Source organism: Brevibacterium epidermidis NBRC 14811, assembly GCF_001570805.1.
GTDB classification, from domain to species: Bacteria; Actinomycetota; Actinomycetes; order Actinomycetales; family Brevibacteriaceae; genus Brevibacterium; species Brevibacterium epidermidis.
Map to the genome: position 1 here is coordinate 114,066 of NZ_BCSJ01000018.1, position 56,174 is coordinate 170,239.

The following is a 56,174-nucleotide window of genomic DNA, read 5'->3' on the forward strand; positions in this document are numbered from 1 at the left end:
AATTGCCGGTGCGCAGGGCGGGGACGTAGGCGCCGGCTGGTGTGGCGATCTCCGGCAGTTCGAGGCCGAGTTCGTTCAGGCGCTCAAGGGTCTTCGACATTGTTCTTCTTTCGGTGGGGGTGAGGTGTCAGTGGTCCTGCCGGTTCAGATCACTCTTTGGGGCGTTTGAGGTAGGCCACGAGTCCGTTGTTGTCGGGGCCGGGGACGACCTGCACGAGTTCGTATCCGTCCTCGCCCCACTGGTCGAGGATCTGCTTCGTCGCATGGACGATGAGCGGCACGGTGACGTATTCCCACTTGGTCATGATTCTCCTCGTATGTTGGTGCGCCGCCGAGGCGGTCCGGAGGTGATCCGGTGTGCCGGCCATTCCTTGTGAGCGACGACGCTGGTCCGTTCCCCACACTAGCCCAGACCGGGCAGGCCGAGCACCTGCGTTCCGAGACGGCAGTGCGACCATGGTCGAGCGGGTGCAGGCACACCGGCAGACGGTACAGCGAAGGCGGGGAGGATCTGGTCCTCCCCGCCTTCGCTGTCATGGTGTCCGACGGGTTCTATCGGCCGGTCGCGGTCGACAGGTCAGCGGCTCAGTTGCCGCCGAGGCCGGGGGCCTCACCGCCGCCGTCGCCGCCGTTTCCACCGCCGTTGTTGCCATTGCCGCCGCCGTTGTTGCCATTGCCGCCGCCGTTTCCGCCGCCGCCTCCGTTGTTGCCGGAGTTGCCGCCGCCACCGCCGCCGGTGCCGCCGTTGCCTTGGCTTCCGCCGCCGCCACCGCCGCCGGTGCCGCCGCCTCCTCCGCCGGTGGACGAACCGCCGCCACCGCCGGAGCCGCCTCCGGAGAAGTACTTGCTGCTGGGCCTCGGGAAGCCGGTGTTGCCCTTGGTCTCCTTGACCGCTTGGCTCATGTACGACTGCCAGGTCTTACCGGAGATGGTCGCACCGTAGATGTGGCCTCTGACGGCACCGGCACCATTCGTGCGCCAGTCGCGAGTACCGCCTGGATCACCGGTCCAGACCGCAGTCGACAGCGTCTTGGTGAACCCGAGCAGCCACGTGTGACCGACCTCGAAGTTCGTCGTACCGGTCTTGGCGCCCGCCGGCACTCCGATCTTCAGCGAGCTCGTCGTACCGCCGTTGAACGTCTGAGTCAGAGCGTAGGCGACGCCCTTAGCAACTTCCTTGTCGAGCACCTTCTTGCAGCCTTCGCCAGGCAGGTCGAGCTTCTCGCCCTTGCGGTCCTTGATCTCGATGATCGGCTTCGGTCCACAGAATTCTCCTTCGTTCGCGAAGGTGGCGAACGCCGCGGCCATGGCGATCGGCGTGGTCTCGGTCGTGCCGAGAATCGACGACGGAGACAGAGCCTGGATGAAGCCGGACTTGTCCTTGTAGTCGAGTGCCTCACCGCTGCCATAGCGGATACCGAGGTCCATCGCGGTGTCCATGATGTCGCACATGTTCAGCTGGTTGCCCATAGCCGCGTAACCCGTGTTGACGGACTTCTTCGTGGCTTCGAGCGCGGTCATCGAGCCCTTGCCTTCACCGTCTCCGGCGTTGTTCGGGTCCCAGTCACCGCCCATGTTCGGACAACCCTCGTACTTCCAGGAGCTGGCCGGGAAGTTGCGCTTCGTCGCATTCACCGTCGTGTTGAGGCTCTTGCCTTCCTTCAGCCAAGCTGTCAGGACGAAGGGCTTCCACGTCGAACCGACCTGGAAACCGCCGCCGCCATTGTGCTTCTTGTCGACGGTGTAGTTGATCGAGGTCTTCTTGTTCTTGTCCTTCTTCTTGACCTCTCCCGCGGTGTATTCACGGTTCTCGGCCATGGCGATCACTTCACCGGTGCCCGGTTCGATGGTCACCAGCGCATGGCCGGCACCCGAGGGGTCACCGACGGGAACGCGCTTCTTGATCTCCTTGTCCGCGATCTTCTGGATATCCGGGTTGAGGCTGGTCTTGATCTTCAAGCCGCCACGCTGGAGGAAGGCCAGTCGTTCGTCGGCGGTGTCGCCGAAGGTCTCGTCATTCATGATGACGTTCTGCACGTAGTTGCAGAAGAATTCGGCCTTGCTCTTGGCTGCCGAACAGCCGTTCGGGGTCTCGTGCAGGTCGAGGTCGAGGTCGGTCTTGACCGCTTTGTCGTATTCCTTCTGCGTGATGTGGTCGTATTTGAGCATCTGCCCGAGCACGGTGTTGCGACGTTTGAGCACCTGATCGGGGAACCGCTGCGGGTTGAACGCCGACGGGTTCTGCACGATTCCGGCGAGCATCGCCGACTGTTGGATGTTGAGATCCTTGGCGTGGATGCCCCAGTACCGGTAGGCGGCCGCTTCGACGCCGTAGACGTTCGGGGAGCCCGAGTAGTTGTTGATGTTCATGTAGCGGTTGAGAATTTCCTTCTTGTCGTACTTCTTCTCAACCGCGACAGCGAGTTTGGCCTCACGCAGCTTACGCGCATAGCCTGCGGTGCCTTCGGATTCCTTCGCCGCTTCCACACCTTCGGCGTTATCCTCGGCATGGGCGTTCTCTGCCAGCACGTTCTTCACGTACTGCTGGGTCAGCGTCGATCCTCCCTGAGTCGTCGAGGACACCATATTGTGCACCGCTGCACGGGCGATGCCCTCGATGTCGACGCCGCCGTGCTCGAAGTACCGGTAGTCCTCGACAGCGATCGTTGCGTTCTGCATATCCTGCGAGATCTCATCCAGCGGGACCTCCTGGCGGTTCTGCCAGTAGAATTCCGCAAGCTCCGACCCGTCGGAGGCAAGCATCGTCGACTTCTCTCCCAGGTCCTTGATCTCCAAGGTCGCGGGAAGTGAATCGAAGATCTCGACAGCGCTGTTCGCGCTGGCTGTCGCAACACCGACTCCGGGAATGGCCAGGCCGGCAGCGACGATTCCCGCCACCGCACTGACGGCCACGAACTGCATGAACGCGCCCATTTTTGTGGGTGGGGCGTTTGACTCAGGAGACACCATGGTAGCCAGTTTAACGAATTCGCCTTGTGCAAATCTTCAGAAACCGCTGAACGAGCTACGCCTGTGCAACGAGTTCCAGGACGCTGACTTCCGGTCGGCAGGCAAAACGCACTGGTGAGTACGGTGAGAAGCCGAGTCCCGCGGAGATGGCGACGAGACTCTGCCGGTACGGGAAAACTCCGCGGGCGCGTGTCCGATCGAGATCGCAGTTCGTCACCGGCGCACCCCAGAAGGGCACACGGATCTGTCCGCCGTGCGTGTGTCCGGCCATGATGAGATCCGCCCCCGCCGAGGCGAACGCCTCCAAGGTCCGCGAATACGGGGCATGTGTGACGCCGATTCTGAGCCCCGCCTCGGGGTCGAACCGCGGGTGTTCGAGTTCGCCTTCGCCGGGTTCTCCCCCGCTCCAGCGGATCCGGTCACGGTCGATATGGGCGTCGCCGAGCCCGGAGAAGTGGATGCGGGTGCCCTTGATCGTCAGGGCCGCCTCGGTGTTGTCGAGGAAATGCCATCCCTGACTTCCGGCAGCCGAGCCCGAAGCGGCCGTCGGTTCCTCGAACCCGCGGACGAGGGCCTTGACGTCGAGGTCGGGGTTCACCCGGTGTTTGACCTGGGACGGTGAGCGCAGATACTTCGCAGGATTCTTCGCCTGCGGGGAGAAGAAGTCGTTCGACCCCAGGACGAAGACGCCGGGGGTCTCGAGCAGACCGGAGAAAACGTCGAGGACCGTCGGCACGATATCGGCCGAGAGGTTGTCGCCGGTGTTGACGACGACGTCCGGTTCGAGGCGGGTGAGCGCTTTGACCCAGGAGGCACGATGTTTCTGCCAAGAGGCCAAGTGCAGATCGGCGACGTGGAGGATCCGGATGGACTCGGCTCCGGCCGGCAGGATCGGCAGAGTGCGGCGGCGGATGGCGAAGAGGTGCGGTTCGATGACCGCACCCCAGATTCCGGCGGCCGCGGGGGCAGCAAGAGCACCGGCGAGGAGAGCGCGCTTCTTCATTCCCCCAACTCTATCCGCTCTCTCTTGCTACCCGACGGCGGCCCAGCAAACTCGCGCGAGGTTGCTGGGCCGCCGTCAGGTAGCAATTAGGGGGTGGGGATGGGGGTGTTGTGCTCTTCTGCGGCGCGGTGGGCGCGGCGACGGTGCAGGGATTTCATCCGGCGACGGCCGACGAGGCGGCAAATGATGTAGATGAGGAACGAGATCGTCGTGACGAACGGGCTGATCGGCACCACCGGCGAACCCAGAGCGATGAGGATGCCGCCGACCGAAGCGGTGACGGCGAAGATCACGCTGAGCACCGGCACCCACACCGGCGAGGCCGAGAGCTGAGTCGCCGCGGCGGCAGGGGTGATGAGCAGCGCGAGGACGAGGAGGACCCCGACGACCTGCACGCTCAGCGCCACGGCGAGTCCGAGGGTGAGCATGAAGATGATGGTGAGCGCACTGACCGGCACACCCTTGGCCCGGGCCACCTCGGGGTCGAGGCTGGAGAACATGAGCGGACGCCACACGATCGCCAACACCACGAGCACCGCGAGGGCACAGATGATGAGGGTAAGGATCTGACCGGGAGTGATCGCGACGATCTGGCCGGTGAGCAGCCCGAACTTGCTGGCCGCTCGCCCGTCGTAGAGGGCGAGGAAGAGGATTGCCAAGCCCAGCCCGAAGGGCATGAGAACACCGATGATCGCGTTCTTCTCCGAATCCTTGGCCCCGCCGATGCCGATGATGAGAGCGGCGACGATGGACCCGACGATCGAGCCGGTCACGACGTCGAAGCCGATGAGCAGGGCGAAGGCGGCTCCGGCGAAGGAGAGTTCGGAGACTCCGTGGACGGCGAAGGGAATGTCGCGGGCCATGACGAAGACGCTGATGAGACCCCCGACGACGCCCAGGAGCGCCGCGGCGATGAGCGAATTGGCCAGCAGCGCGACCAGTTCGCCGTAGTCCTCGAAGGTGAAGAGGTTGGCAAAGATCTCGGGCACGCTCATCGGCTCACCACCGTCCCGTCGAGGTCGAAGGAGTCATCGGGCAGGTTGTGGTGATCGACGCACTCCTCCTCCCCGCCGACGACGACGAGGCGACCGCCGACCCGGACCACTTCGACCGGGGAGCCGTAGAGGCGGGACAGCGATTCGGAGGTCATCACCTCGGCGGGGGTGCCGATGAGGAAGTGACCGCCGACAATATAGAGGACCCGGTCGACATGCGGCAGGATCGGGTTGATCTCGTGAGTGACGAAGACGACGGCGGCATCGCGCTTGACCCGCTGCTCGTGCAGCAGCGCAGCCACCACCTGCTGATGGTGCAGGTCCAGAGACAGCAGCGGCTCGTCGCAGAGCAGCACAGTGGGATCGTTGGCCAAGGACTGAGCCACACGCAGCCTCTGCAGCTCACCGCCGGAGACCGTGCCGGCGGGGGCATCGGCGTAGTCGGTGGCGCCGACGGAGGCCAAGAGGTCTTCGACCTTCTTCTTCCGCCCTCGGGACAGCAGACCCATCCCCCAGCGGTGCCCGTCGATGCCCATGCGCACCAGATCGCGGCCGCGCATCGGCGTGTGCGGGTCGATTCCGCGCTGCTGCGGAATGTAGCCGATGTCGGGGTTGCCCTTATGCACCTGCCGACCGCCGACTTCAGCGGTGCCCGCCGACAGCGAGTTCTGTCCCAGCAGCACCTTGAGCAGCGAGGTCTTGCCGGTGCCGTTGGGGCCGAGCACGGCGAGGAACTCCCCCGGCGCGACGTCGAGGTCGAGATCGTGCCAGAGCACGCGCGGGCCGAACCGCAGTTCGGCATCGCGCAGTCGAATCACCGGCTCCCGTGCTGCTGCCGGTGCGGAAGCGTCGGATTCCTTGGCCATAGTCAGTGCTTGTGTCCTTCGAGTGCGGTTGAGATATCGGTGATGTAGCCGCCCATCCAGTCGGCGTAGTGCGTTCCCGAAGGCATGGTCTCGGCCAGGTCGACGACCGGGACGTCGGAGTCCTCCGCGGTGGACTTCAGGGCCTCTGCCTGCGGACCTGCCGCTTGAGTATTGTATCCAAGCAGCACGGCATCGCCATCGGAGATCTGCTTCTCCGCGGCCTTGAGCACCAGCGGCGGCACATCATTGCCCTCTTCGACAGCGGCGAGGAACTCCATCGATGTCACGTTCTCCAGCCCCATATCGTCGAACAGCCACAGCGGAATCGGCTCGGTCGCGGCGACCTTCTCTCCGCCATGCTCCTTCTTCACCGCATCGATATCGTCCTGCAGCGCGGACAGCTGTGCCTTGTAGTCCTTCGCATTCGCATCGAACTCACCCTGATGTTCGGGCAAGGCCTCGCCGAGGTGGGTCGCCGCCTCGTCGACGAGCTTCGTCATCGTCGGGACCGAATACCACAGGTGTTCGTTGAATGATCCGTGATCGTGGCCTTCGTGACCCTCTTCCTCGTGGCCCTCATCCGCGTGCTCATGATCATGGCCCTCCTCGTCTTCGAGAGTGTGCCCACCGCCGTAAGCTTCCTCGTCGTCATGGCCGTCACCGTGATCATGGTCGTGGGGTTCGTTGCCAAGGCCTTCGGATCCGGGCAGACCGGAGATCGAGACGGTATCGATGATGTCGACTTCGGCACCGGAGGCGTCGAGCATCCCGGTCATGAATGCGTCGTAGCCTCCGCCGTTCTGAACCACAAGGTCGGCCTTCGACAGTTTGAGGCGATCCTGAGTGGTCGCCTCATAGGAGTGCGGATCCTGGTTCGGGTCGTCGATGATCGGGCTGACATCGGCGAAGTCGCCGGCTACCTCGGAGACGATATCGGCGTAGACGTTGGTCGAGGTCACGACGCGCAGTGCCCCCGTGTCGGCTTCGGAGGCCTGTCCACCACAGCCGCTGAGGACCAACGTCGCCGAGGAGGCAATGGCAGCGGAGGTGAGAAGTATGCGCGACGAGGTCATGAGGAGCCTTTCCAAGGCATCGAGGTTCAAGCAACACCGTCGACGATACTCAGATCAGAGGCTCGCCACTAATATAAATATTTATATATAGCAACGCTTTTATATGTCCCGACATGTATTGCCGGAGAAGACGAACCGCCCGGAAGCCTGTGCTTCCGGGCGGTTGGTCATCGAGCTGTCGTTGCTCAGGCGGCCTTCGCTTCGAGCTTGGCAGCCAGCAGTGCGGCGATCTGCACGGTGTTCAGTGCCGCACCCTTGCGCAGGTTGTCGTTGGAGACGAAGAGGACGAGCCCCTTGCCTTCCGGCGCCGACTGGTCGGCACGGATGCGACCGACGTAGCTGGAGTTCTGGCCCGCAGCCTTGAGCGGGGTCGGAACCTCGTCGAGGGAGACTCCGGGAGCCTGCGACAGGATCTCTGTGGCCTGCTCGGGGCTGATGTCGGAGTCGAATTCGGCGTGGATGCTCAGACTGTGTCCGGTGAAGACAGGTACGCGCACGCAGGTGCCGGCGACCAGGAGGTCGGGCAGGCCGAGGATCTTCCGGCTCTCATTGCGCAGCTTCTTCTCTTCATCGGTTTCGTTCTGCCCGTCGTCGACGACCGATCCGGCCATCGGCAGGACGTTGAATGCAATCGGTTCGACGTAGTTGTTCGGCTCAGGCAGGTTCACCGCGTTTCCGTCGGTGGTGAGCTTGCGGGCGTCGGGAATGCCGGCTTCGAGCTGACCGGCGAGTTCCTCGACTCCGGACAGACCCGAACCTGACACGGCCTGGTAGGTGGCGACGATCAGACGGCTGAGTCCGGCCTTGTCATGGAGAGCCTTGAGCACGGGCATGGCGGCCATAGTCGTGCAGTTCGGGTTCGCGATGATGCCCTTGGGCGGCTCGTCGAGGGCATCGGGGTTGACCTCGCTGACGACGAGCGGGACCTCCGGGTCCGAACGCCACGCCGAGGAGTTGTCGACGACGATGGCGCCGGCGGCTGCGAAACGCTCGGCCTGCGCCTTCGAGGTCGCTCCACCGGCGGAGAACAGAGCGATGTCGAGTCCGCTCGGGTCCGCCTCGGCGGCGTCTTCGACGGTGATGGACTGGCCCTTGAAGTCGATCGTCTTCCCGGCCGAACGGGCCGAGGCGAAGAGCCTCAGGGAACCGATTTCGAATCCTGGATCATCGGCCAGGAGGTCGAGCATGACTCCGCCGACCTGGCCGGTTGCACCGACTACTCCGATATTGACGCTCATCGTCCGGTACCTCCGTACACCACTGCTTCGTTGTCTTCGCTGTCGAGTCCGTACGCGGCATGGGCGGCACGGACCGCGTCGTCGAGCAGATCTGCTCGGGTGACGACGCTGATGCGGATCTCCGAGGTGGAGATCATGTCGATGTTGACCTGGGCTTCGCTGAGCGCTTCGAACAGGGTCGCGGTCACGCCCGGGTGGGAGCGCATTCCGGCGCCGACGACGGAGAGCTTTCCGATCTGGTCGTCGTAGCGGACCTGGTCGAAGCCGATGTCAGCCTTGACCGCGTCCAGGGCCTCGAGCGCCTTGGCGCCGTCGTCCATGGGCAGGGTGAAGGAGATGTCCGTCTTCCCCGGCTCACGGGTCGAGATGTTCTGGACGATCATGTCGATGTTGGCTTCCTGCTTCGCCAGAGTCTTGAAGATCTCGGCGGCTTTGCCGGGGACATCGGGAACACCGACGATCGTGACCTTGGCTTCCGAGCGGTCATGAGCGACGCCGGAGATGATTGCCTGTTCCATGGTGGGCTCCGTTTCTGGTTCCGCTGCCGGGGTCGATGATCCCCGGCCCTGGCGGAAGGCTTCGGGGATGGGTGAATCGGTCACCCAGGTTCCTTGGTTGCGAGAGAATGAGGACCGCACGTGCACCGGCACGTTGTAACGGCGGGCGTATTCGACACAGCGGAGCATGAGGACCTTGGCGCCCGAGGCGGCCATCTCCATCATCTCTTCGTAGCCGATCTCGTCGATCTTGCGAGCCGTGGGCACGATGCGCGGGTCGGCGGTGAAGACGCCGTCGACGTCGGTGTAGATCTCGCACACATCGGCATCGAGCGAGGCGGCCAGTGCCACAGCCGTGGTGTCGGAGCCGCCGCGGCCGAGAGTGGTGATGTTCTTCGCGGTCTGGCTGACACCCTGGAATCCCGCGACGATGGCGACGTATCCCTCGTCGAGGGAGGACCGGATGCGACCGGGAGTGACGTCGATGATTCGGGCCTTGCCGAACTGCTCATCGGTGATGACTCCGGCCTGGGAACCGGTGAATGATTGGGCTTCGAAGCCGAGGTTGGCGATCGCCATGGCCAGGACCGCCATCGAGATGCGCTCACCGGCGGTCAGCAGCATGTCGAGTTCGCGGGCGGGTGGCATGGGGGAAACCTGTTGGGCTAAGTCGATGAGATCATCGGTACTGTCACCCATGGCCGACACCACGACAACTACTTCGTGACCGGCTTGACGGTACTCGACAATTCGTTTGGCCACTCGCTTGACCGATTCCGCATCGGCTACCGAGGACCCACCGAACTTCTGGACGACTATGCTCACTGCAGTATCTTCCTTATCGCTGATAAGTTCCGTGCCAGGCGATCGATTCCATGGTTCCAAACATGGAGGTCTCGTGCTGCATCGATCAGGATTTCAGCCGTGTCGGGCTCCCGGCACCTGAACCATTGTATGAGGTAGGTCATTTCGGTTCACCTTCGACCGCCATTCAGACACCGCCTGACCGGGCCGAATGTCACTTGTCCGCACCCCGCTCGATCGCCGCGCACATGGGCGAGACGGAGGTTGATCAACGGCCGTTCAGCCCCTGTTCAGAAATCGTTATACTCCGGGGCTGTGAACACCGGATCTCACCCCCTCGCCGAGGCGGTCAGTCGATTTCGCGACGACCGGAGAATGCTCGACCGAGGGTGACTTCGTCGGCGTATTCGAGGTCGCCGCCGACGGGCAGCCCCGAGGCCAGACGGGTGACGGTCACTCCGAGTGATCCGAGCAGCCGGACGAGGTAAGTGGCGGTGGCTTCGCCTTCGAGGTTCGGGTCGGTGGCGATGACGGTCTCCTTGACCTCGCCGTCCTGCAGGCGGGTCATGAGTTCCTTGATCCGCAGATTGTCAGGCCCGACCCCTGCCATCGGGTCGATGGCTCCGCCGAGGACGTGATAAAGCCCCCGGTATTCCCGGGTTCGTTCGATCGCGACAACGTCCTTGGGCTCTTCGACCACACAGATCATCGATCGGTCGCGGCGCGGATCCTGGCACACCGTGCACTCGGCTTCTTCGGAGACGTTTCCGCAGATCTCGCAGAACCGCACCCGTTTCTTCACGTCGGTGAGCGCCTGTGCCAAAGCATTGACGTCCTGCGAGTCCGTCTGCAGGATGTGGAACGCCAGACGCTGGGCCGATTTCGGCCCGATGCCCGGAAGCTTGCCGAACTCTTCGACCAAGTCCTGAAGGGCACCTTCGTATACAGCGCTCATACTTCTCTTTCGTCAATGATTTCGCCGCCGAGGACCCGTGCGATCACGTCGACGCCCATCTGCGGCGCTTCGGAGACGTCGAGGTCCGTTTCCGGATCATACTCGTCCTCGTCCGATCCCGACCGCTGCGGGTAGGGGTTCGATCCCGGCGCCGAGGCGGCTCCCGATGCTGACCCGCCCGCAGGGTTGCCCTGTGGTCCAGATCCGTATCCGGATCCGGCGGGCGGGGTGGTGTTGACACCGTGCTTCTCGGCGAGGGCTGCGAAGCGCGACTTGAACGGCTTCTCTCCCCCATGAGCCGATGTCGGCGGCGGAGACTGCACGGCTGGTGCCGGCTGTTCGAAGGCGCCTCCCCCGAAGCTGCTGGGACCGTCGGAAAGGTCGGGGTAGTCGAGATCGTCGTCCGGTGGTGGTACGACGACGGCTCCGACATCGACGGCTCCGCTGCCGGCGCTCGTCTCATCGACGTCGCTCGAGTCGGTGCCTGTCGACGCAGTGCCCGTCGGTGAGGCGTCTATCGGTGAAGGACCGTCGTTCCAATTCGGTTCCTCCCACCGCGGTTCGACGTACTCCATCGGCGAATTGTCGGTGTACCCGGACGAACCCGCAGACGCTGATCCTTGCTGAGGGGAAGGATCAGTATGGCCGAATTCGTCGGCCGGTGCAGTACCTGCCGAATCGGTTCCGGTATGGGCTGGTTCGGTTCCGGCGTCTGCCGGTGGACCGAAGAAGTCGTCGTCGGAGAGGTCGGGGACAACGACGTCTGGGACGGCTGATTCTGAGGCGTCATGTTCAGGGACGCTCGGTTCAGGAGCGTTCCACGCTTGAGTTTCAGGCACGGATGAGTCCGACGCGGGAGCCTGAGGGGTCGAGGAATCGGGCGCAGCCTCAGTTGCCGGGCCCGCATCATCTTGCGGTGAGTTCGTGCTCGCGCCGGCGCCGCCGGACTGCTCAGCAGTGGCGGATCCCTCATCAGCTTGCTCGGCCGCACCAGCGGTGTTGCCTTGTGTCGTGGGTTCAGTCGGTTGGCCCGGCTGTTCTCCCTCCTCGTCGTCGGAGGACCAAGGACCCTGGGTCGGACCGCTCGGTTCCCAGAACTTCTCGTGGTCGACCTGCGGCTTATCGACTTCACGGGTGCCGACGACTGCGGCAACTTCCTGCGGGCTCGGGCGGCGCTGACTCGACGCCGGGCCGTGGTTGCCTCCGGAGTCGTTCATGGACGGAGCCGAGGAACCTTTGCCCTGGTTTCCGCCTCCGGCACTCCCGCCGCCGATCCGGCCGACATCGCCGATGTCGATTCGAGCCTGGATGCCGAGGACATCGTTGATCGCCGCGGCGAGTTTGGCCGCGTGGTCGCGCTGCTGGAATCCCTGCACAGAACCGGCGTTGTTGAAGCCGAGGTAGACGACCCCGTCGGAGAACGACTGTGGGATCGCATTGGCTGCGATGATCGCGCGAGTCAGACGGCTGCGCTTCTCCACCGAGGCGAGGATGCTCGGCCATGCTCGGCGGATGGCTTCGATCTCGCCGCCGATGTCACCGGATCCTGCCACCGAGGTGGCTTCCGGTGCCGCTGCCTGCTCTGACTGCGAATCTTCTTCTGGTCCCTTGGGCGCCGCAGACGTCGGCGCCGGACCGGACTGGTTCTGAGACTGCTCCGCCGCCTGACGCTGAGGCTGGTTCACCGGCGCAGAATCCCGTGGGGAGCCGTGCGACGGGGCACCAGCTGGATCTGGCATCTGCTGGTTGTTCTGCTCAGGCTGCGGCGCGGTTTCCGGCGCACGACCTGTCGACGACGAGGGTTCGGACGACGGCTGCTGATTCTGCGCTGACGGGCGCTCACCTGCGGCCGGAGCGTCTTCGGCAGACTGCTGACCGTCGTTCGCTGGTACGGGCTGAGCCTGCGGCTCGTGCCGCGACGGCGGCTCCTGCTGAGTTCGCTGTTCCTGCCGAGCCTGTTGATCGTATTGGGTAGGCTGCCCCTGCCGATCCGACTGAGCCCGCTGGTCCGGCCGAGCCTGAGACGCGTCCTGCGACGACGGTTCCGGTTGAGTCCGGTGCCCTTGCTGACCCGGCTGCTCTGGCTGACCCGACTGCCTCTGCTGCTCCTGCTGACCCGACTGATCCTGATGCACTGGCTGCCCAGCAGGCTCATTGAGCATCGACTCGGCGGCTGCGGCCATGGCCGCGATGTCGTCGAAGTCGTCATGAGCGGCGCTCTGGTTCTGTCCGGCGGCTGCGTTCGCGGCCGGTGCCCCGGCTCCGCGGCCTGCCCCACTGGCAGACGCTCCACCGGATGACGGCTGACCGGTCGACTGTCCCTGACCGGCAGCAGGTGCCTGCCCCTGACCGGCCCCACCGGCCGCAGCCCCCTGATCCGAGACCTGCGCAGGCGGTACGTTCGCGGCCACACCCGTGGCCGACATGCCGATGCGACGTTCCATCCGCTCGACCCTGCTGAGCACAGCATCCCGGCTGCGACCCGAGCCGGGCAGCAGAATACGGGCACAGATGAGCTCGAGCTGCAGCCTCGGCGAAGTGGCACCCGACATCTCCGTCAGTCCCACATTCAGAAGGTCCGCGGCACGGGAGAGCTCACCCTGCCCGAAGCCGTTGGCCTGCAGGGTCAGCCGCTCCAGACGATCCGGCGGCACTTCGGGCAGGAAGGCATGGGCCGCCTCTGGGGCGGCATTGATGACGATGAGATCGCGGAAGCGCTCCAACAGATCTTCGACGAAGCGCCGCGGATCCTGACCGGATTCGATGACCCGCTCGACCGCGCGATACACCCCGGCACCATCACCGGCGGAGAACGCATCGACGATGTCCGACAGCAGCGAATCCGGAGTGTATCCAAGCAGCGCGATGGCCCGACCGTAGTCGACCCCGTCCGGCCCGGAACCGGCTATGAGCTGGTCGAGGACCGACAGTGTGTCACGCACCGAACCTCCGCCGGCCCGGACGACCAGCGGCAGCACGCCCTTGGCCACCTGCACGCCTTCACGCGTGCACAGCTCTTCGAGATAGTTGCCCAGGGCCTCCGGCGGCACCAGGCGGAACGGATAGTGGTGGGTCCGCGAACGAATCGTGCCGATGACCTTCTCGGGCTCGGTCGTGGCGAAGACGAATTTGATGTGCGGCGGTGGCTCTTCGACGATCTTGAGCAGAGCATTGAAGCCCTGCGAGGTGACCATATGTGCCTCGTCGAGGATGAACACCTTGTACCGGTCACGCGCGGGCGCGTAGACGGCACGCTCACGCAGGTCGCGAGCGTCATCGACGCCGTTGTGGCTGGCCGCGTCGATCTCGACGACGTCGAGCGAACCGGGTCCGCCGTTGGCCAGATCCCGACAGCTCGGGCATTCCCCGCACGGCACCGGAGTCGGCCCCTGCTCACAGTTGAGGCACCGGGCCAGGATCCGCGCCGAGGTGGTCTTTCCACACCCGCGCGGGCCGGAGAACAGGTAGGCATGGTTGATGCGGCCACGTTCGATGGCGGCCTTCAGCGGATCGGTCACATGCTCCTGACCGATGACCTCGTCGAAGGTCTCTGGGCGGTATCTTCTGTACAGTGCGGTGGACACGTCTCCTAGCCTAATGCCAACGACTGACACGAGACACGGCCCCCGGAGTCCCGCCGTTGTCGCTGACTTCCCGATCAGGCACGATAGAGATCATGAGCTCAGCCACCCCCTCCCCCGACGAGAACGATCCCGCGAAGACCTTCCGCATCGGCCACAAGGAACGCGATGAGGCGATCGAGATGCTGCGCGAAGCCGCCGGCGACGGTCGGATCACTGTCGACGAGCTCGACGAGCGGATGGAGAAGGTCCAATCCGCGAAGTTCCCCATCGACCTCGACGAAGTTCTCTCCGACCTCACCACCGAACTGCCCTCCGATCGCTTCCGCCCTTCCTCGGCGATCGCTCCAGCCGCCGGCCGTGCGATGGAGGTCCAAGGCCATGACCGCTTCGACCCGCTCGTCATCAAAGCCGGCTGGGAGTCCGAGCTCCGCCGCGCCAGATGGGCTGTCCCGCCCTACATCCGCTGCGAACCCTCGATGTCGAACATCGAACTGAACTTCCTCGAGGTCGAGACCGATCTCGAGGTCATCGAAGTCGAGATCGTCGCCGGAATGGGCTCGGTCGTCGTCGTCATCCCGGATGACTGGGCGGTCAACGTGGATCAGCTGTCGAAGACCTGGGGCAGTGTGAAATCCGTGGTCAACGCGGTGCCGAACGGCCGTCGCCCCCTCGTACACGTGGGCGGATCGATCGGGATGGGGTCCTTCAAGGCCCGCTTCGCAAACTACTTCGACCGCCGTCGAATGGCGAAATGATGCAGCCCGGACTCGGCGCAGTCATCTTCCTCACCCTATGCATCATCGTCGTCTTCGGCATCGGTGCCTTCCTCGTCTACCGGGTGATGAACACCCCCGGTTCGCATATCGGATCCCGCCTGCCCAAACACGATCCCCACGCCGAGGCGGACCCCACCGACCCGCCCGACCGCGGTTCCGCTGAGGGCCGGACCCAACCCGAGGATCCCAGCACCGACAACCCCGACGAGCCCCGAGAGTCCTGATCCCGGGCACCGGCATCCTTGAAAACCGGTACCTCCCGTGATCGACTTTCACCATGTCTGAGATTCAGATCACTCGCATCGCTGCCGACGATGAGGACGCGCTCATCGGGTGGAACGACCTCATGCGCATCGCCTACACGTGCGAACGCTCCGCAGCGTGGTGGCGCAGCCCCGACACCACGGTGGCCCAATTCGCCCGGCCGCGCATCGACAAAGAAGACATTGCCCTCATCGCCCACCTCAACGACGAACCTGTCGGCGGCGCCGAGATCAACCTGATAACGGATTGCACCGCCACCGTCGAACTCGGGGTCCTCCCTCCCCATCGACGCCGCAAGATCGGCACCGCCCTCGCAGAGGCAGCCGCACAGTTCCTTGTGAACGGTGACCGATCCTCGGCGATCGTACAGACCGAGACCTACTGCCCGGCCGGAGTCGCCTTCGCACAGGCGCACGGGATGAGCATCGGCAACGAAGAGCACCGGCTGCTGCTCGACCTTCCCACCTATCTGGACGCCGATGCGAATCGGTACAAGGATTCGGGAGCCTCGACGGTCGTGCCAGTGATCAGGGAGGACCCGGACTTCTCGGTCACCTCATGGATCGGAGCCTGCCCCGAGGAGGTGTTGGAGTCCTGGACCCAGCTGCGGGAGCAGATGGACGAGGACGTGCCCGTCGGTGAGCTCACCCGCACCGCCACCCATGCCAGCACCGCGGCGATCCGCAGCCACGAGGAGCGGATGGAAGAACAGGGTTGGACCTTGGTCAGCTCGATGGCGCACGTGGGCGAAGTCGCCGTCGGCTATACGGAGATCATGGTCTCCTCGCACGATCCGCAGATCGTCATCCAGGAGGACACACTCGTCGACCGCGCCTATCGCGGACGCGGGATCGGTCGGGCCCTCAAGGTCGCGAACCTGCGTCAGCTGCCCGCGGTCGCGGCGACCGCCTCGGCGGAATGGGTGCAGACGTATACGGCGACGGACAACGAACCGATGCTCGCACTCAACCGGGACCTCGGGTTCTTCATCGCCGACACGATGACCGCTCTGGAGAAGAAGGACGATCACAGCCGCGCGTGACATTCCGGTCGACTAGAGTGGGCGGTGACCCGTCCGGCCACCGAAACGAAGCAGACCGCCGTGCCCACAGAACTCCTCATCGCCGTCCTCGTCTTCATCATCGTCGTCCTCGTGACCGTGCTCGTCATCCGCTCTCGCGCCAACAAGGCTCGGAAACAGGAGCAGGCACAGCAGCCAGCCGCCCCGCGCGATCCTTTCGCCCCCGACCAGAACACCGGCGGTGACCCCGAGGCGATCAAGGCCGGCGATCTCCTCGAATTCGGCAATGAGAAGTTCTTCGTCCGCGGCACTCTGCGCATCTCAGAGGGCGGCTACGACTGGGCCGAGCACTTCTTCCAGGCCGACGCCTCGGCGACCCGCATGTGGCTGAGCGTCGAACGCGATCCCGACGTGCAGGTCGCCCGCTGGCGCGACCGCCCCGACCTCGACATCGAACCGAAGGCCCGGACCATCACCATCGACGGCACCGACTACGACCTCGTCGAGCACGGCACCGCCTCCTACCGGTCCGAAGGCACCACGGGACTGAACGAGAAGGGCGGGGTCGACTATGTCGACTACGAATCCGGCGACGGCCGTCTGCTCGCCTTCGAACGCTTCGACCACGGACGTTGGGAAGTGAGCACGGGAGAGACCATCCCGACCGGTTCCTTCACCATCTACTCCGGCAGCTGATGCTCACCCTCCCCCGCCCGCTCGACGTCCCCTTCACCGACACCAGTGCCGAGGCGCTGCGGCTGAGCCTCGACCACGGCCGGATCGCCCCGCTGGCTGCCCGCCGCATCGATGTGCCCACGGTAGCCGCACCCACTGACACAGAGTCCACCCTCGCCGAGGCGGCACCGCACCTCACCCTGACACTGACCGTCATCGGCTCCTCCCACCAGGCGATCCTGGGCGAGGATGCGTTCATCGAAACCTTCGCCTGCCTCGGTGAAGATGCCGACGGTCCGTCGCCGTCACGACCGCAGTGGGACCACGAGAACATCCGCCACGGTCGGTGGGCCGGATTCACCGAACACCGATTCACCGCGACTCGCACCCACGTGACCGGGGACTTCCCGAGGGCCGCCGCCGAGGTGCTCGCCGCCGGTGCCGACCGTGCCCTCACCGCAGACGACCACCTCTCGGTCGCGTTCCCCGGACAGCCCGGCGCACTGACGGCACTGTCGCTGACCGCAGCAGGTCCCGACCGGATCGCCTGGCAGTCGTGGCACTGCTACCCGCAGCATGGAGAGATCGTGCACAGCAGCTCCGAATTGAGGAGGTCGACATGAGCCAGGGACCGAACGTCTCGATGGGCGGCGGCTCTTTCAACTTCGACCGCGAAAACTCCGGTCCATCCGGCCCCCAACGTCCCAGCGGACCGCAGCGGCCCGGCGGCGGATCGGGGCGGAAGCCGCGCCGCATCGGCTGCGGAACGATCATCTTCTTCGTCGTCATCCTCATCGTCATCGGCAACATGTTCCAAGGCTGCGGCTCGTCCGGGTCGTCGAACTGCGGTGACTACGACCTCAGCAACGGCCAATACGTCTCGAATCCCGGTGAGGGCGATTACGAGAAGAACGGCAGCAGCTACGACTACGTCGGCTGCGACTCGTCCCGCTCCGGAGGCGGCGGATTCTTCTTCCTCCCGTTCTTCACCGGCGGCGGATCGAACTACGGCGACGGCTCCGGCTTCCGCGGCGGCGGACCGGGCACCGGAAAATAGGCACGATCAGGCACAGCGAAAGGCAGACATGCTCCTGAATTACCTCATCTACGAGACCGGAGTCGTCCTCTCCTATGCGGGCTGCGGACTCCTCCTCATGGTCATCGGCTACTTCGTCGTCGACCTGCTCACCCCGGGCAAGCTCCACGTCATCCTGTGGGAGCAGAAGTCGCGCAATGCCGCGGTCCTCGTCGCCTCCGACCTGGCCGGAGTCGCGATCATCGTCATCGCAGCCATCCGCGCGAGCTCCGATGACCTGGCCGCAGGCATCCTGTCCACCCTCGTCTTCGGCATCCTCGGCATCATCCTCATGGGAGTGAGCTTCGTGCTCATCGGCCTGCTCACCCCGGGCAAGACCGGCGACATCATCAACTCCCCACAGATGCACCCCGAGGTCTGGGTCAACGCCACCGCCCACCTGGGCATCGCGGGCATCATGGCCGCAGCCCTCCTTTGAGCACCGCTGACGAATCCGGTCGGCACTCGGCCGGGACCGCACCGACCGACACCACCACCGAGGCGGCCCGACCGATCACTTTGCCGATGCGTCCGGGGCCAGCCCGATTCTTCGTCCTGCTCGCCGTGTTCATCTGCGCGAGCTGCGGAATGGTCTACGAGCTCGCGCTCGTGGCCCTGGGCTCCTATCTGCTCGGCGACACCATCGTCCAGGCCTCCATCGTCCTGTCCGTCATGGTCTTCGCGATGGGCATCGGATCGCTGGCGACGAAACGGCTGACTGGGTTCGCCGCCGTCTCCTTCGCACTCATCGAGGCGGCCCTGGGCATCATCGGCGGGCTGTCGGTCATTCTGCTCTATCTCGCCTTCGCCTTCGCCGATGTCTACACCGTGGCCATGGTGGCCCTCGCGTTCGTCATCGGCGCGCTCATCGGCGCGGAAATCCCGCTGCTCATGGAGCTCGTCCAGCGTATTCGGGCGCAGAAGGCCTCGAGCGCGGTGGCCGACCTCTTCGCCGCCGACTATGTGGGCGGACTCATCGGCGGGCTCGCCTTCCCGTTCCTCCTGCTGCCGCTGCTCGGATTGCCGCGCGGTGCGCTGGCAGTGGGGATGACGAATGCGCTGGTGGGCATCCTCATCGTCCTCTGGCTCTTCCGCTCTGAACTCAGCCGCGCCGCCCAACTCATGTTGGCAACGCTACTTGTGCTCATCCTCGGCGGGCTCACTGTGGTGTGGGTGTACACCGACGATATCGAGGTCACCACCCGCCAGCGTCTCTACCGGGATCCGATCGTGTATTCGCAGCGGTCGGACTACCAGGAGATCGTGCTCACCGAGGCGAAGCGGACCGGTGATACGCGGCTGTTCCTCAACGGGGATCTGCAGTTCGCCTCGGCCGATGAGTACCGCTATCACGAAAGCCTCGTCCATCCGCTGCTGGACGGTCCGCGCCGCAACGTCCTCGTCCTCGGCGGCGGTGATGGCCTGGCCGTGCGTGAGATCCTCAAGTATCCCGACGTCGAGTCCGTCACGCTCGTCGACCTCGACCCCGCGGTCCTCGAACTGGCGAAGACCTCGGAGCACTTCACCGCGTTCAACGACGGCTCCCTCGACGATCCGCGGGTGAGAACGATCGCCGCCGATGCCTTCACGTGGCTGCGGGAGGCTAAGCATTCGGCCTACGACGCGGTCATCGCCGATCTTCCCGACCCCGACGATGTCGCGACGTCGAAGCTCTACAGTATCGAGTTCTACGGACTCATCCGCCAGGTGATGTCCCCGGAGGCGCGCCTCGTCGTCCAGGCCGGCTCCCCCTATTTCGCCCCTGAAGCCTATTGGGGCATCGGTGAGGCCGTCGCCGAGGCGGGACTGTCGACGACTCCGTATCACGTCGATGTCCCCAGCTTCGGTGATTGGGGATACTTCCTCGCCGATCTCGACGGAGACGGTCCCGAGGTGTCCGTGCCCGATGATGCACCAGACGGGTTGAAATTCGCCACTGCCGAGGTGCTCGCCGCCTCGACGACGTTCCCACCGGACCGTGATCGCGATTCTGTGGGCAAGGTCGAGGCCTCGACGCTGCTGCATCCGCGGGTCCTCGACCAGGAACGCGGAGCCTGGGTCGGATACTGAATTCGTCTGACACGGGCTTCCGACAACGGCAGAGGGCCGACCCAACCGGGTCGGCCCTCTGCCGTTTCTCTGTCGGTGTTGTCTTCTTCTCGCGGTCAGCCGGCCATGAGGCTGGCCAGGCCGCCGACGATGCCGAAGGAGATTCCGAGTGCCCATCCGAGGACGAGGAGTCCGAGGAAGCCGAGGCCTAAGATGAAGCCCCATTTGCCCATCTCGTTGTCTCCGTACCCGGCTTCCTGTGAGCGCTTGCGCGCCATGTGACCGGTGATGATGCCGATGACGGGTCCGATGAAGTTGAATCCGAGGAAGGTCGACAGGGTCGCCACGAGCGAGACGATGCCGAGCACCTTGCCCGGATCCTCCTCGGCGCGCTGGCCATAGCGGTTCTGGCTCTGGTAGCTCTGCGGTGCTTCGTACTGTCCGGTGGACGGGTGAGCGTACTGTCCCGCGGAGGGATGGTCGAACTGATCCGGAGTCGGGGTGGGTGCTGCGTTCATGGTGCTGACCTCCTTGGTAACGGCTGTTGACACCAGCCTAGGAAGACTTCACCGGACGCCGACAGGGACCAATCCCCCGACCTGGAGGGGGTTTTCCCGACACTCCCCTGCCTCCGATCTCAGCGCAGGTGGGTGCCACCGATCAGCGCACGTCGACGAGCGCATGGTCCTCTCGTCCCATGAGGTAGAGAAGCAGTTCAAGCGGTGCCCCGGTGATCGTCGCGGCCTCACCGCCGCCCTTCTTCCCCGCTGTGCGGGCACCGAAGCCCGGAGCTTCGATCGTCACGGGACCCTTCGCTTTCGCCGCGTAGGGCAGAAGCGCCACCTTCGTCTGTGCCCAGACGGTCGCGGTCTCTGCCTGCGACAGCCGGCGCGGAATCCATTCGATCGCGGCCCGGCGGATGTCTTCATGGTGGACGAGGAACTCGGTCGTGTTCATCACCGACTCCACTCCCGGCAGGGCACCCGGAGTCCATTTCGGCGGTGCGGCGACGAGTCCGAGCAGCCGGCTGAACGGCATCTCGGCGTACTCGTCTTCCTTCGCCTGCAGACGGTCGGAGAACTTCGGGATGAAGATGCCAGCGGCGGCCTGCGGGTGGCGTTCCCGGATGACGAGGTGAGTGGCAAGATCCCTGACGTTCCATCCCTCGCACAGTGTGGGGGCGTCTTCACCCGCGCGGCGGGCGGAGTCGACGAGTCGCAGTCGTTCGGCGCGTGCCAGATTGTCTTTCATACCCGCCAGTCTTCCATCTCCGGCTTGGACTCGCCTGGACGCTTCGTCATCTCACCGCCCGGTCGCTTCGCCGGCCTGTCACTTCACCGGCGGGCCCAGGTCGTGACGAAGTCGGCGACGCGGGAGATCGACCGGTAATCGGCGAATTCGTCACCTCGGGTCGGCCCGTCGGTGACGATGACGACGGGTTTGCCCTCTTTTGCCGCCGTCCTGACGAATCGCAGACCGGACAGCACCGCCAGAGAGGAACCGAGCACCACGATGCCGGCGGCCTCGTCAGCGATCCGATTGGCCTGTTGGACCCTGGCCGCGGGGACGGAATCACCGAAGTAGACGACATCGGGTTTGAGCAGTCCACCGCATTCGGGGCAGTCGAGGACGATGAAACCGGCGGTGTCCTCGAGTTCGACGTCGCCATCGGGTGCGGTTTCGACGTCGATCGGGTCGATGCCGACTTCCTCGGCGAAATCCGGATTGAGCTCACTCAGTCTCCGCTGCACGAGATCACGGTCGAACAGGTGTCCGTTGCTCAGGCAGATCACCCGGTCGAGGCTGCCGTGGAGATCGATGACGGGACTCGGCGCCGGCGCTCCGGAATCGTTTCCGCGTTCGGCGGCGACCGCCTCGGCGGCGGATTGGTGGAGGCCATCGACATTCTGGGTGATGATCCCGGCCACCGGCAGCTCGGCCAGGGCGAGGTGGGCTTGGTTCGGTTGGGTGCCGCGCATCCGCGGCCAGCCCATCCACGATCGCGCCCAGTACCTGGCGCGCTGATCGGGGTGGGAGAGGAAAGTCTGGATCGTCATCGGATTCCGCGGCGGGGAATCCGGTCCGCGGTAGTCGGGCACGCCTGAGTCCGTGCTCATTCCCGCCCCGGTGAGCACCGCCCAGTCCGCGTCGGAATAGGTCTCGGTGAGCACGTCGATGATCGCGGCATCGGGGTGGCTGGCTTCCGGACGCACACGTCCGCGCAGGGGGTCGAAGATGACTGCCATGGCTCCACTGTAGACATGGCAGCTGACGGAAGGCACCGGCCGGGGCTAGGGTGGGGCCATGGTCAACGTTCTGCTCGTTCATCATTCCCCGTCCGCTGCGACGGTACGAATCGCCGAGGCGGCCGAGTCCGGACTGCGAATGCCCGAGCTCGGCGACATCGACGTCACCATCCGCCCGGCGCTGGAGGCAAGTGTTGCTGATGTGCTCGCCGCGGATGCCTATGTGCTCGGCACGACCGCGAACTTCGGCTATATCTCCGGTGCCCTCAAGCACTTCTTCGACACCACCTATGACGCGGTGCGCGAACCGACCGCCGGCAGACCGTTCTCCTATTGGATCCACGGCGGCTACGACACGACCGGCGCCGAGACTGCTATGAAGCAGATCACGACGGGCCTGGGCTGGAAGCTCGCTTTCGATCCCCTCATCGTCACCGGCGAAGTCACAGACGCACACTTGGAGGAAGCCACGGAGCTGGCCGCCGTCAGGTAGTAATGGGGGAGTTTTTGGTGAAAGTACTTTCCAATATGGAAAGTAGTTGGTACTGTGGAACTACTTCCACAGATCAACCTCATTCAAAGGAACCGACATGGACGCGAACCCCACCCCGCAGCAGGCTGCAGATCTCCTCAGCCAGGTCGAAGCGAACCAGTCCCAGGCGCGCAGCGGCGATGCGTGGCCTCTGGTCACACTGCTCTTCGTCCTCTCCGCCGGGCTCTCCGTCGGACTCATGGCCGTCGGCACCATCGACGACAACACCACCCAGCTCATCATCGCCGGAGCCGGACTGAGCTGGATCATTCCCGCCCTGGTCGTCTATCTCGTCAAGGCCCTGTCCTGGAGCCGCCGCTCCACCGCCCTCCTGCTGACATGGCTGGGCGTCATCATCATCGCGTTCATCGTCGGCGTCATGGCCGATTCGTTCGCAGCCGGCGGTCCGATCCCGTTCATCGCCGCAGGACTACTATGGGTCGCCGCCCCGGTCTTCTCCCTGCTGGCCCTGCGCCGCTGAGGAGGGACCGACGATGACTGCGAAACAGAACTCCGCGACCGAACCAGAGGACGCGCACACCGAAGACGAGGCAATCCCCCACCTCGGAGATTCTCTGACCCGGCTCGAACCGGAGCTGAACAACCCCACGAGGCTCGGCATCGTCTCGAGCCTGAAGAACCGGGACAAGGCCGAGTTCAAACTGCTGCGCGACAGCCTCGGCGTCTCCGATTCCGTGCTCTCCCGGCACATCACCGCACTCGAGAAGGCCGGAATGATCGAGGTGAAGAAGGGGTACGTGGGCAAACGCCCGCGCACCTGGGTCTCGATCAGCAAAGACGGGAACAGCCGCCTCGAGGCACACATCCAAGCATTGCGGGAACTGGCCGGAGCATAACCCCGTAGATCACTGTTCCCCCTGGTGAGAAGATCGGCTAGGGTGATGGAAACCGATGCAGGGAGGCATGATGACCACACCGACGAGCACCGAGATCCCGTTCCTCGAACTCCACGAAGTCTCAACTCTCATCCGCACCAGGCAATTGTCCTCCCGTGAGGTCACCGAGGCGATGCTCGAACGCATCGAGCGACTCGAACCCCGACTGCAGGCCTTCGCCACGGTCATGGCCGAATCCGCCCTCGCCGAGGCCGACCGCGCCGATGCGCTCCTGTCCCGCGGGAACTGGCTCGGCGATCTGCACGGTGTCCCCGTGGCGGTGAAGGACCTCGCGAACACCCACGACGCACCGACCGGTGCAGGCACCACGATCCATGCGGACTTCCGCCCCGACTTCGATGCCACCGTCGTCGCTCGACTGCGAACCGCCGGAGCCGTCATCCTCGGCAAACTGCGCCTGACCGAAGGGGCGTTCACCGGTCACCATCCGGACCTTCCGACCCCGGTCAATCCGTGGGATGCCGACACCTGGTCGGGCGTCTCCTCCTCGGGATCCGGTGTGGCCACCGCGGCCGGACTCTGCTTCGCCTCTCTCGGTTCGGACACCGGCGGCTCGATCCGCCTTCCGTCCTCAGCCAATGGCGTCACGGGACTCAAACCGACCTGGGGCCGGGTCTCCCGCCACGGCATCTTCGCACTCGCTCCCAGCCTCGATCACATCGGGCCGATGACCCGCAGCTCCCGTGATGCCGCGATCGTGCTGCGGGCCATCGCCGGCCACGATCCGGCCGATCCCACCTCGTCACTCGAACCGGTGCCTGACTACCCCAATGTGCTGCACGTCGACCGGGCCCCGGTCGTCGGATTCGACCGCACCCTGGCCGAAGAGCACTTCGACGCCGCGACGAACGCGATGCTCGAAGACACCGTCGAGACGATCACCGGAATGGGGTGGCGGGTCCTCGATGTCGAGACACCCAACATGGAGGCCGCGGCCCAGGAGTGGACGGCCCTGTGCGGAGTCGAGACCGCCGGCGTCCACTCGAAGACGTACCCGGCCCGAGCGGACGAATACGGTCCCGACCTGTCCGGTCTCATCGATATCGGGCGCGGACTCTCCGCCGTCGACTACCACCGTCTGCTCGAATCACGTCGGGACTTCACCGGCCGCATGCGCGCTCTCATGGCCGATATCGATCTGCTCCTGCTGCCGGGCATCGGCGTCGCCTCACCGACGATCGCCCAGATGGCGAATCTGGGATCCGACCAGAAGCTGTTCGCTGCGGTGACCGTGCCGACGGCTCCGATCGACAACTGCGGAATGCCGTCGATCACTCTGCCCGCAGGGTTCACCGACCGGGGCACTCCCCTGGCTGCACAGTTCGTCGGCGGTGACTTCGCCGAACCCTTGGTCCTGGCCGCCGGTCACGCCTTCCAGCAGGTCACGGACCACCACACCCGTCACCCGGCACTATAGGAGCAGCGCCGCGGCTCACTTCGCCGCGTTGCGGGACACCATCTCCGTGATCCAGGTCGGGGCGAAGGGCGAGGTGCAGCCGGGCGAAGTCGGGTAGTCGCGGAGCACGCCGAGGCGCTCACCGATGTCGATGGCACGTTTCCGCAGATCCGGGTTCTCGATGCCGATATAGGACAACGTCTCGTTCATCGCCCACTGCAGACGTTCGGGGGCCTCGGCCATCTCGGCCTCGATCGTGTCCAGCAAACCGGACAAGTCTAGGCCTTCGGGTTTCTTATTGACCCGTTCGCTCGTCAGTGCCCAGCCGGCGGAAGCGACGACCGGATCGGGATCGTCCATCCACGACTGACGCAGCGCCTCGGCGTGGGGCGACTTCTTGACGATGTAGCTGACCAGCCAGCCGTGGACCTTCGGGAGTCGGGAGTCACGCAGCATCTCATCGAGCTGTGCTTCGCTCCAGGCCTTCGGGCGCATGATGAGGATCGCGACGAGGCGGGCCGCAGTGTCACCAGTTGCCCAGAGCTCGCCGGCGAGTTCGTCGTTCTTCTTCAGGTCCTTCGCCACAGCCCGCAGCTTCGTCAGGTTGACCGCGTGGTCGTCGCCGTGGCGGGCGTTGACGGCGCGGATCTTCTCGTCCTCGAGCGAGGCCAGGGTGGCGAGCACCTCGGTGCTGGTGGTCATGGTGTCCTCCTAGGGTCAGTCGTCGTCATCGGCATGCGGCGAGGCATCGATTTCGGCGCGCGTCCTCTTCACACTGCGGAAGCCGACGATGACGACGATCATGCCGACGACGGCGCCGATGACGGTTTCGATGGCACGGGAGGCCAGCAGCTCCGGAACCGGGTGCGGGCTGCCGATCTGGGTCATGAGCAGTGCCAACGGAGTGATGAAGAGCAGAGCCACCGAATAGTTGCGCAGCACGTAGATCTCGGCGAGGAACTGCAGCAGGATCACCCAGACCACCAGCTGCCACGCCTCGGTAGGGAACGACAGCAGGAACGCGGTGACGATCACGCCCAGCAGCGTTCCGACCACACGGTGGACGCCGCGTTTGAGACGGGCCGACCGACCGGGCGGGGTGATCGGTGCGACCGCAGCGACCATCGCCCAATAGCTGTGGGACAGCAGCGGCAGCACATCGATGAGCAGGGTGCCGAGAACTCCGGCGATGAGCGGGGCGATCGTGAATCGGGCGGCGTGGGCGGCCAGATCGGACTTGCCCACCGGTGACAGCCCGACCCGCACATAGGTCTCCTTATCCGGAGGCATGCGTTCGCCGGCATAGTGGGCGAGCGCTCCGAGACCGATGCACACCAGCGCCGAGGCGGCCGCCACACCCATTGCCACCGGCACCGATGCGCCGCCCGGAATGGATCCGACGGCTCCCGTGGCGAAGATGAAGAAGATCGACCCGCCGGGTTTGAGCCGGAAGCGCAAGGCGATGGCCGCACCCGCACCGGACACGAGCGAGGTGATGACGACGAGCACCCAGACCGAAGCTCCGAGGCTGCTGAGCAGGGCGCCGATGCCCACGCAGACGACGAGGACGGCGGCTGCGATCGACTGTCGTCTGGTCCGCGATCGTGGGGATTCGAAGCGTGCGTAGATGCCGGTGAAGGCGCCGAAGGCGGCATAGACGGCGAGGTCGAGGCGGTCGATTCCGAGCAGCACGAGGAGTGGGATAGCGACTCCCAGGGCGATGCGGAACGCGGGAATATGGTCGCGTTCGCCCGGTGGGATGCGGAAGAACTCCTGCAGGTGGCTCAAACGGGTTCGGCCTCTTTCGACATCGGGAACGGACCCCGGTGACGGGATCGCTGAGATGGGGTGGTGAGCTGAGCGCTCCCGTCGATCGTAGTCCGCCATCGGTGCGTACGAATGTCTTCTGCCGACAGGAGTGATCAACCTCGCTCACCGAGGCGGCCGATCGAGACCGTGATCACCGTCGTCTCGGTCACGGCAGGTGCCCCTGCCCCGACCGAACGCGTGCCGCCTGCCGGTTGAGATGGTCGCGTTCGGCAAGGCTGCCGGCCCGTTCGGCGGCCCGTGCGTAGAGGTCGGCGGCCCGCTGTGACTCCCCTGCCCGCTCGCGCAGGTGCGCTTCGACGGCGAAGTACCGGGGCAGCCCCTCATCGAGGGCACGAAGTTCGGCCAGGCCCGCCCTTGGACCGTCGGCCTCCCCGATGGCCACGGCACGGTTGAGTCGCACAATCGGCGTATCGCGCAGGGCCAGCAGTTCGTCGTACCACTCCACGATCTGCACCCAGTCGGTGTCCTCGACCGTCTGCGCATCGGCGTGGAGTGCCGCGATGGCGGCCTGTGCCTGATATTGGCCGAGTTCGTCCCGACCAAGCGCTGCCTGCAGGATTTCGATGCCCTCGACGATGAGTCGTCGATCCCACAGGGTGCGGTCCTGATCGGCCAGCGCGATGAGGCGACCGTCGGCGCCGAAACGGGCGTCGCGGCGGGCGTGGTGGAGGAGCATGAGGGCGAGCAGTCCGTCCACCTCGGCGGAGTCGATCACGGTCCGCAGGCTGCGGGTCAGTCGGATCGCCTCGGCGACGAGGTCGACCTCGCCCGAGTGTCCTTCGTTGAACACGAGGTAGAGGGTGGTGAGCACCGAGGACAGGTCGCCGGGTCGGTTGAGCCGGGACCCTGCGATTGTGGATTTCGCCCGGCTGATGCGCTGGGCCATCGTCGACTCGGGCACCATATAGGCTGCGGCGATCTGCTTCGTCGTCAGTCCGCCCACCGCCCGCAGGGTCAGGGCCACCGCCGAGGCGGGGCTGAGGTCGGGATGGGCGCAGAGGATGTAGAGGTCGAGGGTGTCATCGGCGTTCGGGACGCCGTCCGTCCCGGGTTCGGACGAGGTTCCGGGCTCGGCGAGAGTGGCGGCCATGACCCGTTCCTCGCGTTTCATCCGCGATCCTTCAGATCGCACGATGTCGAGGAACTTCCGCCACGCCACCGTCACGAGCCAGCCCCGCCGGTCACGGGGCGGGTCGGACCGCCACGATCGCAGGGCTTCGATGAGCGCGTCCTGAACGGCATCCTCGGCGGTCGCGAAGTCTGCTCCACGACTGACGAGGATGCCGATCACGGCGGGGACGAGCTCACGCAGCTCCGCCTCGGCGAGGGGATCCGGATCGGTCATCGCGGACTCCGTTCGCGTCCCTGATCATTCGTCCACGCTGGGTGCGTGGTCGAGGAAGGGGCGCAGTTCGAGCCATTCGTTGATCGGCTCTCCTCCCTTGCCCGGTGCGGCGGACAGCTCACCGGCGAGTTCGAGGGCGCGGTCGTAGCTGTCGACGTCGATGGCCATCCAGCCGGCGATGAGGTCCTTCGTCTCGGGGAAGGGGCCGTCGGTGACCGGAGGCTTGCCCGGTCCGCCGGACTGGACGAAGGTGCCCTCCGGGGACAGCGCCTGGGCGTCGACGAATTCGCCGGATTCCTTGAGCTTGTCGGCGAAGGCGTTCATATACGCCACGTGCGCGTCGACCTCCTCGGGACTCCACTGGTCCATCGGCGCGTAGTCCATGTACTGCGCGGGCATCCGATAGTGCTTGAGCATGAGGTACTTGGCCATGATGGTCTCCTTGTCTCGTGTCGCTCGCACGGGTTGTGCTCGCTGACATCACTGGGACGCAGCCGGACGAGTGTTCTCGACATCAGCGGCGAAGAATTCTCGTCACGAACGCCGATCACAGTCCCAGAATAGGCCGATGTGTCCGTCCTGGAACATGCGTCACCGGATCCGAACACGAATCGGCCCAGGTCACGGCTCCGCGCTGAGAGGCTTGTCTTGTACGAAACACCGACAGCCTCTTACACACGAGACCAGGAGCAGATCATGAAGGCACAGACACTTCTCAAGACCATCACCGTTGCCGGAGCCGTTGCCGCGACCCTGACGCTCTCGGCCTGCGATATGAACATCACCTTCGGCCCGGAAGGCCAGGGACAGGAACAGGGCCAGGACGGCCAGCAGGAGCAGCAGACCGAGGACACCGAGACGACCGCCGAAGAACCGGCATCGGATTCGGGCTCCACTTCGGATTCCGGCTCCGCCGGTTCGGGTTCGACGGGCACGACGGACAACGGCACCACCGATAACGGCACTACCGGCAGCGGCGGATCCACGGATTCGTCCAGCGCATCCTCGTCGAGTGTTTCTTCTACCTCGACCGGAACGTCCTCGTCGAGCGGATCGTCCTCGAACGGATCATCGTCGTCGAGCGGCACGACCGGCGACAGCGGATACCAGGGTCCGCGCATCGGCGAAGACGGAGTCGAACTCGACGCCGACGGCAACGGCAAGATCCCCGCCGACGTTCTCGAGGCGGACATCAAGAACGCCTACGCCAAGCAGGGCACCACGGTCGACACCGTCGACTGCTACTCCGACCTGCGCATCTTCTCCCACAGCGGCTCGCAGAACTGCACCGTCACTGCTGCCGGCAAGAATCACTACGGCACTGTGAAGATCACCTCGGCGTCGCAGTCCGGCATCGGCTACAGCCTCGAGTTCCCGAACATCTGAGCCGCCCGCCGGGCCTGCGAAACGTACCCCTCGAGCGTCTCGTATCCCCGACTCGCACTCCCCTGGTCACCTCGGCCAGGGGAATGCGTTCGTCGCAGTCTGGAACAACTCGGTATTCTTCGTTGTTGGGCCCAGAGTGGGTGTCGGTCCAACCGCACGTCGGCCTCGACGTTCCGGCCAGCCGGGCCCATGTCAGATTCGCCAACCTCACAGATCACAACTGACAAGGAGCACCATCATGGCACTCTCTGACAAGAAGATCGCATTCCTCCTCACCAGCGGCGTCGAGCAGATCGAACTCACCAGTCCCCGCACCGCTCTCGACGAGGCCGGGGCGACGACCGTCATCGTCTCCCCCTCAGAGGGAACGCTGCAGGCGATGGAAGGCGATTGGGAGCATGCGCAGACCTTCGACGTCGACGTTCCCGTCGCCGAGGCCTCGGTCGATGACTTCGACGCCCTCGTCCTGCCCGGCGGCACTCTCAACGCCGACGCCCTGCGCCTGAATGAGGACGCCGTCAACCTCGTCAATGCGTTCTTCGCCGCCGATAAGCCGGTCGCGGCCATCTGCCATGCGCCATGGATCCTCGCCGAGGCGGGTGTGGCCAAGGGAAGGAAGCTGACGTCCTTCATCTCGACGAAGACCGACCTCATCAACGCCGGAGCCGACTGGGCCGACACCGAGGTGGTCGTCGACGGCAACCTCATCACCTCTCGCAACCCCGGCGACCTCGATGCCTTCAACAAGGCGATCGCCGAAAAGCTGAGCTGAGCTGGAACGATACCTCCCCCGCCGAGGTGGGCCCACCTCGGCGACGAACTCCCCGAAACGATCGTTTCGGGGAGTTCTTCTGTTCGTCATCTGAGTATTGACAGCCGCGCTTATGATCAACTCATGCCACCCTCCCTGTTCGTCAAGGCGACGATTCCTGCCCTCGCGGCGCTGCTCATCTCGCTCCTCTTCGTTCTCTGCTCCACAGCGCCTCCGGCACATGCCGCCTATGCGACCTCGGGTCCGATCGGGGCGATGCACAAGTCGCTCGGCGGAAATACGGGCAAGCTCGGTCCTGCGACCGGCCCCAAGCGGTGCACGCTGATCCAGAAGGGCTGCTATCAGTCGTTCAAGCACGGCAGCATCCATTGGACGAAGGCTACGGGCGCCCATGCGACTCTGGGTGCGATCCGCACTGCATGGAAGAGGTCCGGATGGGAACGCGGCCCCTTGGGGTATCCGACGAGCAATGAGTACCGTTCCGGATCCGAGACCCGGCAGAAGTTCCAAAACGGAAAGATCGTGTGGACGGCGAAGTCCGGGGCGAAGGTGCAGGTGACGAAAGCACCGTCGTCGTTCGCGATCAAGGGGTCAGGCTTCGGCCACGGGGTCGGGATGAGCCAGTACGGAGCACGCGGGATGGCGGCGGCCGGAAAGTCCTCGACGCAGATCCTGCAGCACTACTACACGGGTGCGAAGGTCACGACGAGGTCGAAGAACGCCGATGCCAGCCTCAAGGTGCAGCTGCTGACCGGGAAGAAGTCCGTGACGATCACCCCGCGTTCCGGGCGTCTGCGCGTCAAGGCCGGGTCGAAGACCATCGAATCGGGATCGAAGGTCACGATCGAGCGGACCTCGTCCGGTTCGGTCAAGGTGACAGTCGGGGCGAAGAGCTATTCCGGGTCCAAGCTCACCATCGAATGGCAGGGCACCCGGTATTGGAAGGGCTCCTCGGCGACGACGGTATCGGTCAGCGGTGCACAGGACGGAGCGACCGGCACCTACCGGCACGGGCGGATCGAGATCGGACAGCTGAAGGGTTCGCTCAATGTCGTCAACGTGCTGGGGCTCAACAAGGAGTATCTGCCGGGAATCGCTGAGATGCCGGCCTCGTGGCAGTCCGAAGCCCTGCGCAGTCAGGCCATCGCCTCTCGCACCTACGCTTACCGCAATCTCGGTGCCGTGAAGCCGGCTTGCGGGTGCAACGTCTACGACGAGGTGGCTTCGCAGCGCTTCCTCGGGTGGACTCGCGAGAATGCTGCCGACTCAGGGCCATGGCGCAAAGCCGTGACTGCGACACAGACCTCCAGCGGGTCGACGGTGAAATCGGCGCGTGTCGTCACGTACAAGGGCGGACTCATCGATGCCGTCTACTCATCGTCAGCCGGGTCGAAGACGCATTCGGCTGCCGAGGTGTGGGGTTCGGCTGTGCCCTACCTGGTCTCGGTCGATGACTCGCCGTCGAAGTATGCGTCGGCGCAGAACCCGAACGCCTCGTGGTCGGTGACGGCCAAGCAGGCCGATATGGCCAAGGCGTTCGGTCTGACTGACGTGCGGTCTGCGACGGTGACGAAGACCGGCTCGGGGCTGGTGAAGACGGTGAAAGCCACCTCGGTGAAGGGAAAGACCGAGAGCCTCACCGGCGATCAGCTGCGGACGAAGCTCAAGCTCAAGTCCGCATCGTTCAGCGTGGCCTGACCGCGGCAGACCGAGCTCAGTCAACGCGAAACTCGAAAAAGTCGCCGCTGGTGACGACTTTTTCGAGTTTCGCGTGGCTTGAGGGACTCTCCTGCTGGTTCAGACTCCCGCAGGGGTGAGCAGCCCTCGGTTGACAAGTTCGACTTCCTTCTCGCGCACGATCGGGATGACGGTCTTGCCGAACGCCTCGAGTTCCTCCTGGAAGTGGAGGAAGCCGGTGAGGATGAGGTCGACGCCGATCTTCTTGTATTCGATGATGCGGTCGGCGACCTGTTCGGGAGTGCCGATGAGCTGGGTGCGGAAGCCGTCGTTGTACTGGACGAGGTCTTCGAAGCTCGAATCCGTCCACATGCCCTTCTTATCGTGAGTCGAGGCTCCGGCCTGTTGGACGGACTTGCGGAATCCTTCGACGGCGCCTTCATCGGCTTTGGCGATGATCTCGCGCAGCTGTTCGCGGGCTTCGGCTTCGGTGTCGCGGACGATGGCGAATCCGTTGAGTCCGAAACGGACTTTCCGATTGTGCGCTCGGGCCACCTCGGTGACGTCGTCGTACTGTTCGCGGAAGCCGTCGAAGTCCTTGCCGTTGGAGAAGTACCAGTCGGCGTGCTTGCCGCCGTTGATGCGAGCGGCCGAGGAGTTTCCGCCTTGGAAGATCTCCGGGTGGGGGCGGCCTTCGACCGGGTAGGGGCCGGGGCGGAGGGTGAAGTCGTCGACGGTGTAGAAATTGCCCCGGTACTCGACATTCTCCTCGGTGAAGAGTTTGCGGGCGACGTCCATGAACTCGGCGGATCGGCGGTACCGTTCGCCGTGTTCGAGCCACGGCAGGCCGAGGCGGGTGTATTCGTCCTTGAACCAGCCGGAGACGACGTTGATGGCGGCCCGGCCCTTCGTGAACTGGTCGGCGGTGAGGATGAACTTCGCGAGCACGGCCGGTTCCCAGATGCCCGGGTGGATGGCGGCGATGACCTTGAGCTTCTCGGTGGCCAGGGCGAGCGCGAGTGACGTGGAGGTCGATTCGTGCTGCTGGGCCGCGCCGTAGCTGGAGAGGTAGCGGACCTGGCTGAGCGCGTATTCGTAGCCGACCGCCTCGGCGGTCTGAGCGAGCTTGACGTTGTAGTCGTAGCCCCAGTCGGTGCGCTGTTCGATGTTCGACACGACCAGGCCGCCGGAGACGTTGGGCACCCAGTAGGCGAACTTCAGGTCTTCGGGCTCACCGGTGTAGATCGGGTTGGCGTGGATGTTCGTCATTGTGAGTCCCTTCCCATCGAAACTGGCATGAGCACCGTGTCCGCTGACTGCGGGCTGCTTGCGTTTGCGGCGTCCGCACCGGACCGGTTGCTGCGACGTCATCGGGCCAGTTCCCTTAGGTCGCTCGTGATGTGTGCAGGTGTGCCGTGCCAGACTACTGAGACGCAGACCACACGTGGCGGACAGATTTCGCGGACCGACGCACGCCGTCACAATGACGCACTTCGCCACGAACCGTCATCTGATTTGCGTTCCCGCGGCAGTGCCCAGGAATCGATGAATCGACGAAGTCCCGGCCCGCATTGACTGCGAGACCGGGACTTCCGTGGCGGAGGATAGGGGATTCGAACCCCTGAGGGCGTTAACCCAACCCGCGTTCCAGGCGAGCGCCATAGGCCACTAGGCGAATCCTCCGCGAATCAGCTTATCCGAGTCATGACGACAATGCGAAATCGCGGTGGCCGAGTGTGAAGCATCCCACTTCTCACAGGTGAACAGGCGACCTCAGCCGCCGGAGCTTGGCATCTGCTCCGAGTGAGCCGTGGAGCATCCCGCATCTCGGATGGATCGACATAGGCTTGCCGTAGGCAGTGCACGAAGCGGTCTCAACCGACCCCGCTCAGGCACACCCCCGACCGAGGAGTCCTCATGAAATTCATGCTCATCATGCGCACCGTCGACCAGGCCGCCGTCGAACGGATGGCCGAAGCCGATTTCAACGAGATGATCGCCGCTATGGGCGCCTACAACGAATCGATGATCAACGCCGGCGTCATGGCCGACGGCGCAGGTCTCGCCGACCCGTCCGAAGGCGCTGTCGTCGACTTCTCCAGCGAGGAGCCCACGGCCACCTCTGGTGCTTACGGGGACCTTCGCGAACTATTCAACGGATTCTGGATCGTCGAGGTCGCCTCCCTGGACGAAGCCATCCACTGGGCGAAGAAAGCACCTCTGGAGGCCGGATCCCAGATCGAAGTGCGTCGCATCAACGGGCCCGAGGACTTCCCCGAAGACAACGAATGGATCCAGAAGGAACAGGAATGGATCGAGCAGGGCCGCCTCAACAACGGCTGAGCCCCGCAGCAATCAACAACCATGTGGCCCCGCCCACTCGTTTTGTCCACCGAGGTCGCTCTCGACTAGACTGATTGCTGGCTCCCCGTGCGGCGTCATCTTGTGAACTCCCCCAGGGCCGGAAGGCAGCAAGGGTAAGCGAGCTCTGTCGGGTGCACGGGGAGTCCTCTATTCCCCAACATCACAATTCCACAACTCCCCTTATCCCCCGTCTGCCCAGGTCAGCTCTGGCTCTGTGGCGCTCCGAACGCCGAAATCAGGGCCGAGAAGCGAATTCGTTAATACTTTCGTGATTTTGCTTCATTACCATTATTCGCAGTTCTCATCCCTGTGTTTTAACGAGGTTTCCCTGTTGTCCACGAAGATCCAAGGGGCCATTGCCGCCCTTTCGGCACTGGCCCTGCTCACGGCGTGCACCCCGTCGAGTGACGATCCCAATGCGACCCGCAATGGCGCGAACAAGACCGCCGAGGCGGCTAAGGATCCCGTATTCCGTGTCGGGGCCATCACCACTGAGGCCGCAGAATCCGCGTCCGAATCGACGGCGACGTCCGAGACCAGTGAGGATGCGACCTCCACTGCGAAGCCGAGCCAGTCCACCGATGCGGCCACCGCGATGCCCGGCGCTGGGGACTTCGGCGAAGTGACCGAGTCCGGTGACGAGATCGACCTCGAGGCCGGCGAGCGGATCGGCATCTCCGTCGAGAACGCCGACCTCAGTGACATCTCCGTCACCGAGGAGGCCCACCCCCGGATCGCGCACGATCCCGGCACATTCTTCGACGCTTCCGGCACCGCGCTTGAGACCGATGAGGACGCTCAGGCTGGTTCGTCGACACCGAGCTCCACCGAATCCGAGCCCACCGACGATGGGTCGAAGGGCAGCGATTCAGAGAAGGAAAACGACGCCGAGGCGGTCTCCGCCCCGGATGAGTCCGCCGCCTGGATCTCGACTTACGGCCTCGTCGCCGACAGCGAATACACCGTGAAGGCCACCGCCACCACTGCCGACGGCGAAGAAGTCGACCTCGACGCAACGATCACCGTCGGCGCCAGCGACGGGCAACCGATGTCCGTGCGCACAACACTCGCCGACGACCAGACGGTCGGCGTCGCCGCACCCATCATGCTCAACTTCGGCTCCACCGTGTCCGAGGACTTCCGTGACGATGTCGAACGCCGTCTCTCGGTCAAGGTCACCGACGAGGACGGCAAGGAACGCGAAGTCGAAGGCTCGTGGGGCTGGCTCTATGACGATCCGCAGTCCCGACTGCATTTCCGCCCGAAGGAGTTCTGGCCGGCTCATTCGAAGGTCTCCGTCGACATTCCGCTCAAGGACGTGCCGACCGGTGAGAACAGCGTGGGTCAGAACGACCTCACCCTCGATTTCGAGATCGGACGCAAACAGGTCGTCAAGGCCGATGTGAAGTCCCACCGCATGACCGTCACTCGTGACGGCAAGCAGGTCATGGACTTCCCTGCTTCCCTCGGTGCACCGAAGTCCCCCTCGTACAACGGCACTCATGTGGTGATGTCGAAGGCCGCCGATTACACGATGACCTCCGAGCAGTGGGACTACGAGACCGATGTCCAGTGGGCGGTGCGCATCCACAACAACGGCGAATTCATCCACGCCGCTCCGTGGTCAGCCGGCGTCCAGGGTTCTCAGAACGTCTCGCACGGCTGCATCAACCTCACCACTGAACGCGCGAAGGAGTACTACGACTCCGCGATCTTCGGCGATCCCGTCGAGGTCACCGGTTCAAACGTGAGCCTGTCGACCAATGACAGCGACATCTCGGACTGGGTCTATTCCTGGGATGAATGGAAGAAGCTGAGCGCCCTCGATTGAGAGCGCCCAGCTTGATGGCCTGATTCGGCCGGTTCTTCGCAGTCGACTTACTTGTCGAGCTTCTTCACGGCCTTGTCGATCATCGGCACATAGCGCTCCAGCGTCCACGGGACGGTGAGCGGGTTGATGATCGAGGATCCGGTGACGAAGGGCTGGTCCTTCGGCGCCACGACGGCACCGGACTTGATCGCCGGAATGTTCGCGTACAGTCCCTGCGATTCGATCTCCTTCCTGTTCTTCTCATCGGAGTAGAAGGTGAAGATGAGGTCCGAGTCGTTGAGCTTGTCTGCGTTCTCCAGACCGATGAGCGCGGAATCCGTTCCCGGCTCGTCGTACTCCTTCTTCAGCTCGTCGATGATCGGATCCGGTGTCAGTCCGAGCGCGGAGACCATCGCCACGCGCTGCTCGGTGGGATAGAAGACGCCGAGGGTGCCGGGACCGGAGTTGTAGATGAAGGAGAACGTGAGGTCCTTGTATTCGTCCCGCTTGGCCTCTTTCAGCTGTGTCTTGATGTCGTCGACGAGCCCTTCGGATTCCTCTTCCTGACCGAGCGCCTTGCCGATCGTGGTGATCTGCTCGTCCCACTCGATGGTCCACGGCTGCTTCGGGTAGGCCACGGTCGGGGCGATGGCGTCGAGCTGCTTATACTGCTCGGCCGTGATTCCCGACCAGGGGGCAAGAATGACATCGGGCTCGAGTTCGGCAATGGCCTCGACATCGAGTTCCGTATCGCCCTGGAACTGCTCGGGCAGCTCCTCGCCCTTGTCCTTCACCGCTTCGTAGATCCACGGCATATAACCGGTGTCGTCGGATCCCCAGGCGTATTCCTCCATGCCGACCGGAGTCTTGCCCAAGGCGATCGCGGTCTCAGTCGATCCCTGACCGAGAGTGACGACGCGTTCGGGTTCGGACTCGATGACTGCTTCGCCGAGTGCGTGCTTGATCTTCACGGTCTCGAAGTTCGCAGACCCGGACTCCTCCGCGGCCTGCGATCCCTGCCCGCAGGCGGTCGCGGTGAGCGAGAGCGCGACGAGTGCTCCCGTGATGACTGCCCGGCGGCTGTGAGGAACTGGCATTCCTGTCCTTTCGACAGAGGTCGGAGCCGGAAACGGCCCCTCGACATTAACGTAGGACAGCCTAACTTAACTCACGCCTGATTGCGCAACGCCTGTGAGCCACTTCACGTCGATCTGCCGCATCTGCTGACAGCAGAAACCCTCGCCGAGGCGGCCCTGCGAACCGTAGGCTCACCCCATGACCGACATGCTCCCGCACAGCCAGACACCGCCGCCGTTGTGGCGTGAGGCGCTCGGCCGCGCTCTCCGTCTGCGCCGCACCGAAATGGGGCTCACCCTGGCTCAGGTCTCCCAGCGATCCGGCGTCTCGACTCAGTTCCTCTCCGAGATCGAACGTGGCCTCAAGGACCCGTCGTCGGAGGTCATCGAGGCCGTGGCCGAAGTCCTCGGTCTCCAGCTGCCGCAGATCCTCGTGCTCGCGGCATTCGGCATGAGCTCCGGGATCCCTGCCACCACACTGCTGTCCGCGACCGGCATAGCGCCAACCGCACCCGCACCGCCAGCGGCTGGTCAGGTGCGGCTCGCTCTGGCAGCCTGAGCTTCCGACCACCCCGGAGGGAGCAGAGCGTCAGAGGATGACGTCGACGAGTCCGAACTCCTGCGCCCCCTTCGCGTCGAGGACGAGGTCGCGATCGAAGTCGCGATGGATCTGCTCCGGAGTCCGTCCGGTGCTGCCGGCCAGCATCTCTTCGACCTCGCGACGCTGGCGGACGATCTCGTCTGCGGCGACGATGAGATCGGGAATCGTGCCGCGCGCACCTTCGGCGTGGGGCTGTCGCAGCACGGCGCGGGCGTGAGCGAGCATGGCCCGCTGGCCGGGATCTCCGGCGGCCAGGAGTACGGCCGCATCGGCTGCAGCCTGCCCGACGCAGGTGGTGGCCACGGGTGCGCCGATGTGGTGCATCGCGTCGAAGATCGCGGTCATCGCGGTCAGGGATCCGCCCGGGGAGTTGATGTACATGCTGATCGGCAGGTCTCGGCTGCTCGAATCGAGGTGGAGCAGCTGAGCGATGATCGTGTTCGCCACTCCGTCGTCGATGGGCACGCCGAGGTAGACGATGCGGTTGCCGAGCAGGTGCGAATAGACGTCGACGATCTTCTCGCTGCCACCGGAGCGGTCGACGACGTTGGGAATCGTGTACTGGCTCATCGTCCGCCTCCGATCTGTGCGTGCAGATCGGCCGGGGAATCGATGACACGATCGATGAGTCCGTACTCGATCGCCTCCTCGGCGGTGAACCACCGGTCTCGCAGGGAGTCCTCGAAGATGCGTTCAAAAGGATTCCCTGTCGCCTCCGCGATTCGGTGCAGGACCGAGTCTCGGACCGCTCGGAGGTCGTCGCCCTGGAGTTCGATGTCGGCGGCGGCTCCGCCGATCCCACCCGAGCCCTGGTGGAGGAGGATGCGGGCGTGGGGCAGGGCCAGGCGCTTACCCGGCGTGCCCATCATGAGCACGAACTGCCCCGCCGAGGCGGCCCACCCGAAGGCGATCGTGACCACGTCGTTGGGCAGGGCGGCGATGGTGTCGGCGATCGCGTGCATCATCGGCACGGATCCGCCCGGAGAGTTGATCCACAGGTGGATATCGGTGTGCGGATCCTCGGCGGAGAGGAGGACGAGGCGGGAGATGATCTCCATTCCGTTCTCGTCCCGCAGCTCGCCGTTGAAGACGACGGATCGGTAGGCGTAGAGCATGCGTTGGGATTCGGGAATCGCAGTGACCGCCGCGGTCTCGTCGGAGTCGGAGAATATGGATGGTCGGCTGTGTGGTGAAGTGGTGTGAGTGAACATGCGTCCACCCTGGCAGCGGCGGTGAGTGCGCGGAACCCGAATCCGCTCCGCGCAGACGCCTGCCGCTGTGAGCGGACGAGCTCTGCTTCTCTGACCGGCCCGCACAGGCCCGCGTGCTAGCATCGACGCACTAGTGAGGAGGACGAGATGATGGCGAATATGTGGCTGACTCTGCAGCTGCTCGTCGTCGTGCTCTCTTCCGACCTCGACTCGGTCGTGCCCCAGTCCCCTACTCACCTCATCGTCCTGGCTCTCCTCGGCGCGGCCCTGCTGACGCCGATCGCCGCCTGGGCAAGTATCGCTCTGCTGCGCGTGCTCTCACTGGCCGCACGTCCGCCGTCTCTGCCGGACTCGCGCCGAAGCATCCGCGAATTCCGCATGCCGGAGGAACCCGGCACTCCGGGTACGGCTCTGCCCAGAGCTCCCTCTGTCGTCGTTCACGCCATCGCCTGAACGACCCTTCCGCACGGAACGTCTCCCCGCCTCGGCGCGGGTGATCGTCACGGTGATGGCCTCAGACGGCCCATTCCCTCGCGCCGCAGTGCGCCCTGTCCGAAGGACACTCACCTGTGAACATCTACGAATTCCTGCCCATCCGTCTGCTCGTCGAGGCCGCCTACACGGTGGTCACGGGAATCAGCGACATTCTCGCACCCCTCGCCGGCGGCTTCAGCGCCGCCCTGGCCGTCATCGTGCTCACCGTTCTGGTGCGTGCCGTGCTCATCCCCGTCGGGGTGTCCCAGGTCAGGGCCGGCATCACTCGCAAGCGCCTGGCACCGAAGATCACTGAGCTGCAGAAGAAGTACAAAGACAAGCCGGAACTCATGCAGCAGAAGCTCATGGAGCTGTACAAGGAGGAGAACGCCTCCCCCTTCGCCGGATGCCTGCCGGTGCTGGCGCAGATGCCGGTGCTCATGGCGGTCTATGGTCTCTTCATCAATTCGACGATCGGCGGGCATACCAATGAGCTGCTCGGGCATACGCTCTTCGGTCTGCCGCTGAACACGAGCTTCGTCACGCTGCTCGGCACCGGCGACCTGACCGGGACTGCGATCACGGTCTACCTCGTCCTCGTCGTACTCATCGCCGTCGTCGCCGCATTCTCCAGGCACCTGCTCACCCCGGCCGTGCCTGAGACCCCGACCGCTCCCCCGGCGAAGAACGGTGCCGATGCTCCGGCGATGCCGGATCTGTCCGGGGTGATGAAGACCCTGAGCTTCATGCCCTTCCTCACCGCGATCTTCGCTCTCTTCGTGCCCTTGGCCGCGGCACTCTATCTGGCGACGACGACCACGTGGACGCTCGGCGAACGCCTCGTCCTCAACCGCCTCCTCGGCGCGAACGAACCGCAGCCGGAGGAGAAGACAACGGCCTGACGGACTCCGGCACGCAAAGAGCCCGGGGCGGAGGATCAACGTCCTCGGCCCCGGGCTCTGTGTCGGCGGCCGGTGCCGGCCGCCTCGGTGATCAGGCGATGATCGGCTCCGGGCGGGTCCCGGCCACGACCTTGAGTGCGCCGTCAACGACGGTGGCACGCACGGTGCCGCCATCTTCGACCGACTCGGTGACGAGGAGATCGGCGATGCGGTCGTCGAGCTCACGCTGGATCGTGCGACGCAGCGGACGGGCACCGAACTCGGGTTCGTAGCCTTCATCAGCCAGCCAGTCGAGAGCCTCGGCCGAGACGTCGAGGGCGATGCCCTGAGCCTCGAGACGCTGCTTCGACGCGGCGAGCTGATGACCGACGATGGAGCGCAGCTGCTCGCGGTCGAGCCGCGAGAACATCACGGTGTCGTCGATGCGGTTGATGAACTCCGGCCGCATGAACTCCTTCAGCCGACCCATGACCTTGGCCTTGAGGTCCTTCTCCGCGTCCCCGGCTGCACCGGAGGCGAAGCCCAGCGGAGTGCCGGACATGAACTCGGAACCGAGGTTCGAGGTCATGATGATCACGGTGTTGCGGAAATCGACCGTCCGGCCCTGACCATCGGTGAGCCGACCGTCGTCGAGGACCTGCAGCAGCAGGTTGAACGCATCCGGATGAGCCTTCTCGACCTCGTCGAGGAGGATGACCGAATACGGGCGACGGCGGACCTTCTCCGTCAGCTGACCGGCCTCGTCGTAGCCGACGTAGCCGGGAGGGGCACCGACGAGACGCGACACCGTGTGGCGTTCGCCGAACTCGCTCATATCGAATCGGATCATGGCCGATTCGTCGTCGAACAGGGTCTGCGCCAGAGCCTTCGCCAGCTCGGTCTTTCCGACGCCAGTGGGGCCGAGGAAGAGGAAGCTGCCGATGGGACGGTCGGGATCGGCCATACCGGTCTGGCTGCGGCGGATGGCGCGCGACACGGCGGTCACGGCTTCGTCCTGTCCGACCACACGGTCGTGGAGGACCTCTTCCATGTTCGCCAGACGAGCCTTCTGAGTCTGCGTCATCCGTTCCGCCGGGATTCCGGTGGCACGGGAGACCACATGCGCGATCTCCTGCTCACCGATGATCGCTTCGGCGGCAGCGGTCTTCGCGGCCTCGGCATCCGGGTTCTCGGCGGATTCGATCCGTGCGGTCACCTCGTTGATCTCGTCGCGGACGCGGCCGGCGCGCTCGTAGTCCTCGACCTCGATTGCGGATTTCTTCTCCGCCTCGAGTTCGGAGAGGTTGAGCTTGAGGGCCTCGATATCGACCGCGGGTCCGCGCCTCAGCGACATCCGGGCGCCGGCCTGATCGATGAGGTCGATGGCCTTGTCCGGCAGGAACCGGTCGGTGATGTAGCGGTTCGACAGCTCCACGGCGGCACGGACCGCCTCGGCGGTGTAGGTCACCTCGTGGAACTCCGCGTAGCGATCCTTGAGTCCGTCGATGATCGTCACCGCATCCTCGACGCTCGGTTCACCCACGGTCACCGGCTGGAAGCGGCGTTCGAGAGCCGAATCCTTCTCGATGGTGCGGTACTCCTTGAGCGTGGTCGCGCCGATCATGTGCAGATCGCCGCGGGCCAGTCGCGGTTTGAGGATGTTTCCGGCGTCCATCGAGTTCGCTTCGCCGTTGCCCCCGGCGCCGACGAGGGTGTGGAGTTCGTCGACGAAGACGATCATGTCTCCGTCGTCCGCAATCTCGTTCAGAGCTCCGGTCAGGCGCTCCTCGAAGTCACCGCGGTAGCGGGTGCCGGCGAGCATTCCGGGCATGTCGAGGGCGATAATGCGTTTGCCCTGCAGCTGCTTGGGCACGTCACCCGAGTGGATGGCCTGGGCGAGGCCTTCGGCGACCGCGGTCTTGCCGACGCCGGCTTCGCCGAGGAGGACAGGGTTGTTCTTCGTCCGGCGGGCGAGGATCTCGATCGTCTGCTCGATCTCCTCTGCACGGCCGATGACGGGATCGAGCTTGCCTTCGGCTGCGAGTTCGGTGAGGTCGGTGCCGAACTTCTCCAGCACGGATTCCTGACCGTCCTCGCCCTCGGCATCCTGGCCGGGGTGCATGCCTGCGGCTTCTGCGGCCTCGGCTCCGGCCTGGAGCGCGGCCTGGGTGACTCCCGCCTGGGCGAGGATCCGACCGGCGGGCATCTCCTGATTGAGCACGAAGGCGAAGAACATGTGCTCCGGATCGATGTAGGTCGACCCGAAGGCTCTCGCCACCTGGTAGGCGTCGAGCAGGGCGCGCTGGGCCGAACCGGTCAGAGTGGGCGTGGAATCCGCCTCGGTGTCGGTTGCAGCCGGAAGGCGCTCTTCGATCGCGTGGGCGATGGCCTCGGGGTCGGCGCCTGCCTGGCGCACGGCGGAGATTCCGGGTTCGGAATCGACCATGGTGCGCAGGATATGGAGTGCGTCGACCTCGGACTGGCCGTGGCGGCCTGCGAACTCCGCGGCCGCTTCGATGACCTCATGGCTGCGCTTGCTCAGCAGTCGGTTGATGTCGACGGAACGGCCTCGGCGGGCTCCGGTCTGTCCCTGGAGGAAACGAGCGAGGAACTCGTCGAACGAGTCTCCGCCCGAGCCTGCGGGTCCGAAGAATGTGGCCAAAGCTGACCTCCTCTTTCAGAGTTGAGCGTATACGACTCAATCAACAGGGCAGCGGCCGCCGTTATTCCCGAGGAGGTTGAGGTCGCCGTCACACGCAGTGACCGGCCAGCGCGCGGTCAGCCCTTCGAGGGCCACCCGTTCGGCTTGCACCCCTGCAGACCCTTCGTCTGCTGCTGCATGAGCGGAGCGGTCTCGCCAGGCCCCGGGCACGACTCGTGTCCGTGGCCGAGCGCGTGACCGACCTCGTGGTTGATGAGGTACTGCCGGTACTGGACGATGTCGTCGAATTCGTCCGTGGCAGACACCCAGCGCTTGGCGTTGAGGATGACGTTGGGGCCGTTGCGGCACGAGAGCTTGCCCAGGGTGCGCAGCGGCAGGCACATCTCGTCGACCGCGTCGGGGCTGGCGATGGAGATCATCGTGTCCTGGCCTTCGTCGACGAGTTCGATGGAGACATCGTCCATGTCCTGCCAGCCGCGTTCGTCCTGGAGGGTCTTGATAATGAAGTCGCCTGCCTCATCGACGTCGATGGGCAGGTTGTCTTCGACACGCAGGGCGACCTTGAAGGTCTTGCCGTCGTCGCGGTTGGGTCCGGTCTCGTCCTTCGGCCGGTCCCATTCGCCGCTGCCGTGGGTGTCGATATCGCCTTCGCTCACCCCGGCGGCTCCCGCGTCGTCGATGCTCGAGGTCTCGGTGGGCTCGCTGGTTTCGGTGGCTGAGCCGCTCGGGCCCGGCGAGGCGGCCTGCGTTTCGGCCGCTTTCGGGGTCGGCCGGGTCTCTTCGTCGGCGGCGGGCGCGCAGGCGCTCAGTCCGACGGTCAGCGAGACAGCGGCAAGCGAGGTCAGGGTGCGGAGGCGTGGACGGGAGACAAGACGGGTTCGACTGAGCACGCCTGTGAGTCTATCTCCTGCCGATTCATCGAGAAACGGGTTGCGTGTCGAGAAACGGGTGTGCGCACGCGTTTCTCGACACGCAGCCCGTTTCTCGGCGAGTGATCAGAAATCGAGGATGCCGCCGGGTCCGCGCAATCTGGCACGCAGACGGCAGTTCGACCCCTCGACCACCGTGGTGTCACCGGCTCCGAGCACCTCGAGCACCTGCCGCGCCGCCTCGGGCTCGGGCGATTCCACACGGAATTCGAGCAGCTCAAGGGTGGGCAGGGCCGCCTCGGCGGGATGGACGGATTCGCCCCAGTCGATGAGGAACGGCTGCGCACCCTCGTGCGGCAGCGGAGAACGCGTGGTCAGCCGCCACTCGAGACGGTCGCCTTCGGCAGTATCGCGGGCCATGTCCTGGACCTCGCCGAAGTCGATGCCCGCGGTGTTCGCGGCCGCGACCTTCGCGAGGAACGCCGGCGGGTGGATGGCCCAGGTCTGCAGGGTCGGCTCGGTGGCCAGATGTGCGTCGAGCGGAAGGGTGCCGTCAGCGGGCTTCTCCTGCTGCGGGTCGGGGCCGAGGATCTCGAGGTAGGTGTGCGCTCCCTCCGGCCAGCCCGTCGGGGCGAGCCCGAGGAGGAAGTTCGCGGTCCCCCGCCCCGGGTGCGAGCCGCCGGGAATCGCACGCACCCCGGTGGCCTCTTCGACGGCGGCGACCCCGGCCTCGAGGTCGGGCACCGTGATGATGAGGTGGTCGAGCTGCGCGGGAATGGTGTTCAGAGCGTCCATGATCCACCCGGACCTTTCAGATGAGCGTGTAGGCCCTCAGTCTCCCCCTCTTGGCGGCCTGGGGCAATGATGTCGAGAGCGATGCCGAAGAAGTCGAGGATCGAGCCGACCGCAGCCGGCTGATCACTCGCGGCCCACAGCTGCTCGAGACGGACCCGCGGCATCTTCTGGCTCGCCGGATGCTCGGAGTCCTTCCAATCGATGAGGAACGGCTGGATTCCCGACCACGGCAGCGGGGTGCGCCTGGTCAGGCGCCAATCGAGCACCTCCCCGTCCGGTCGGCGTCTGGTCATGTCATGGACCTCGCCGAGGTCGACGCGCGGTTCCCGTGCACGCGCAGCGGCCGTGACGACTCCGTCGAAATCGTCCGGACGGATCGCCCACCGCTGCACGGTCGGTGCGGTGATCCCGGCCAAGCGCCCTGCCGCGAGCGCTGGGTCCTGCTCGGGATCGGGGCCGAGGATCTCGAGGTACGTGAGTGGGTTCGCACCGTTCTCCGGCTTGAGCCCGAGCGACTCGGTGAGGTCGTCGCCGAGCTCGAGTCCGAGCAGCGCATTGGCTGTCCCCAATCCCGGATGGGCCCCGCCGTCGATCGCTCTCACCCCCAGACGAGCCGACGATTGCTCAACATATTCCTCAAGGTCGGGCACGGCGATGACCAGATGATCGAAACTCGATGTGTTCAACATGTCTCAATATTAAGCCCCGGATTGACGCGGATTGCACGGATGCGTTTTACTCAGGGCATGCACATCCACTTCGGGCCCCATACCGGACACTGCCCCTGCCAGCCGCCAATGGCGCCCGCAATGTCCGCATATTGTTGAACTATCCGGCTCAGTTCCCTCTGTTCCATTCCTCTTGCCCGAAGGACGTCCCATGACGGATCACCGTCTCTCCACCTCAGCGCGTCTGACTCAGCGCCTGACTGACCGCCGCCTCGACCGCCGCTCGGTACTGAGCCTCGGTCTCGGTTTCGGCACTCTGCTCACCCTCACCGCCTGCACTCCCCACGACTCCGGTTCCTTGGCCGAAGGCGAACCCGTCCGCGGCGGAGTGCTCACCTACTTCGAACCCCAGACCTGGACCCTGCTCTACCCGCCGTCGGTCGGCTTCTACCCGAACGGCGGAATCATGAACAACATCTCGGCACGCCTGCTGTGGCAGGATCCCGAGACCCTCGAGCTCCATCCGTGGCTGGCCACCGACCTGCCGGAGACCGACGCCGAGGCCACGACCTACACCTTCACCATCCGCAAGGGCGTGACCTACTCGGACGGTTCACCGCTGACACCGGAGAATGTGGCGAAGAACTTCGACCTCTTCGGCCGCGGCGACGAATCACGCACACTGCCGGTGTCCGAGCAGATCTCGAACTACGAACGCAGCGAAGTCCTCGACGGGAATCGGGTCCGGTTCCACTTCTCGGCACCCTCCCCCGGTTTCGCCCAAGCGACGTCGACGATGAACGCGGGCCTGCTCGCCGATTCCACTCTCGACCTCGATGCCGAAGGCTTCGGCCCGGGCGGAGCCACGCAGATCCACACCTGCGGGCCCTTCCACATCACGGCCGAGACCATCGGCACGAAACTCTCCGTCCGTGCCCGCGAGGACTACGACTGGGCGCCCCCGCACCTGAAGCATCAGGGCCGGGCCCACCTCGACGGCATCGATTATCTGACGAACAACGAATACTCCGTGCGCATCGGAGCCGTGCTCTCCGGGCAGGCAGACGGCGTCCGCGATGTCCAGGCACCGGATGAGTCGCGTGTCACCGAACAGGGGCTGCGCCTCTATGCGAAGGCGACGAACGGAATCAACAACAGCATCAACTTCCGGTTCCGCCATGACCTGCTTGCCGATATCGACGTCCGGCGAGCGCTCATCGCCGCCATCGATCGGCAGGAGATCGTCGACAAGCTCTTCACCCCGAACTACCCGCTGGCCACCGGTCTGCTGGCCAAGGGCGCCATGGGGTATGTCGACCAGTCGGGATCCTGGGACTTCGACCCGGACAGGGCCAACCGCCTCCTCGACGAGGCCGGGTGGAGTGAGCGCAACGGACACGGCTACCGCGTCAAGGACGGCCAGCCGTTGGCGCTGACGGTGAATATCGCCCTGCCGCAGCCGCGGTCGAACGAGGTCCAGACCCTCATCCAACAGCAGCTGCGCCGCGTGGGCGTGCGCCTGTCGATCAATCCCGGCGACCAATCGAAGCAGACCCTCGACGCCCTCGAACTCGACACCGTGCAGATCTACCATTCGATGGTCGCCCGCGCCGACTTCGACAACCTGCGTTCGAACTACTCCTCAGTCAACCGCGATGTCTTCCTCAACGGAGTCGGCCGGGCCGACGCCGACGACGATTCGGTCGATGCGAAGGTCGACGAACTCCTCGAGACGCTGGCCTCCGAACCGAACCAGGAGAAGCGCCAAAAAGCCGCCGAGGCGGTCCAGAACTACCTCGTCGACCAGGCCTATGTGCTGCCGTTCTTCGAAGAGCCGCAGGTCTTCGCCTTCCGCCGCCGCGTCCACGGCTTCGCCACCGAACCCGTGGGACGGCCCGACTTCTACAGCACCTGGCTGGCAGGAGAGAAATGATCCTCGACACCCGCTACCTCATCCTGCGCCTGGGCCAAGCGGTCCTCGTGCTGCTGCTCGCGTTCACCGCGGCATTCATCCTGCTCAGCCTCATCCCCGGTGACGGCGTCACGGCCCGCTTCGCCGATCCGGCCCTCGGCCTCTCCCCCGATCAGATCGCCGAGATCCGAAACGCCACCGGTGCCGACGAGTCCTGGTTCGGCCGCTACCTCACGAGTCTCACCGGGTTCCTCACCGGGAACTTCGGCTATTCGGTGCAGACCGGTGCCGCCGTGTCGACGATCATCACAGCAGCACTGCCCTCGACCGCGGTGCTCGCTGCCTCCGGGTTCGTCACCGCACTCGTCCTCGCCGTCATCATCGCCGTCTTCGCGACCTTCGGTCCGGCCACCGGGCCGGCCGCGCGAGTGCGTCGGGTCCTCGACTCGGTGCCCAGCCTCTTCATCTCGATCCCCGTGTTCTGGCTCGGAATCCTGCTCATCCAGGTCTTCTCCTTCCAGCTCGGGTTCGTCTCCGTCGTCGATCCCGGCCCCGCCGAGGCGCTCGTGCTGCCGACCCTGACCGTGGCGGTTCCGCTGTCGGCCCCGATCGCCCAGGTGCTCATCCGCTCCATCACCGAGGTGCAGGCTTCCGGATTCGTCAAGGTCACCACCGCGAAGGGCGCTTCCGAACTGTGGATCCTCGTCCACACCGTCGCCCGCAATGCGGTGCTGCCGGGACTGACGATCATCGGGCTCGTCTTCGGTGAGCTCGTCGCCGGTGCCGTCGTCACCGAGACCGTGTTCGGTCGCAACGGCATCGGGCTCATCACCGCCCAGGCCGTGACCCACCGGGACAATCCGATCCTGCTGGCCGTCGTCGTCATCGCCACCTTCGGCTACGTCATCATCAACCTCGTCGTCGACCTCCTCTACCCCGTCATCGACGTCCGACTGCGGACGAAACGCAGCACCGCCTCGGCGAGGTCGGGCCTGCGCAGCCACGACGAATCCACCCGTCGGGCGCTGACGGCGACCGCGGCCAGCGTCGGCGTCGACCTCGACTGGACCGACGAGTCGAAGGAGAAGAACGCATGAGCACAGTCTCCACCCACGCTCAGGACACCCACCCGAACGGCAACGACCGCCCGCGCTCCCGCGCACGCAGCGGCCGGGTACATGCGGCACTCACCCCGGCCACGATCGCCTCGGCGCTGGTGCTGCTCATCGCCATCGCCTGGGCGCTGTTCCCCGGTCTCTTCACCCACTTCGATCCCAACGACGGCGGAGACACCCCCGCCCTTCTGGCCCCGAGCCTCGAGCATTGGTTCGGCACCGACCAGACCGGCCGCGATGCCTTCACCCGCGTCGTCTACGGCGCCTCCCAGTCCCTGCTGGCCGCGCTCGTGGCCGTCGGGGTCGGGCTGATCGTCGGCACCACGATCGGACTCATCGCCGGCACCCGGCGCGGGTTCGTCGACGATGTGCTCATGCGCCTGATCGATGTGCTGCTGTCCATCCCCGCGATCCTGCTCAGTCTCTCGATCGTCGTCGTCCTCGGTTTCGGAACGATCAACGCGGCCATCGCCGTCGGAGTCACCGCCATCGCCCAGTTCGCACGACTGGCCAGGTCCCAGGCGGTGCAGATCAACACGAGCGACTACGTGGCCGCGGCCTACGGATCCGGCGGCACCTTCTTCTCCGTCCTGGTCCGCCATATCCTGCCGAATTCGGTCTCTCCCGTGCTCTCACTGGCGGTGCTCCAGGTCGGTTCGGCGATCCTCCAGATCTCCACTCTCGGATTCCTCGGATACGGCACTCCGCCGCCCACCCCGGAATGGGGCCTCATCATCGCCGAGGGCCGCAACTTCGTCGCCACCGCGTGGTGGCTGACCGTGCTGCCCGGCCTCGTGGTCATGGCCATCGTGCTCGCCACCCACCAGATCGGCAACACCCTGCGAAAGGTGACATCATGACCGACTCCTCACTGCTGCGCATCGACGGTCTCTCCGTCGAATACACCCGCCGAGGCGGCTCCGCGGCACCTGCCGTGAGCGAACTCGACCTCGTGGTCCGTCCCGGTTCGATGACCGCCGTGGTCGGGGAATCCGGTTCGGGGAAGTCGACGACGGCGAACGCGGCCATCGGCCTGCTCCCGCCATCGGCCAGGGTCGCGAACGGGCGGATACGCCTCGGCGATCTCGATCTGCTCAGCCTGGGCACCTCCGGGTGGCGCGGTGTGCGCGGTTCCCAGATCGGCTATGTCCCACAGGACCCGGGGTCCTCGCTCAATCCGCTGCAGACGATCGGGAAATCCGTCGCCGAGGCGCTGCGCATCCACCGCCGAGCCAACCGGGCAGAGGCTCGTGCTCAGGTCATCGAGCTGCTGGACCGGGTCGGCATCGACCAGCCGGAGAAGCGGGCCGATCAGTTCCCGCACGAGCTCTCGGGCGGGATGCGGCAGCGGGTGCTCATTGCCGCCGCCATCGCGCTGCGTCCGCGCCTGCTCATCGCCGATGAACCCACTTCCGCCCTCGACGTCACCGTCCAGAAGCAGGTCCTCGACCTCCTCGACGAGCTGCGCGCCGAGACCGGGATGGGCGTCCTCTTCATCACCCACGATCTCGCCGTCGCCGGCGAGCGCGCCGACGAGGTCGTGGTCATGCAGGGCGGACGCATCGTCGAATCGGGACACGCCGGCCGTGTCTTCTCCGACCCGGCCACCGAGTACACCTCCCGCCTCATAGCCGATGCCCCTGCGCTGCAGACGAAGGCACGTCCGGACCGCACCGAGGCGACCACGCGGACTGACACCCCGTTCGTCTCCGTCGAATCACTCACCCACATCTTCGACCGCACGGGTGATCAGATCACCGGCGTCGAAGGTGTGGATTTCACGGTGGCGCGCGGGACCACGCACGGACTCGTCGGCGAATCCGGTTCGGGCAAGACGACCACGGGCAAGGCCCTGAGCGGGTTCCTCACACCCCAGTCCGGGCAAGTGCGCATCGGCGATTTCGACGCCGCGGAACTCGGACGCGGTCGTCCCTCACGTCAGCGTCTGCGGGAGTTCCGGAGCTCCGTCCAACTGGTCCATCAGAACCCGTTCTCCGCTCTTGATCCCAAGCATTCGATCCGCTCGACCCTGACCGAACCTCTGCGCAACTTCCGCCTCGGTGACCGCACCTCCCGCCCTCGACTCGTCGCCGAGGCCATGGATCGAGTGGCGCTGCCGACCGACTTCCTCGACCGGCGTCCCGCCGAACTCTCCGGCGGGCAGCTGCAGCGAGTGGCGATCGCCCGTGCCCTCATCGTCGAACCCGAACTCGTCGTCTTCGACGAGGCGGTCTCGGCTCTCGACGTGACCGTGCAGGCGCAGATCCTGACCCTGCTCGATGAGCTGCAGAGGGAGCTCGGCCTGACCTACGTCTTCATCACCCATGACCTCGCCGTCGTCCGCCAGATCGCTGATACGGTGTCCGTGATGTCGCACGGACACCTTGTCGACGATGGCGCGACCGAAGAGATCTTCACTCGCCCGCGTTCCGCCTACACTCGCACTCTGCTCGAGGCGATCCCCCGTCCCGCAACGCTGTCGGCCGATGCAGCGCCTGCGAACACTCGACCCGCAACCCCGACCCTGCTCACCGCAGCAGCAGAAAGCTGAGAACCATGACCCCTCAACCGACCGACACCCAGGCGACCGGACCAAAGCTCGGATTCTTCACTCGCCTGCTCGAGGACGCCCCGGCAGCTCAGCGCTACCGCTTCGCCCTCGAACAGATCGAGACGGCCGAGGAGTTCGGCTTCCATTCGGCATGGGTCGCCCAGCACCACTTCTCCGCGGCAGAGGGCGGGCTGCCGTCCCCGCTCGTCTTCCTCTCCCATGCCGCCGCCCGCACCTCCCGGATCGACTTGGGCACCGCGATCATCACCCTGCCGATGGAGAATGCCGTGCGCGTGGCCGAAGACGCCGCCGTCCTCGACGAACTCTCCGCCGGTCGCCTCCAGATCGGTCTGGGCTCCGGCGGGAATCCGAAGTCCTTCCCAGCCTTCGGCACGAGCTTCGATGACCGTCGCGAGGTCTTCGCCGACAACCTCGCAACACTGCGCACCCTGTTCTCAGGCGACCGGCTTCCCACCGATCACAGTCTCTATCCCGTTCCCGACGCGGAGCGTCCGAGTCTCGAACGACGCCTGTGGCAGGCGACGTTCTCCGCCGGCGGTGCCGGTGCGGCCGGCGCTGCCGGTGACGGACTCATGCTCTCCAGGACTCAGCCGCGTCCCCAGGACAACCCGGCGGCACGCCTCGACGAGGTGCAGCTGCCGGTCATCGACACCTATCTCTCCCAGCTGCCGGACGGGGTCGAACCGCGGATCCTCGCTTCCCGCACCGCCGTGGTCGCCGATGCCGAAGACCTGCCCCGGCTGCGTGAGATCACCGAACCGGCTCTGCGGGCTGAGGCCGACCGCCTCGTCGGCTATGACACATCCGGTCTCAGCCTCGATGAGCTCCTCAACGCCACCGACACCTACCTCGGCACTCCTGAGCAGGTGAGCGAACGCCTGCACCATGACCGCGTCCTCGATCGGGCCACAGACGTCAGCTTCCAGGTGCATTCGGTTCCGGCGACGAACGAGACCGCTCTGCGGTCGATCGAACTGCTGGCCACCGAGGTGGCCCCGGCCCTTGGTTTCTCCGTGACGAAGGAGCGGGTGCACTGAGATGGCCGATATCATCAACCTCCTCGCCGGAATCGCGGCGAATGATCCTCTCGATGGCCTGCGTGATCACCGGGCACAGGCGAAGGAGAATGCTCAGCTGAGCTTCGAGGCTCTGCTCGAACCCGCCGATCCGAAGGGCGTGAGCTTCCGCGACCGTTATGCGGTCGCCGCATTCACCGCGGGCCTGCTCGGTTCCGCGCGGGCCGAGGAGTTCTACCGGGATCTGCTGCGCGACGAAGACGAGTCCGCGTCCTGGGCAGTCGCCGAACTCCTCGACGAGGCGACCGCCGCGGAATCGGCCAGACGTGGACCGTACGGAGACTTCGAGTCCCAGGCTCTGGCGGGCGAAAACGTTCCCGGGCCCTGGCTCTCTGTTGCGAAGGCGACGGCGGAGAGACTCGGTGAGAAGCTGGTGGCCGGGCTCGAGTTCGCGCATCTGCTCGTCCTCCATCCGCGCGACAGCCGTCCGGACCACCTGGCGCTGCTGCTCGAGGCAGGTTGGGACGAGGACGGCATCGTCACGCTGGCTCAGCTGGTTTCGTTCCTCAACTTCCAGATCCGCATCAGCACCGGACTCGCCGCACTCACCGCGACGTCGTCCACGGTTGAATCCCCGGACGACGCAGCCCCGTCCACGCACGACGTGGACGACGGCCCCGCCTCGGCGAGGGTGGAAGAGGCACTGCAGTCCGTCGGGGACCGGGTGAAGACGTATCCGAATCTCAACCGTCCCGAACTGTTCCAGCAGGGCGGGCTCGGCTGGGTGCCGTGGATCGCCCCCGTCGCCGAGGCAGACCTGAGCGATGACCAACGGGACGCCCTCATCGAAGCGGGACGGGCGAAGAACCCCTACTTCCGGCTGCTCGCGAGGGATCCTGCCGCGCTCAAGGCACGGACCCTGACCGACTTCGACATCTTCTTCAACACCACCGACGGGCTCGGTAGGGCCGAGCGCGAACTCGCCGCGACCGCGGCCTCCCGTCTCAACGGATGCCTGTTCTGCGCCTCGGTCCACGCCGATCGGGCCACCGAGGAATCCGGGCGCCGGGACCTCGTGCAGCGCCTCCTCGACGAAGGAATCGGCACGGAGTCCCGCCTCGGCGATCAGGTGTGGGATGCCGTCGTCGATGCCTCGGTGGCACTGACGCTGACTCCGCAGACCTTCGGTGCGCGGCACGTCGATCAGCTGCGTGCGGCTGGGCTGGGCGACGGCGACATCATCGACGCCCTCAGCTGCGCTGCCTTCTTCAACTGGGCGAACCGGCTGATGCTCTCCCTCGGCGAGCCCGAGAAACTGAAATAGGCAACGTCGAAAAACGCACTGAGTGCCGAGGAACGCATGTGCGCATGCGTTCCTCGGCACTCAGCCCGTCTGTCACTCGGTGACCGGCAGGGCGCTTCAGCTCAGGCGACGTCCATGAGCGTCGAGCGGATGATGAAGCGGTTTCCCGTCGGTGATTCGACGCTGAAGCCGCTCCCCCGGCCCGGCACCACATCGATCGTCAGATGCGTGTGCTTCCAGTACTCGAACTGTTCCGTCGACATCCAGAAGTCCAGTCCGGCTTTGTCGGCGTCGTCGATGGGCAGTTCGAAGTGTCCGAGCAGCACATCGGCTTCCGAGGTGAGGAAGTCGCCTTCGGGGAAGCACATGGGCGACGAGCCGTCACAACAGCCGCCGGACTGGTGGAACATGAGCTGTCCGTGTTTGTCGACGAGGCTGGCGAGCAGGTCGATGGCGGCCTGAGTCATCGCCACTCGCGATTTCTCTTCGCCCTCGATCGTCGGTGTCGACTCGAGAGCTGCTGTTTCGGCTAAATCACTCATCAGAAGAATCCTTGTGCATTTTCGGAGTAGCTGACCAGCAGGTTCTTCGTCTGCTGGTAGTGGTCGAGCATCATCTTGTGGTTCTCGCGTCCGATGCCCGAGGACTTGTATCCGCCGAACGCGGCGTGGGCCGGGTAGGCGTGATAGTTATTCACCCAGACGCGGCCAGCCTGGATGTCGCGACCGGCGCGGTAGGCGGTGTTGCCGGTGCGTGCCCAGACTCCGGCGCCGAGGCCGTAGAGGGTGTCGTTGGCGATGCCGATGGCGTCGTCGTAGTCGGAGAACGAGGTCAGCGCCACGACGGGTCCGAAGATCTCCTCCTGGAAGATGCGCATCTTGTTCGTGCCTTTGAAGATCGTCGGCTGGATGTAGAAGCCACCGGCGAGGTCGCCATCGAGTTCGGCCTTGTCGCCGCCGATGAGCGCCTCGGCGCCTTCGTCCTTGCCGATCTTGAGGTAGGACATGATCTTCTCGAACTGGTCGTTCGAGGCCTGCGCTCCGACTTGGGTGTCGGTGTCGAGCGGGTTGCCCTGTTTGATCGATCGGACGCGTTCGACGCCGGCGGCGACGAAGTCGTCGAAGATCGATTCCTGGACGAGCGCACGCGACGGACAGGTGCAGACCTCGCCCTGGTTGAGAGCGAACATCGCGAAGCCTTCGAGTGCCTTGTCTCGATAGCTGTCGTCGGCGGCCATGACGTCGTCGAAGAAGATGTTCGGCGACTTGCCGCCGAGTTCCAGGGTGACCGGGATGATGTTCTGCGAGGCGTACTGCATGATCAGGCGGCCGGTCGTGGTCTCACCGGTGAAGGCGATCTTGCGGATGCGTTTGTTCGACGCGAGCGGTTTGCCGGCTTCGACGCCGAATCCGTTGATGATGTTGAGAACGCCGGGAGGCAGCAGGTCGCCGATGAGTTCGGCGAGGACGAGGATCGATGCGGGAGTCTGCTCCGCGGGTTTGAGGACGACGCAGTTTCCGGCGGCGAGCGCCGGAGCGAGCTTCCATGTGGCCATGAGCAGGGGGAAGTTCCAGGGAATGATCTGTCCGACCACGCCGAGGGGCTCGTGAAAGTGGTAGGCGACGGTGTCATCGTCGATCTGTGAGATGCCGCCTTCCTGCGCCCGGATGGCGGAGGCGAAGTAGCGGAAGTGGTCGACGGCCAGCGGCAGGTCCGCGGCCAGCGGTTCGCGGATTCCCTTGCCGTTGTCCCATGTCTCGGCGACGGCGAGCATCTCGAGGTTGGATTCGATGCGGTCAGCGATCTTGAGCAGGATGTTCGCACGTTCGGCGACCGGGGTCTTGCCCCAGGCCGGTGCGGCGGCCCATGCGGCATCGAGTGCGGTCTCGACATCGTCTGCGGTGGAGCTGGGGATCTCGGTGAATACCTGCCCGGTGACCGGGGTGATGTTCTCGAAGTAGTTGCCATCCTTCGGCGGCACCCACTCTCCTCCGATGTAGTTCTCATAACGGGGCTTGAACGTGACAAGCGCGCCGTCGGTACCGGGTGCTGAGTAGACTGCCATGACACTCCTTCGTGTGCGTCCATCCACCCCACTTCACGTGCCTCGTCCGATGGCGGCCGGAGGCGCGGAGCGGATGTGTCCGTGTCCTCTCACCATAAGTCGGAACCGGGGTGCGGACAATAGTCGTTGATGGAGTTCGGAGGGTCGCCGATCGACGATGTCACCAGCGGGCGGGAGAGTTCCGCTGAAGCGAATCGGCACAGCGTCTGCGCGGGCGATGTCAAGACTGCTGATCGCTTGGACATGCAGATGGGGCTCGGTGCTGTTGCCTGAGTTCCCGCAGCGCCCGAGCTTCTCACCTATTTGGACAGTCTGTCCGACCTGGAATTGGACGCTTCCCTGTTGGAGGTGGCAGAGGGCCACAACGGCGGTTCCGGTCCGGATCATGATGTGGTTCCCTGCGAGCGCGAGCCATCCGGCATCGGCCCGTCTGCGTTGAGTCATCGCATAGCCGAGCGAAGGCAGTCCCCGATAGGCAGGATGATCGGTCGCTGAGTCGTGGACGGCGACAACAACGCCGGCGACGGGTGCGAGCACGCTGCGGCCGAAACCGATGAATTGCTCCGGCGGTTCCGGGCGAAACAGCGAGCCGAGTCCGAACACGGCTGACCGTCCCGAGGCATCGACCGGCACGAAGTCGATCGCGTACGAGGTCGCGAAACGGGTCGTGCCGTGGCTGGGCACCTGGTCGGCGGGGCTGTTCTGGACCAACCAGCGACCGGTGAAGGGGTAGACAAGATCGAGAGCTTCAGCTGACATCTCCACCGTCGCCGCATACCACATTCGGAGGTTTCGCCGCGTCAACGAATATGTCGCGCAGCTGTTCCAGTGAAT

General features: G+C 65.1%; 56 protein-coding genes, 1 tRNA gene and 1 other RNA gene (2 of these 58 cut by a window edge). 27 read left to right on the plus strand and 31 right to left on the minus strand.

Features of this window, described 5'->3' with window-relative positions:
- From BEP01S_RS15030 to BEP01S_RS15075, 11 genes are all read right to left on the minus strand, one after another.
- Positions 1–100, minus strand: the start of a protein-coding gene (locus tag BEP01S_RS15030) for a RidA family protein (protein ID WP_062244853.1). Its footprint begins 374 nt before the window's first position; 100 of the gene's 474 nt are visible here — the first part of the coding sequence; it begins with the start codon at positions 98–100; the stop codon falls past the left edge of the window.
- Positions 101–149: 49 nt separating this feature from the next.
- Entirely contained in the window at positions 150–305 is a 156-nt protein-coding gene (sp36, locus tag BEP01S_RS16950) for a Sp36 family protein (RefSeq protein ID WP_009883339.1), read from the minus strand.
- Positions 306–585: 280 nt separating this feature from the next.
- Entirely contained in the window at positions 586–2,922 is a 2,337-nt protein-coding gene (locus tag BEP01S_RS15035) for a transglycosylase domain-containing protein (RefSeq protein ID WP_244882283.1), read from the minus strand.
- Between the two features lie 103 nt (positions 2,923–3,025).
- Complete coding sequence (locus BEP01S_RS15040; protein WP_062244860.1) at positions 3,026–3,973, minus strand: metallophosphoesterase; 948 nt, start codon at positions 3,971–3,973, stop codon at positions 3,026–3,028.
- 86 nt (positions 3,974–4,059) lie between these two features.
- Positions 4,060–4,968, minus strand: a complete 909-nt coding sequence (locus BEP01S_RS15045; RefSeq protein WP_062244863.1) for a metal ABC transporter permease — start codon at positions 4,966–4,968, stop codon at positions 4,060–4,062.
- Positions 4,965–5,834, minus strand: coding sequence for a metal ABC transporter ATP-binding protein (locus BEP01S_RS15050; protein ID WP_062244864.1), 870 nt, complete (start codon positions 5,832–5,834; stop codon positions 4,965–4,967). Before BEP01S_RS15050 ends, BEP01S_RS15045 begins: the two co-directional genes overlap by 4 nt.
- A 2-nt stretch (positions 5,835–5,836) precedes the next feature.
- Positions 5,837–6,907, minus strand: a complete 1,071-nt coding sequence (locus BEP01S_RS15055; RefSeq protein WP_062244867.1) for a metal ABC transporter solute-binding protein, Zn/Mn family — start codon at positions 6,905–6,907, stop codon at positions 5,837–5,839.
- Positions 6,908–7,092: 185 nt separating this feature from the next.
- Positions 7,093–8,145: an aspartate-semialdehyde dehydrogenase gene (locus tag BEP01S_RS15060; protein WP_039211092.1), complete on the minus strand. Its 1,053-nt coding sequence runs from the start codon at positions 8,143–8,145 to the stop codon at positions 7,093–7,095.
- On the minus strand, positions 8,142–9,467 hold the full coding sequence (locus BEP01S_RS15065) for an aspartate kinase (protein WP_062244869.1): 1,326 nt from the start codon (positions 9,465–9,467) through the stop codon (positions 8,142–8,144). Before BEP01S_RS15065 ends, BEP01S_RS15060 begins: the two co-directional genes overlap by 4 nt.
- Before the next feature lie 328 nt (positions 9,468–9,795).
- Positions 9,796–10,401, minus strand: coding sequence for a recombination mediator RecR (recR, locus tag BEP01S_RS15070; RefSeq protein WP_025780860.1), 606 nt, complete (start codon positions 10,399–10,401; stop codon positions 9,796–9,798).
- Positions 10,398–13,985, minus strand: a complete 3,588-nt coding sequence (locus tag BEP01S_RS15075; RefSeq protein WP_062244872.1) for a DNA polymerase III subunit gamma and tau — start codon at positions 13,983–13,985, stop codon at positions 10,398–10,400. Before BEP01S_RS15075 ends, recR begins: the two co-directional genes overlap by 4 nt.
- A gap of 92 nt (positions 13,986–14,077) precedes the next feature.
- On the opposite strand from BEP01S_RS15075, the gene BEP01S_RS15080 reads away from it, so the two are divergent.
- From BEP01S_RS15080 to BEP01S_RS15115, 8 genes are read left to right on the plus strand one after another with little or no spacing between them, the layout of a single operon-like run.
- A complete protein-coding gene (locus tag BEP01S_RS15080; protein ID WP_039211088.1) occupies positions 14,078–14,740 on the plus strand; it encodes a DUF1707 SHOCT-like domain-containing protein in 663 nt (220 codons plus the stop codon).
- On the plus strand, positions 14,737–14,985 hold the full coding sequence (locus BEP01S_RS15085; protein WP_039211087.1) for a hypothetical protein: 249 nt from the start codon (positions 14,737–14,739) through the stop codon (positions 14,983–14,985). The genes BEP01S_RS15080 and BEP01S_RS15085 overlap by 4 nt, the downstream gene beginning before the upstream one ends.
- 53 nt (positions 14,986–15,038) lie before the next feature.
- A complete protein-coding gene (locus BEP01S_RS15090; protein ID WP_062244875.1) occupies positions 15,039–16,067 on the plus strand; it encodes a GNAT family N-acetyltransferase in 1,029 nt (342 codons plus the stop codon).
- 60 nt (positions 16,068–16,127) lie between these two features.
- A complete protein-coding gene (locus BEP01S_RS15095) occupies positions 16,128–16,742 on the plus strand; it encodes a DUF4178 domain-containing protein (RefSeq protein WP_062245216.1) in 615 nt (204 codons plus the stop codon).
- The gene (locus BEP01S_RS15100) at positions 16,742–17,344 is read left to right on the plus strand and encodes a DUF2617 family protein (RefSeq protein WP_062244878.1); all 603 of its coding nucleotides are present in this window, start codon (positions 16,742–16,744) and stop codon (positions 17,342–17,344) included. Before BEP01S_RS15095 ends, BEP01S_RS15100 begins: the two co-directional genes overlap by 1 nt.
- Complete coding sequence (locus tag BEP01S_RS15105) at positions 17,341–17,778, plus strand: hypothetical protein (protein ID WP_062244881.1); 438 nt, start codon at positions 17,341–17,343, stop codon at positions 17,776–17,778. Before BEP01S_RS15100 ends, BEP01S_RS15105 begins: the two co-directional genes overlap by 4 nt.
- A 28-nt stretch (positions 17,779–17,806) precedes the next feature.
- A complete protein-coding gene (locus BEP01S_RS15110) occupies positions 17,807–18,235 on the plus strand; it encodes a DUF350 domain-containing protein (protein ID WP_052240077.1) in 429 nt (142 codons plus the stop codon).
- Positions 18,232–19,866: a polyamine aminopropyltransferase gene (locus tag BEP01S_RS15115; RefSeq protein ID WP_244882285.1), complete on the plus strand. Its 1,635-nt coding sequence runs from the start codon at positions 18,232–18,234 to the stop codon at positions 19,864–19,866. Before BEP01S_RS15110 ends, BEP01S_RS15115 begins: the two co-directional genes overlap by 4 nt.
- Before the next feature lie 95 nt (positions 19,867–19,961).
- Here BEP01S_RS15115 and BEP01S_RS15120 read toward each other — a convergent pair whose 3' ends face one another.
- From BEP01S_RS15120 to BEP01S_RS15130, 3 genes are all read right to left on the minus strand, one after another.
- A complete protein-coding gene (locus BEP01S_RS15120) occupies positions 19,962–20,363 on the minus strand; it encodes a DUF4190 domain-containing protein (protein WP_062244885.1) in 402 nt (133 codons plus the stop codon).
- A 142-nt stretch (positions 20,364–20,505) separates the two neighbouring features.
- Positions 20,506–21,096 (minus strand): TIGR03085 family metal-binding protein, encoded by a 591-nt coding sequence (locus BEP01S_RS15125; protein WP_062244888.1) that lies wholly within the window; start codon positions 21,094–21,096, stop codon positions 20,506–20,508.
- Positions 21,097–21,179: 83 nt separating this feature from the next.
- Positions 21,180–22,091, minus strand: coding sequence for a Sir2 family NAD-dependent protein deacetylase (locus BEP01S_RS15130; protein ID WP_062244891.1), 912 nt, complete (start codon positions 22,089–22,091; stop codon positions 21,180–21,182).
- Positions 22,092–22,149: 58 nt separating this feature from the next.
- Between BEP01S_RS15130 and BEP01S_RS15135 the strand changes: the two genes are divergently transcribed.
- From BEP01S_RS15135 to BEP01S_RS15150, 4 genes are all read left to right on the plus strand, one after another.
- Positions 22,150–22,584 (plus strand): flavodoxin family protein, encoded by a 435-nt coding sequence (locus tag BEP01S_RS15135; RefSeq protein ID WP_062244894.1) that lies wholly within the window; start codon positions 22,150–22,152, stop codon positions 22,582–22,584.
- A 97-nt stretch (positions 22,585–22,681) separates the two neighbouring features.
- Complete coding sequence (locus BEP01S_RS15140; protein WP_062244897.1) at positions 22,682–23,104, plus strand: hypothetical protein; 423 nt, start codon at positions 22,682–22,684, stop codon at positions 23,102–23,104.
- A gap of 13 nt (positions 23,105–23,117) precedes the next feature.
- A complete protein-coding gene (locus BEP01S_RS15145; RefSeq protein ID WP_083532759.1) occupies positions 23,118–23,480 on the plus strand; it encodes a winged helix-turn-helix domain-containing protein in 363 nt (120 codons plus the stop codon).
- A gap of 70 nt (positions 23,481–23,550) precedes the next feature.
- A complete protein-coding gene (locus BEP01S_RS15150) occupies positions 23,551–24,957 on the plus strand; it encodes an amidase (protein ID WP_062245225.1) in 1,407 nt (468 codons plus the stop codon).
- Between the two features lie 15 nt (positions 24,958–24,972).
- Here BEP01S_RS15150 and BEP01S_RS15155 read toward each other — a convergent pair whose 3' ends face one another.
- The 4 genes from BEP01S_RS15155 to BEP01S_RS15170 form a co-directional block, all read right to left on the minus strand.
- Complete coding sequence (locus BEP01S_RS15155; RefSeq protein ID WP_062244899.1) at positions 24,973–25,638, minus strand: DNA alkylation repair protein; 666 nt, start codon at positions 25,636–25,638, stop codon at positions 24,973–24,975.
- Positions 25,639–25,653: 15 nt separating this feature from the next.
- Positions 25,654–26,724: an FUSC family protein gene (locus BEP01S_RS15160; RefSeq protein WP_062244902.1), complete on the minus strand. Its 1,071-nt coding sequence runs from the start codon at positions 26,722–26,724 to the stop codon at positions 25,654–25,656.
- A gap of 187 nt (positions 26,725–26,911) precedes the next feature.
- Entirely contained in the window at positions 26,912–28,111 is a 1,200-nt protein-coding gene (locus tag BEP01S_RS15165; protein WP_062244905.1) for an RNA polymerase sigma factor, read from the minus strand.
- A gap of 24 nt (positions 28,112–28,135) precedes the next feature.
- Complete coding sequence (locus BEP01S_RS15170; protein ID WP_062244908.1) at positions 28,136–28,543, minus strand: YciI family protein; 408 nt, start codon at positions 28,541–28,543, stop codon at positions 28,136–28,138.
- Between the two features lie 264 nt (positions 28,544–28,807).
- Here BEP01S_RS15170 and BEP01S_RS15175 point away from each other — a divergent pair, with 264 nt between their 5' ends.
- From BEP01S_RS15175 to BEP01S_RS15185, 3 genes are all read left to right on the plus strand, one after another.
- Positions 28,808–29,497 (plus strand): hypothetical protein, encoded by a 690-nt coding sequence (locus BEP01S_RS15175; protein WP_062244911.1) that lies wholly within the window; start codon positions 28,808–28,810, stop codon positions 29,495–29,497.
- 238 nt (positions 29,498–29,735) lie between these two features.
- On the plus strand, positions 29,736–30,269 hold the full coding sequence (locus BEP01S_RS15180; protein WP_062244914.1) for a type 1 glutamine amidotransferase domain-containing protein: 534 nt from the start codon (positions 29,736–29,738) through the stop codon (positions 30,267–30,269).
- 123 nt (positions 30,270–30,392) lie between these two features.
- Positions 30,393–31,967 carry a SpoIID/LytB domain-containing protein gene (locus tag BEP01S_RS15185; protein WP_062244917.1) on the plus strand — a complete coding sequence of 525 codons (1,575 nt, stop codon included), beginning with the start codon at positions 30,393–30,395 and terminating at the stop codon, positions 31,965–31,967.
- A 99-nt stretch (positions 31,968–32,066) separates the two neighbouring features.
- Here the strand turns inward: BEP01S_RS15185 and sfnG are convergent, their stop codons facing one another.
- Together sfnG and BEP01S_RS15195 are read right to left on the minus strand one after the other, a co-directional pair.
- Positions 32,067–33,215 (minus strand): dimethylsulfone monooxygenase SfnG, encoded by a 1,149-nt coding sequence (gene sfnG / locus BEP01S_RS15190; protein ID WP_062245228.1) that lies wholly within the window; start codon positions 33,213–33,215, stop codon positions 32,067–32,069.
- Positions 33,216–33,541: 326 nt separating this feature from the next.
- Positions 33,542–33,629, minus strand: a tRNA-Ser gene (locus BEP01S_RS15195).
- Between the two features lie 234 nt (positions 33,630–33,863).
- Between BEP01S_RS15195 and BEP01S_RS15200 the strand changes: the two genes are divergently transcribed.
- The 3 genes from BEP01S_RS15200 to BEP01S_RS15210 all read left to right on the plus strand — a co-directional run bounded on the left by BEP01S_RS15200 (position 33,864) and on the right by BEP01S_RS15210 (position 36,141).
- A complete protein-coding gene (locus BEP01S_RS15200) occupies positions 33,864–34,289 on the plus strand; it encodes a YciI family protein (RefSeq protein WP_062244920.1) in 426 nt (141 codons plus the stop codon).
- 76 nt (positions 34,290–34,365) lie between these two features.
- Positions 34,366–34,461, plus strand: an RNA gene (gene ffs, locus BEP01S_RS15205) — signal recognition particle sRNA small type.
- 180 nt (positions 34,462–34,641) lie between these two features.
- Positions 34,642–36,141 (plus strand): L,D-transpeptidase, encoded by a 1,500-nt coding sequence (locus tag BEP01S_RS15210; RefSeq protein WP_244882287.1) that lies wholly within the window; start codon positions 34,642–34,644, stop codon positions 36,139–36,141.
- Positions 36,142–36,188: 47 nt separating this feature from the next.
- On the opposite strand, the gene BEP01S_RS15215 is transcribed toward BEP01S_RS15210, so the two are convergent.
- Positions 36,189–37,217 (minus strand): iron-siderophore ABC transporter substrate-binding protein, encoded by a 1,029-nt coding sequence (locus BEP01S_RS15215; protein WP_062244923.1) that lies wholly within the window; start codon positions 37,215–37,217, stop codon positions 36,189–36,191.
- Positions 37,218–37,395: 178 nt separating this feature from the next.
- On the opposite strand from BEP01S_RS15215, the gene BEP01S_RS15220 reads away from it, so the two are divergent.
- Positions 37,396–37,755, plus strand: coding sequence for a helix-turn-helix domain-containing protein (locus BEP01S_RS15220; RefSeq protein WP_082819287.1), 360 nt, complete (start codon positions 37,396–37,398; stop codon positions 37,753–37,755).
- A gap of 30 nt (positions 37,756–37,785) precedes the next feature.
- On the opposite strand, the gene BEP01S_RS15225 is transcribed toward BEP01S_RS15220, so the two are convergent.
- Together BEP01S_RS15225 and BEP01S_RS15230 are read right to left on the minus strand one after the other, a co-directional pair.
- Entirely contained in the window at positions 37,786–38,367 is a 582-nt protein-coding gene (locus BEP01S_RS15225) for a ClpP family protease (RefSeq protein WP_062244927.1), read from the minus strand.
- Positions 38,364–39,008 (minus strand): ClpP family protease, encoded by a 645-nt coding sequence (locus tag BEP01S_RS15230; protein WP_083532761.1) that lies wholly within the window; start codon positions 39,006–39,008, stop codon positions 38,364–38,366. The genes BEP01S_RS15225 and BEP01S_RS15230 overlap by 4 nt, the downstream gene beginning before the upstream one ends.
- Positions 39,009–39,155: 147 nt before the next feature.
- Here BEP01S_RS15230 and BEP01S_RS15235 point away from each other — a divergent pair, with 147 nt between their 5' ends.
- Positions 39,156–39,461, plus strand: coding sequence for a hypothetical protein (locus BEP01S_RS15235; protein ID WP_062244930.1), 306 nt, complete (start codon positions 39,156–39,158; stop codon positions 39,459–39,461).
- A 116-nt stretch (positions 39,462–39,577) separates the two neighbouring features.
- Complete coding sequence (locus BEP01S_RS15240) at positions 39,578–40,384, plus strand: YidC/Oxa1 family membrane protein insertase (RefSeq protein WP_062244933.1); 807 nt, start codon at positions 39,578–39,580, stop codon at positions 40,382–40,384.
- Between the two features lie 91 nt (positions 40,385–40,475).
- Here BEP01S_RS15240 and BEP01S_RS15245 read toward each other — a convergent pair whose 3' ends face one another.
- From BEP01S_RS15245 to BEP01S_RS15260, 4 genes are all read right to left on the minus strand, one after another.
- Complete coding sequence (locus BEP01S_RS15245) at positions 40,476–43,025, minus strand: ATP-dependent Clp protease ATP-binding subunit (protein WP_039207840.1); 2,550 nt, start codon at positions 43,023–43,025, stop codon at positions 40,476–40,478.
- Between the two features lie 116 nt (positions 43,026–43,141).
- On the minus strand, positions 43,142–43,915 hold the full coding sequence (locus BEP01S_RS15250; RefSeq protein WP_062244936.1) for a DUF3152 domain-containing protein: 774 nt from the start codon (positions 43,913–43,915) through the stop codon (positions 43,142–43,144).
- Positions 43,916–44,020: 105 nt separating this feature from the next.
- Complete coding sequence (locus BEP01S_RS15255) at positions 44,021–44,689, minus strand: VOC family protein (protein ID WP_062244938.1); 669 nt, start codon at positions 44,687–44,689, stop codon at positions 44,021–44,023.
- Positions 44,677–45,378, minus strand: coding sequence for a VOC family protein (locus tag BEP01S_RS15260; RefSeq protein WP_062244941.1), 702 nt, complete (start codon positions 45,376–45,378; stop codon positions 44,677–44,679). The genes BEP01S_RS15255 and BEP01S_RS15260 overlap by 13 nt, the downstream gene beginning before the upstream one ends.
- A 190-nt stretch (positions 45,379–45,568) precedes the next feature.
- Between BEP01S_RS15260 and BEP01S_RS15265 the strand changes: the two genes are divergently transcribed.
- The 6 genes from BEP01S_RS15265 to BEP01S_RS15290 are packed head-to-tail and all read left to right on the plus strand — an operon-like array spanning position 45,569 to position 53,296.
- Positions 45,569–47,290, plus strand: coding sequence for a TIGR04028 family ABC transporter substrate-binding protein (locus tag BEP01S_RS15265; RefSeq protein WP_062244944.1), 1,722 nt, complete (start codon positions 45,569–45,571; stop codon positions 47,288–47,290).
- Entirely contained in the window at positions 47,287–48,366 is a 1,080-nt protein-coding gene (locus tag BEP01S_RS15270) for an ABC transporter permease (protein WP_062244947.1), read from the plus strand. Before BEP01S_RS15265 ends, BEP01S_RS15270 begins: the two co-directional genes overlap by 4 nt.
- Positions 48,363–49,244, plus strand: a complete 882-nt coding sequence (locus BEP01S_RS15275) for an ABC transporter permease (protein WP_062244950.1) — start codon at positions 48,363–48,365, stop codon at positions 49,242–49,244. The genes BEP01S_RS15270 and BEP01S_RS15275 overlap by 4 nt, the downstream gene beginning before the upstream one ends.
- Positions 49,241–50,935 (plus strand): dipeptide ABC transporter ATP-binding protein, encoded by a 1,695-nt coding sequence (locus BEP01S_RS15280; RefSeq protein ID WP_062244952.1) that lies wholly within the window; start codon positions 49,241–49,243, stop codon positions 50,933–50,935. Before BEP01S_RS15275 ends, BEP01S_RS15280 begins: the two co-directional genes overlap by 4 nt.
- Positions 50,936–50,940: 5 nt before the next feature.
- Positions 50,941–51,993, plus strand: coding sequence for a putative FMN-dependent luciferase-like monooxygenase (locus BEP01S_RS15285; protein ID WP_062244955.1), 1,053 nt, complete (start codon positions 50,941–50,943; stop codon positions 51,991–51,993).
- 1 nt (position 51,994) lies between these two features.
- A complete protein-coding gene (locus tag BEP01S_RS15290) occupies positions 51,995–53,296 on the plus strand; it encodes an alkylhydroperoxidase domain protein (RefSeq protein WP_062244958.1) in 1,302 nt (433 codons plus the stop codon).
- Between the two features lie 101 nt (positions 53,297–53,397).
- Here the strand turns inward: BEP01S_RS15290 and BEP01S_RS15295 are convergent, their stop codons facing one another.
- The 4 genes in view from BEP01S_RS15295 to BEP01S_RS15310 are tightly spaced (at most 33 nt apart) and all read right to left on the minus strand, a layout consistent with a single transcriptional unit that may run on beyond the window.
- Positions 53,398–53,817 carry a DUF779 domain-containing protein gene (locus BEP01S_RS15295; RefSeq protein ID WP_039207858.1) on the minus strand — a complete coding sequence of 140 codons (420 nt, stop codon included), beginning with the start codon at positions 53,815–53,817 and terminating at the stop codon, positions 53,398–53,400.
- Positions 53,817–55,340, minus strand: coding sequence for an aldehyde dehydrogenase (adh, locus tag BEP01S_RS15300; RefSeq protein ID WP_062244961.1), 1,524 nt, complete (start codon positions 55,338–55,340; stop codon positions 53,817–53,819). The genes BEP01S_RS15295 and adh overlap by 1 nt, the downstream gene beginning before the upstream one ends.
- Positions 55,341–55,373: 33 nt before the next feature.
- Positions 55,374–56,099 (minus strand): M23 family metallopeptidase, encoded by a 726-nt coding sequence (locus BEP01S_RS15305; RefSeq protein ID WP_244882289.1) that lies wholly within the window; start codon positions 56,097–56,099, stop codon positions 55,374–55,376.
- Positions 56,089–56,174, minus strand: partial view of an HAD family hydrolase gene (locus tag BEP01S_RS15310; RefSeq protein WP_062244964.1) — the end only. 589 nt of this gene lie beyond the right edge of the window; 86 of the gene's 675 nt are visible here — the last part of the coding sequence; the start codon falls outside the window, past its right edge; its stop codon occupies positions 56,089–56,091. Before BEP01S_RS15310 ends, BEP01S_RS15305 begins: the two co-directional genes overlap by 11 nt.

Coding starts and splice junctions, on each gene's coding strand:
- sp36 (WP_009883339.1), bottom strand. CDS start 305: ATGACCAAGTGGGAATACGTCACCGTGCCGCTCATCGTCCATGCGACG.
- BEP01S_RS15035 (WP_244882283.1), bottom strand. CDS start 2,922: ATGCAGTTCGTGGCCGTCAGTGCGGTGGCGGGAATCGTCGCTGCCGGC.
- BEP01S_RS15040 (WP_062244860.1), bottom strand. CDS start 3,973: ATGAAGAAGCGCGCTCTCCTCGCCGGTGCTCTTGCTGCCCCCGCGGCC.
- BEP01S_RS15045 (WP_062244863.1), bottom strand. CDS start 4,968: ATGAGCGTGCCCGAGATCTTTGCCAACCTCTTCACCTTCGAGGACTAC.
- BEP01S_RS15050 (WP_062244864.1), bottom strand. CDS start 5,834: ATGGCCAAGGAATCCGACGCTTCCGCACCGGCAGCAGCACGGGAGCCG.
- BEP01S_RS15055 (WP_062244867.1), bottom strand. CDS start 6,907: ATGACCTCGTCGCGCATACTTCTCACCTCCGCTGCCATTGCCTCCTCG.
- BEP01S_RS15060 (WP_039211092.1), bottom strand. CDS start 8,145: ATGAGCGTCAATATCGGAGTAGTCGGTGCAACCGGCCAGGTCGGCGGA.
- recR (WP_025780860.1), bottom strand. CDS start 10,401: ATGAGCGCTGTATACGAAGGTGCCCTTCAGGACTTGGTCGAAGAGTTC.
- BEP01S_RS15080 (WP_039211088.1), top strand. CDS start 14,078: ATGAGCTCAGCCACCCCCTCCCCCGACGAGAACGATCCCGCGAAGACC.
- BEP01S_RS15085 (WP_039211087.1), top strand. CDS start 14,737: ATGATGCAGCCCGGACTCGGCGCAGTCATCTTCCTCACCCTATGCATC.
- BEP01S_RS15090 (WP_062244875.1), top strand. CDS start 15,039: ATGTCTGAGATTCAGATCACTCGCATCGCTGCCGACGATGAGGACGCG.
- BEP01S_RS15100 (WP_062244878.1), top strand. CDS start 16,742: ATGCTCACCCTCCCCCGCCCGCTCGACGTCCCCTTCACCGACACCAGT.
- BEP01S_RS15105 (WP_062244881.1), top strand. CDS start 17,341: ATGAGCCAGGGACCGAACGTCTCGATGGGCGGCGGCTCTTTCAACTTC.
- BEP01S_RS15110 (WP_052240077.1), top strand. CDS start 17,807: ATGCTCCTGAATTACCTCATCTACGAGACCGGAGTCGTCCTCTCCTAT.
- BEP01S_RS15120 (WP_062244885.1), bottom strand. CDS start 20,363: ATGAACGCAGCACCCACCCCGACTCCGGATCAGTTCGACCATCCCTCC.
- BEP01S_RS15125 (WP_062244888.1), bottom strand. CDS start 21,096: ATGAAAGACAATCTGGCACGCGCCGAACGACTGCGACTCGTCGACTCC.
- BEP01S_RS15130 (WP_062244891.1), bottom strand. CDS start 22,091: ATGGCAGTCATCTTCGACCCCCTGCGCGGACGTGTGCGTCCGGAAGCC.
- BEP01S_RS15135 (WP_062244894.1), top strand. CDS start 22,150: ATGGTCAACGTTCTGCTCGTTCATCATTCCCCGTCCGCTGCGACGGTA.
- BEP01S_RS15140 (WP_062244897.1), top strand. CDS start 22,682: ATGGACGCGAACCCCACCCCGCAGCAGGCTGCAGATCTCCTCAGCCAG.
- BEP01S_RS15145 (WP_083532759.1), top strand. CDS start 23,118: ATGACTGCGAAACAGAACTCCGCGACCGAACCAGAGGACGCGCACACC.
- BEP01S_RS15150 (WP_062245225.1), top strand. CDS start 23,551: ATGACCACACCGACGAGCACCGAGATCCCGTTCCTCGAACTCCACGAA.
- BEP01S_RS15155 (WP_062244899.1), bottom strand. CDS start 25,638: ATGACCACCAGCACCGAGGTGCTCGCCACCCTGGCCTCGCTCGAGGAC.
- BEP01S_RS15165 (WP_062244905.1), bottom strand. CDS start 28,111: ATGACCGATCCGGATCCCCTCGCCGAGGCGGAGCTGCGTGAGCTCGTC.
- BEP01S_RS15170 (WP_062244908.1), bottom strand. CDS start 28,543: ATGGCCAAGTACCTCATGCTCAAGCACTATCGGATGCCCGCGCAGTAC.
- BEP01S_RS15175 (WP_062244911.1), top strand. CDS start 28,808: ATGAAGGCACAGACACTTCTCAAGACCATCACCGTTGCCGGAGCCGTT.
- BEP01S_RS15180 (WP_062244914.1), top strand. CDS start 29,736: ATGGCACTCTCTGACAAGAAGATCGCATTCCTCCTCACCAGCGGCGTC.
- BEP01S_RS15185 (WP_062244917.1), top strand. CDS start 30,393: ATGCCACCCTCCCTGTTCGTCAAGGCGACGATTCCTGCCCTCGCGGCG.
- sfnG (WP_062245228.1), bottom strand. CDS start 33,215: ATGACGAACATCCACGCCAACCCGATCTACACCGGTGAGCCCGAAGAC.
- BEP01S_RS15200 (WP_062244920.1), top strand. CDS start 33,864: ATGAAATTCATGCTCATCATGCGCACCGTCGACCAGGCCGCCGTCGAA.
- BEP01S_RS15215 (WP_062244923.1), bottom strand. CDS start 37,217: ATGCCAGTTCCTCACAGCCGCCGGGCAGTCATCACGGGAGCACTCGTC.
- BEP01S_RS15220 (WP_082819287.1), top strand. CDS start 37,396: ATGACCGACATGCTCCCGCACAGCCAGACACCGCCGCCGTTGTGGCGT.
- BEP01S_RS15225 (WP_062244927.1), bottom strand. CDS start 38,367: ATGAGCCAGTACACGATTCCCAACGTCGTCGACCGCTCCGGTGGCAGC.
- BEP01S_RS15230 (WP_083532761.1), bottom strand. CDS start 39,008: ATGTTCACTCACACCACTTCACCACACAGCCGACCATCCATATTCTCC.
- BEP01S_RS15235 (WP_062244930.1), top strand. CDS start 39,156: ATGATGGCGAATATGTGGCTGACTCTGCAGCTGCTCGTCGTCGTGCTC.
- BEP01S_RS15255 (WP_062244938.1), bottom strand. CDS start 44,689: ATGGACGCTCTGAACACCATTCCCGCGCAGCTCGACCACCTCATCATC.
- BEP01S_RS15260 (WP_062244941.1), bottom strand. CDS start 45,378: ATGTTGAACACATCGAGTTTCGATCATCTGGTCATCGCCGTGCCCGAC.
- BEP01S_RS15265 (WP_062244944.1), top strand. CDS start 45,569: ATGACGGATCACCGTCTCTCCACCTCAGCGCGTCTGACTCAGCGCCTG.
- BEP01S_RS15270 (WP_062244947.1), top strand. CDS start 47,287: ATGATCCTCGACACCCGCTACCTCATCCTGCGCCTGGGCCAAGCGGTC.
- BEP01S_RS15275 (WP_062244950.1), top strand. CDS start 48,363: ATGAGCACAGTCTCCACCCACGCTCAGGACACCCACCCGAACGGCAAC.
- BEP01S_RS15280 (WP_062244952.1), top strand. CDS start 49,241: ATGACCGACTCCTCACTGCTGCGCATCGACGGTCTCTCCGTCGAATAC.
- BEP01S_RS15285 (WP_062244955.1), top strand. CDS start 50,941: ATGACCCCTCAACCGACCGACACCCAGGCGACCGGACCAAAGCTCGGA.
- BEP01S_RS15290 (WP_062244958.1), top strand. CDS start 51,995: ATGGCCGATATCATCAACCTCCTCGCCGGAATCGCGGCGAATGATCCT.
- BEP01S_RS15295 (WP_039207858.1), bottom strand. CDS start 53,817: ATGAGTGATTTAGCCGAAACAGCAGCTCTCGAGTCGACACCGACGATC.
- adh (WP_062244961.1), bottom strand. CDS start 55,340: ATGGCAGTCTACTCAGCACCCGGTACCGACGGCGCGCTTGTCACGTTC.
- BEP01S_RS15305 (WP_244882289.1), bottom strand. CDS start 56,099: ATGTCAGCTGAAGCTCTCGATCTTGTCTACCCCTTCACCGGTCGCTGG.